Raw genomic sequence first — 57,671 nt, 5'->3', positions numbered from 1 at the left:
CCAGCAATGTCGTTACGGGAACCGTTCGGGTTGAAACCAACGTAGCGGAACACCACGCGACCCTCAGCCTCCAGCGCCTCCAGAGTCTTCTGGTCAGCAACATACTGACCGTCCTGGTTCTTCAGAGGGACAACAATCTCCTGGCCAGCAGCATAGTTGCTCGTCCAGGAGGTGGAGTTATTCTCAATGCGCAGAATCTGGTCACGGCAAATGAACTTGCGGTGATCGTTCTTAATCATCGAACCGGGCAGCAGGTGAGACTCAGTCAGAATCTGGAAACCATTGCAAATACCCAGAACAGGCAGGGGAGCGGAACCGGAGGTACCAGCAGCGTTAGCGGCATCAATCACCGAACGCATCACGGGAGCCTTCGCAGCAATAGCGCCAGCACGCAGGTAGTCACCGTAGGAGAAACCGCCAGGAATAATGACGGCATCAACGTTCTTCAAATCAGCGTCGTCGTGCCACAGCTCAACGACGGTACCGCCAGCCAGACGGACAGCACGCGCAGCGTCACGGTCATCCAGGGTGCCGGGGAAAGTCACCACGCCAACGCGTGCATCAGCGAAAGCGGGGTTCGGGGAGTAAGTAGAAAAGTCGCCAACCAGGGGGACTTCAGTAGGTGCGAGGGACTCTGCCATAGGTATTAGTCCTCCAGAACCGAAACGTTCACAACGTCTTCGATGACAGGGTTCGACAGCAGCTCTTCAGCAGCCTTGCGGGCAGCTGCGAGGTGCTCCTCAGTAGCCTCACCCTCGACGGTCAGCTCGAAGCGCTTACCCTGGCGAACATCCACGAAGGAATCAACGCCGATACGGGGCAGCTCGTGAGAAATAGCCTTACCCTGCGGGTCAAGAATTTCGGGCTTGAGCATAACATCAACAACAATACGGGCCATGTGTGGGCACTCCTTGGGTGCGTGGGTTCTGTATGAGCCGTATCTCATCTTACCGTACTAACGACCGTAACGGGGGTATGCGTTCGGTTGGTGGATACTCTAAGAGGCTCGAATCACGTCTTTTACGCCTCGAGGGGCGGAAGATAGCGCTCGCACACCGCAAGCAGGCGCTCACGTAGCCCAATGGAACGCTCCGACAGCTCACGCTGAATGCGTACGTATTCAGCCTTGCCCTCGGTCGTCTCCACTGGAATCGGCTCGTACCCCCAGTCGCGAATATCGTAGGGGGCGGCGCGCATGTCCAGCTCGCGCGCATCCCACGCCAGGTCGAAACAATCCATGACCAGGGTTGAATCAACCAGAGGTAACAGCTTGTACGCCCACTTGTACACGTCCATATTCGCGTGCAGGCACGCGGGCTGTTCCAGGACGCGCTGCGTCTCGCGGGTCGGTTGCAGCTCGTTCAACGGTGCCGCCTGCGGCATGAAGAAACGGAACGCATCAAAGTGCGAGCATCGGATGCGGTGCTCCTCCACCACGCGGTCCGTACCCTCCGCGCCCAGGCGCAGTTCCAGGTAGTCGTGGCGGATGTTGTTCTCCACTGACTTGTACGCCATCGCCCACTCGTGCATGCCGAAGCAACCGAACTGCCCCTTCTTCGCGGCGGTGTTGCGCAGGATCTCGTGGGTGAAGGCGAGGGCGGTAGCGCGGCGCTCCACAAAATCGGTGACGTCCACCGTGACGGCGGAGGCTGCATCCGCCTGGGCACGCGCCACCTGCGGGGTGCAGCCAGCGTCAAGGAGCTCCTGCTCGGTTGCATGCCGGTAGAAACGCCAGGAGGTGCGCTCGGGCGCATCCAGCAGAATGATGCCGGCGCCGGGGTGCCAGCGCTTGAACTGGCCGGGCTTGAGCGTGTAGTAGGTGAAGAGGAAATCTTCCACGGGGTGCACTTCGTGGCGGGCGCGACGCTGCGCAAACGGGTCGGCGTAGCGGCCGGCACGCGCCTCATGTGCTGCCTCTGCGGCACGCCATTGACGGGCATCCATCACCTGGGAAAACACAACACTACTCATGCTTCTAGAGTAGAGCACCCGCACGCCCACAAACACACAGGCAAAAGGGAGGGGCGGTACTGGAATAAACCAGCACTGCCCCTCCCGAAGCGTACAGCCCACAAACGAGCTAAACCCTAGCGGCCAGTACCACCGTAAACAGTAGCCTCGCCCTCAGCATCCAGACCGAACGCAGTGTGCACCGCGCGAACAGCCTCATCCAGCTTGCTCAGCTCAGTAATCACCGAAATACGAATCTCAGAAGTCGAAATCATGTCAATGTTCACGCCAGCGTTAGACAGGGCCTCAAAGAAAGTGAACGAAACACCCGTGTTAGTCTTCATGCCCGCGCCAACCAGCGACAGCTTACCAACCGACTCGTTGTAAATAACCTCCTGGAAACCCAGCTCCGCCTTAGCATCCTCCAGCGCCTTCAGCGCGGTGGGGCCCTGATCCTGATCCAGGGTGAAGGAAATATCGGTCACGCCGGGGCGGTCAGTCGGCACGTTCTGAACAATCATGTCCAGGTTAACCTTCGCCTCATTAATCAGACCGAACACCTTAGCTGCCGAACCGGGAACATCCGGAACACCAACAACAGTAATCTTTGCGCGGGTGCGATCATGCGCGACACCAGAAATCAGGGGCTGCTCCAAGGGAATCTCCTTCAGATGGGTGGGGGTCAGTTCCGCGGACTCCTCCGGAACCACAATAGTGCCTTCAAGGTTAGAGAACGAAGAACGCACGTGAAGCTTCAAATTAAAACGACGAGCATACTCAACACTGCGCAGGTGCAGAATCTTCGCACCGTTCGCCGCCATCTCCAGCATCTCTTCACTGGTGATGGTATCCAGCTTGTGCGCGGTCGGCACGATGCGCGGGTCGGCAGTGAAAACGCCGTCCACATCCGAGTAAATCTCGCACACATCAGCGTTCAGAGCAGCAGCCAGAGCAACAGCAGTCGTATCAGAACCGCCGCGGCCCAGAGTCGTAATATCGCCGCTCTGACGGTTCATACCCTGGAAACCGGCCACAATCGCAATATTTCCGGCCTCAATCGACTCACGGATACGCTCCGGGTTGACCTCCACCAGACGTGCAGAACCGTGCACGCCGTCGGTAATCATGCCAGCCTGAGAACCAGTGAAAGACTGGGCCTTAGCACCCAGGTCGTTAATAGCCATCGACAGGATGGCAGTTGAAATGCGTTCACCGGCGGTCAGCAGCATGTCCAGCTCACGGGAAGGAGTGACATTGCTGGTGACCTCTGCGGCAAGGTCGAGCAGCTCATCGGTGGTGTCACCCATAGCGGACACCACGACGACCACATCGTTACCTGCCTTCTGAGTGTCCACGACGCGGCGGGCAACGCGCTTTACGCCCTCCGCATCAGCTACGGAGGAACCGCCGAACTTTTGGACGATCAGGCTCATTGATATCTCCAGGTCAGTTACTTGTGTGCCACCGGCAGACGCCGGCTCCTCATTTATAGTAGACGGCGTTCAGTGCAAGCGGCGAACTGCACCCCCGTATGTATTGCCCCGTGAAATATTACGTAGTATTACGCGGTAGCGATGCGGGGTGCGGGGGCGGGTACGGCTCGCACGCGGGAGCAGGTACCAGAGCCTGCGGAGGCGAGTTTTAGGTCCACGGGTTCACGTACGTGACACCCGGCAACGGCGGAACATCCGGCTTCGGGGTGCGCAACGGGGCGTTCTGAATCGAGCGGATCTTCTCCTCGTAATCGGGGGTGCGGAACACCTCCGGAGCATCCTCCGCCTGCTCGGTTGCGGGTGCCTCAGTGGGTTCGGAGGCGGCGCTCGCAGGAGCCTCCTCAACGGAGTCTTCGCCCAGGTCAGGGGCGGATTCTGCGGCGGTTTCAGTATCGACAGAAGAGCCCTCATCGCGGGATTCCTCAGCCTCCTGCAGAACCTGCTCAATCAGCTGCTCATCCACCGTACCCTGCACGCCCTCAGCCGCCTGCGGGGTGGTAACGGCAGAATCTTCAGAATCCAGGTCGTCGAACATGCTCGAATTCCAGCGGCGACGGGTCTGCTTCGCCTCCTGAGCCTGAACCTGAGCCGCCTGCTCACGCTCCTGCTCCTCCTCACGGTTCACGCGCTCAAAATCCTCGGCGGCAGTGTGCGCCACCGCCGTGCCCTCGCTAATGACGCGGCGGCCCTCCAATGCGCGGCCCAGGGTAATCTCGTCCGCGTACTCCAGGTCGCCACCGACCGGCAGACCCGACGCCAGGCGCGACAGACGCACACCCAACGGCACGAGCATGCGCGAGAGGTAGGTTGCGGTCGCCTCACCCTCAAGGTTCGGGTCCATCGCCAGAATAATCTCCTGGATGCGCTCATCCGCCAGGCGGGACACCAACTCACGAATACGCAGCTGCTCCGGGCCCACACCCGCCAGCGGGTTAATAGCGCCGCCGAGCACATGGTAGCGGCCGGTAAAGGAACGGGTGCGTTCAATCGCCACCACGTCCTTCGATTCTTCGACCACACACAGCACAGACGGGTCGCGGCGCTCATCACGACAGATTGTGCACAGCTTCGTCTCGGAGACGTTACCGCACTCCTCGCAGAAGCTGACGCTGGTCTTCACCGTGGAAATGGCGTTGGCTAGGCGCGCCATATCGGCAGCATCCGCATTCAGAATGTGAAAAGCGATGCGCTGAGCCGACTTGGGACCCACACCCGGCAGGCGACCGAGCTCGTCAATGAGGTTTTGAACTGCTCCCTCGTACATGGCTTCTCCTTCTGATGCGGTGTGTTGTGCTGGTGCGTTGGTGCGCTGTTCTTGGGCGACGTTATGAGTATGCACCCAACCCCTGACAGTTTAGAGGCGTTTCGCGTAGCGAGTATGCGGCTGGAATGAGCGCGCCCGCCATCGGTGCGATGGCGGGCGCGGCACCTACAACCCCGGGTTAGGGCTGGTGCAGGGGGTGTTCGTCAATGACGGTACCACCAATAATTTTTTCGATAGCGCGCAGGCCGATGAAGGTGCTGTTTTCGACCTTCTCGTCATCCTCAGAGACGTAGTCCTCATCGGATGCGGCGCGTGCCGCCGGCTTTGCTTGCTGTGCCGGTGCTACGGGTTCCGGCGCAGTCTGTGCAGCGGGCTGATCGGGTTTCTCTCCGCGTGCCGGCGCGTTATCGACCGGTGCATTATCAACCGGAGCCGCCTGCGGGGGAGTAGCCAGCGGGCCAGCCGGAGCAATCGGCGCTGCGGGTGCAAGCGGACCAGCCGGGGCAACCGGAGCAGCGAGCGGACCAGCCGGTGCTACAGGTTCAGCGTAGGGAGGCTCATTCTCAAAAGGGGGCTCCTCCTCATAGGGCGGTTCCTCCACGTGAGGGGGCTCCTGCGAGAACGGGGGTTCCGGTGCGTGCTGGGGTTCCGGGGTGCTCTCCTGCTGCGGAACCCCACTACCGGAAGCAGCAAAGGAATCACGCTCACCAAAACCACCCGCCGGAGCCGTCGGAACCTGCTGGGCTACCGGAGCAACCGAGGGTTCAGGCGCAAGCGGGCCAGCCGGGACTTCCTGAACCGGTGCTTCCTGAATCGGTGCCTGCGGTGCAGCCGGGGCAGCCTGCTGGGGCGCCTCCTCGGGGGCGCTCTGCGGAATCGGGGCAACCTCCCACGCACCCAGGGGCGCATCCACGCTCGTGGACTCGGGGCTGTTTGCGCCGGTCAGCGGCTGACCGTGGCGACGCCACGCATCCTCACCGCCGCGCGGACCATCAGCCAGAGGCGCCGGCTGAGCGGGCTGCTGAGGTGCCTGCTGAACAGGCGGCTGAGGTGCCTGCGCTACAGGCGCCGCCGCCGGAGCTGCGGGCTGTACCGGGGTAGGCTGCGCTACAGACGCCGCCGCCGGGGCGGGCTTAGCCTGCTCGCCGGGCTTTGCCACCTGAGCATGAATGGTCACCTGACGGCGCAGGAACTCGCTCACGCGGGCGGTCAACTCGGGCACAAAGCCCTTGACCGCGCGCAGAGTCGCAATGTCGGCGCTCACGTACAGGGTTGCGCCGTCCATGCGGGCGGGGCGAACCTTCATCAGTTGCTCCGCCGCACCGGGAACGCTCATTCGGTTAAGAATGGCGCGCCAATTACCCTGAACCGCCGCCAGAGGATCATTCGGGTCAAGCTTCAAAGGCGCGGAGGGGGTAGCCGCAGGAGCGGCCGGGGTATTCGGCGCCGCCTGAGCATTGGGCGCCGCCTGAGCATTGGGCGCCGCCGGGGCATTACCTGCCAGGGGAGCACCAGCCGGAGCTGCAGGTGCCTGAGGTGCAGGAGTCTGTGCTGCGGGGGCCTGTGCTGCCGGTGCCAGGGGCGCAGTGCTAAGCGGGGCGCCAGAAGACTGCGGGGTGGTCGCAGCAAGAGGCGCACCAGCCAGCGGGGGAGCACCCGCACTAGTCTGCTGGGCGGGCTGAGCTGCCTCCTGCACAGGCTCGCTAGGAGCCTGTGCATTAGGCGCCGGGGTCTTAGGAGTCAGGCCAGCAGCCGCCATACCCGCCGCACGAGCCGCAGACATGCCGCCCTGCGCCGGAGCGGAACCAGCAGGAACAGAACCGGCACCAGAAGCCACGCGGCGCTCCAGTACCTGCAGGCGAGAAGCCAACGCCGAAACCTCAGCACCACCAGCAGAACCCTCCGCCGCAGGCAGAAGCAGACGCGCACACAGCAACTCCAGCTGAAGCTGCGGATTCGCCGCACCCGTCATACCATTCAGAGTCTCATTGACCGTACCCGCGGCAACCGTCAGCTCACGCTCACCCAAAGCCTGAGCCTGCTGACCCAGACGCTCCAACTGATCCTGCGGAAGACCCTGCAAAATCTGACCCGCAGCCTGCGGAACAGCCTTCACCACAATCAAGTCACGCAGACGCTCCAGCAGATCCTCCACAAAACGGCGAGGATCCTGACCGGTCGCCACCACACGCGACACCGCGCCAAAGAGAGTCGGCGCATCCTTCGCACCCAACGCATCAATGACCTCATCCAGAAGCTGCGCATGGGTATAACCCAGCAGCGCCACCGCACGGTCATACTCAATACCGTTCTGCGACGACGCACCAGCCATCAGCTGGTCAAGAATCGACAGCGAATCACGCACCGAACCGCCGCCAGCACGAATCACCAGCTGCAGCACACCCGGCTCAACCGGCACCTGCTCCTGATCGCACAGACCCTGCAGGAACGGCAGAAGCACCTCCGGCGGAACTAGGCGGAACGGGTAATGGTGAGTACGCGAACGAATCGTGCCCAGCACCTTATTCGGCTCAGTCGTCGCGAAGATAAACTTCACGTGCTCCGGCGGCTCCTCCACAATCTTCAGCAGCGCATTGAAACCCTCACGGGTCACCATATGCGCCTCATCAATAATGAAGATCTTGTAACGGTCACGCACCGGCGCCAAAGTAGCGCGTTCACGCAGGTCACGGGCATGATCCACACCGCCGTGGCTCGCCGCGTCCATCTCAATCACGTCAAGAGAACCGCCACCATCACGCGACAGCTCACGGCACGAATCGCACACACCACACGGAGTCGGAGTCGGACCCTGCGCACAGTTCAAGCAACGCGCCAAAATACGCGCCGACGTGGTCTTACCGCAACCACGCGGACCCGAAAACAGGTACGCGTGATTCACACGGTTCTTCTCCAGAGCGACCATAAGAGGTTCGGTCACGTGCTCCTGCCCGATAACCTCAGCGAAGGTCTCGGGGCGATAACGACGATAAAGGGCAGTGCTCACGGCAACCTCTTCAACTCGGGGTGCGGATAGGACAATCCCTACCATTTTAGACGCTCCACCCTCGGCACGAGTGGTCACCAGTCACCGGCGAACACGCACACGTCACGGATGCTCATCGGGCAGTCCGTACGCCCACAGAAATACCGCGGATGCACCGAATTCCCAAGAACCCAAAAATCCGGTACACTGGTTCTTGCCTCTTACGTGGCGTTATCTTGGAAAACTCCCCCAGGACCGGAAGGTAGCAAGGGTATTCGAGCTATGACGGGTGCGTAAGGGGTTTTTCTATGCCTAAAATCAGCTACATAGACAATCAGGCACCCGTCATACCCGTCTCACTGTCGTTCGACGGCTTCAACCCAGGATTCCGCCTCGTTAGGGCTCGGCGGCTTCGACGCAGGATTTATTACCTCGCTCGCTCGGAATCCTGCGCCTCAGTTCGCTCGCTCGGAATTCTGGGTTTCAGCGGTTGCGTAAGGGGTTTTTCTATGCCCAAAAGTAAGAGTACAAGCACCCACAAATGTGCTTTCTGTTACTTTTCCCATCCAGGGCTTGCGCGCCCGGTAAAAGCGTAGTAAAGTTTTATTCGTTGCCTACGCAATGCGTAGAAAACATAGCTGGAGGATTCGCCTAGCGGCCTATGGCGCACGCCTGGAACGCGTGTTGGGTTAACAGCCCTCGGGGGTTCAAATCCCCCATCCTCCGCCACCGATCCCCGGTCTTAGATTCTAAGACCGGGGATTTTTTATACCCCTTGGTACTATTTCTTCAGAACCCCCACGGGTCCACGCGCCGCCCAGGCGCCCCATACCTGCAGAAAGCACCACCATGATCTTCAAAAAAGTAGGCGACAGCCGCCCCTACCCCCAGCACGGCATGACCCACGCCGACTGGGGAGGAATCCCGCCGCAGCAGGTACGCCTCGACACCCTCATCACCACCCAGAAGACCCTCAACCTCGAGACCCTACTCGCCGAAGACTCCACCTTCTACGGTGACCTCTTCCCGCACGTGGTCAAATGGGGCGGCGAACTATACCTCGAAGACGGCGTGCACCGCGCACTGCGTAACGCCCTGCACCGCCGCGCCGTCATGTACGCGCGCGTACTGGACCTGGATTCCATCTCTCCGGCACTGCTGCCCGGCGCGTAACCCCCCCCGAATACAGAAAAAGCCGCGGACCGATGCAAAGAAGCATCAGGTCCGCGGCATTCTTATGAACGTATAACTGCGCTACGTTTCGCGGTTCAGGTTCCGCGATTCAGAGGTGCCACGCTTAGGATGCGACCTTCAGGTCCGCCTCCTGCAGCGGGGACTGCTCCGGCAGAGACTCCTCGGAGTCCAGACGAACAGGGTTGCCCTCGGCATCAAAACGCGCGCCCAGGCCCATCTGAATGAAACGGATGGTATTCAGAATCTGGCGCTCGCGGGTCTCCTCGTCCGGCGCGTCCTCGGCGCGGCCAGCGCTCGAAGAGAGCGAACCGTGCACGAGCATCGCCAGTTCGCGAATGTCGTTCTTGGGAATGTAGTTCTCAGCAATCGCGGCTGAGAGGATGTGTGCCAGCACCATCTGCAGTTCGTGCACGTGCTTGCCGAGCTTCGCGTAGGACTCGGGGGAGAGCATGGAGCGCATTGCCGGGCCCGGGGGCAGGTGGCGGCGCGCCAGGTCGTTGATCTGCAGGCGAATGTAGACCGCGAGCTGGTCGATCGGGTTTTCGATGCCCTCCAGGCCGACGCGCAGTTCGTTGAGGAAGCGTTCGGTCTCGTCCAGGGCGTAGGCGACCAGCAGTTCGCCCATGTCGGCGAAGTAGTTGTAGACCGCGGTGCGGCCGATGCCGGCGTTCTTGGCGACGTCGGTCATGGTCAGGCCGGAGAGGCCGCGGTTGTAGAGGATCTCGCCGAAGGAGTTGAGGATGGCGCGCTTGGTGTTTTCGCGCTGGGCGGCGTTGGTTGCTGCAGAAATACGAGGCATAGTGACACTCTACCCTAAATCGTCAGCAAATGACGAATTTATCGAATGTGTCACCAAGAAATTTGCCCAATTCATGCGAATTTTCATGTTTATGACAGAACAACCGCCCCTAGAGGAACCCCAAACGCGTAGCCGCCGCCAAATCAGCACCCACCAACGACGCAATCGGATACCCCGTATGGCCACGCCCCGGAGTCACCTGCAGCAGAGTCCGCGCCCCCAAACTCTCGTAGAACGCGCTACCCTCCTGCGCCGCAATACGCGCCGACCAGCTCCCCTCGGCACTCGTCGCCATACGACGACGACCAGACGGCGAACGCCCATCCAGCACGCCCACATGCCAGCTCATCAGCAGACGCTCATGCGAGGAAGGATTCAGCGCAGCCTGCTCACGCACCCGCGCGGGCACACCGTCAGCGCCGCCGCCGCCGATGAAGGTGGCGCCGCCTCCGCGAATCCAGTCAATATCGTGCGACAGCAGCTCGTAGCTGAGGAACTCCGCGCCGCCCGAATATCCGGCAAGCCAGACGCGGCTCATATCCACCCCGTACGCCAGGGCAATCTCCTCAACGAGGGCGCGGACCATCCTGCCGTTCGAGCGGGCACGAACCCACCAGTTATAGGTCAGCGGAGGCGCATAAGAGCCGGTATCGGTCAGACGCGGCTCCCGCAGGCTACCCGGCGAAAGCACCGGCACGGACAGCATGTTGAACTCAGCCGCCACCTGCGCCAACTCTGCACGCAACGGCGAAGTGCGGCGCAGCAGACGACTACCGGCACGGGAGAGATGATCACCATCAAAATAGAACAGCACACCGGGCGCAGACTCAGACTCGGTCAGAAGGTGCAGGTTATCGACCCGGTAGTAGATATTGCGCCCGCGATGCGTAAACGACCGGTAGCCGAGAAGCTCAGAGGACGCCAGCAGCATCGGCTCCAACAGAGAAATGCCGGCACGAACCGCATGCGCCGCATAGGTCAGTAGCGGATGCAACCGCGGGATATGTGCGCTGAGCCTACGCTGATTGCGGTGCCGCCTCTTCTGCACTCGACGCGCAGAACGTCGTATCGAGGCGCGTAGAGCACGACCCGTACCCGCTTCCAGCAGGGATGCGACCTGCTCAGTACGGTGAGCGCCGCTGCGGTAAACTCCGTTGCGGTGAACTCTGCGGCTCAGTCTCTTCATACCTCCATTGTAAATGTGTGGGTTCTGCCGCTATCGGGATGGGATGGTACCGCAGGCATCCCACACCGGGTAACCGGGTGCATGCCGCGTCCACACTCTTGAAAGAGGCGCAGAAACCTGCCGCCGCCACGGCATATAGGTACTATTAGATAGGCTCGGGTGGCAGACGAGCCGGTGAGTAGCGCCCTGCATAGCGCGCTCACCCACCACGCGTGAGGGCGGTGTCCTCGCGTCAAGAAACACATCGCATGAAGAAAGACTTGGGGAAAGTAATGGCTAAACCCGTTAGCGAATCTAAGGCTCAGACGAGCACCGTTAAGGTGCCCTGGGCTGGTCGCCGCGGCTACTTTGATCTGCTGCTGGGCGCGTCCTGCGTCATCCTGATCATTTCGAATATTGGTGCAACCAAGGGCGTGGAGTTCGGTCCGCTGCCCTTCGAACTGCCCCTCATCGGTAACACCATCGTCACCGATGGTGGTTTCTTCCTTTTCCCTCTCGCCTACGTTATTGGTGACCTTCTCTCTGAGGTGTACGGCTTCAAGCGTGCCCGCCGCGCGATTGTAGCCTCCTTCAGCTCGGCTGCTTTTGCTGCCCTGTGCTTCCTGCTGATTGTGCACCTGCCGCCGGCAAGCTTCTACACCGGCCAGGATTCGTTCGCACAGGTTCTCGGCCCGGTCTGGCAGATTTTTGCGGGCTCCCTGCTCGGCTACCTGTTCGGTCAGACCCTGAACGCCTGGGTCATGGTAGCGATGAAGAAGGCAAGCAAGGGCCGTTTCCTGTGGCTGCGCATGATTGTCTCCACCCTGGTTGGCGAGCTGCTCGACACCCTCATCTTCTGCTCGATCGCCGCACCGGTACTCGGCATCGACAGCATGGAAGCATTCCTCAACTACGTGCTGATTGGCTATATCTATAAGTGCCTGGTCGAGGTGCTCCTCATGCCGATCAGCTACCCGATTATTGGTTGGTTCAAGCGTCACGAACTGGAGTACGTGGCATAAGCTAACCTCCTTACAGCTGATGTGCAGAGCCGCCCGGCCTAACGACTGGGCGGCATTGCCTTTTCAGATTTGTTCAATACACAGCATGTCTAAGAAAGAGATACGTTATGTCTAAACTGCAGGGGAACACCCCCGAGCAGTCGGAGAAGAACGACTCGTTGAATCGTTCCCTCTCCCACGGCCAGTTGACCATGATTGCAATGGGCTTGGCGCTGGGTACGGGCCTGTTCCTGGGCTCCTCCTCCGCCATTAAGATTGCAGGCCCCGGCGCAATCCTCTCTTACGCTATTGGTTCGATGATTGCGGCAACCATTGCTGCGTGCGCGGGTGAAATGTCCGTGCGTCACCCCGTCCAGGGCGGTTTCGGCACCATTGCCAGCCGATACCTGAACCCCTTTAGCGGCTACCTGACTCGCTGGGCGTATTGGGCGTGCACCGTGCCGCTGGCCGGTGCTGAGCTGGTGGCGGTTGGCCACTACATGGCGTACTGGTTCCCGGACGTTCCCCTGGCTGTGTTCGTTGCTCTCTTTGGCGCGATTATTCTGGTGCTGAACCTGGTGAGTGTGAAGTCCTTCGGCGCCCTGGAGTTCCTGCTCTCTTCGATTAAGGTTTCTGCCGTCATCGTGTTCATGGTGATCGGTGTGCTGCTGGTGTTCGTGGGCCTGCCCGGTCACGCTGCGGCGGGTACCGCAAACCTCGTGAACGACGGCGGCTTCCTGCCGAACGGCCCGGCATCTATCTGGATTTCGATGGCTGTTGTCATGTTCTCCTTCGGCGGTGTGGAAATGATTTCTCTCTCTGCAGCGGAGGCGAAGGACCCCGCACGCTCGGTGGCAACCAGCGTGAAGGCAATGATTTGGCGCCTGTCCACCTTCTACGTGGTATCCATGGCGATTATTCTCTGCCTGGTGCCCTGGCAGACCGCCGCACAGAACTCGGAGCTGACCGAGTCGCCGTTCGTGCTCGTCTTCTCTGAGCTGGGCATCCCCTTCGCTGCGGACATCATGAACTTCGTGGTGCTGGTGGCGGCGCTCTCGGGTGCGAACGCCTCCCTGTACGCGGCAACCCGCCTGCTGCACGCCCTGGGCTCTGACCGTATGGCTCCCGCAGTGGCTGCCCGCACCTCCTCGCGCGGTGTGCCGGTCGTGGCTCTGCTGATTTCCTTCACCGGCGTTGTTGTGGCGACCGTGATGGCTGTTGCCAAGATCGGCGACATCTTCGCCCTGCTCATGGCGCTGGTGACCCTGTGCATCCTGATCGTGTGGATCATGATTCTGCTGACCTACCAGGCGTACAAGAAGGACCAGAAGAACGCATCCTCCTTCACCGTGCTGGGTGGCCGCGTCACCGCTGGTCTGGCTCTGGCGGGTGTTCTGGCGACCCTGGCGGCAATGTTCATGCTGCCCGGCTCGGGTGTTCAGGAATCCATCATGGTCGGCATCGTCTTCTTCGTGCTGATTTCTATTGGCTACGCCATCTCCTCGAAGGTTCAGGGCGGTTATGAGCGCCCCGACCTGGACGCTATGCACGCCGACGAGGATACCAACGCGGCACAACACTAAATAGCGTGGAAGCCTTGCACAGCTGAAACACGAAAAGGCACCGGATGGGGGAGCACCCCGCCCGGTGCCTTTGCGTTTTCTCCCCGCTCCGGCGGCGCCGTTCTGCCCGGCCTAACCGTGCCCGTAGAATAGTTAACTATTCGCACCTGTCACCGTGGATTTGAGGCCGCGGGCGCCGGGTGCGAGCACACATTGCACATCACGCCCCTTGAGGCGTATTGACGGAAGGCACCTTCGTGTCCCACAACGACGATACCCGCAGCCACGCTGCAGCGGGCACCGCCGGGTCGCGCACCCTGAAGCGTTCTCTGTCCCACGGGCAGATGACCATGATTGTGATGGGTTCCGCGCTCGGTACGGGCCTCTTCCTGGGTTCTGGCACCGCCATTGCGATGGCGGGTCCCGCGGTCATTCTCACCTACGCTATCGGTTCTGCGCTCGCTTCGGTGATTGGCGCGGCAACCGGTGAAATGGCGGTTCGCTACCCTGTCCGCGGCGGTTTCGGTACTATTGCTACCCGCTACCTGGGCCCGTTTGCGGGCTTTTTGACTCGTATTGCCTACTGGACGGCGACTGTTCTGATTGCCGGCGTTGAGCTGGTGTCGGTGGCGACCTACCTGAATTATTGGTGGCCGCAGCTACCCCTGTGGACCGGTATTGCGGTGTTTGGTGTGGCGCTGATTGTGCTGAACCTGACGAGCGTGAAGTCCTTCGGCATGCTGGAGTTCTTCCTCTCCTCCATTAAGGTCATTTCGATTGTTGCCTTCCTGCTGGTGGGCCTGTGCCTGATTTTCTTCGGTCTGCCCGGCCACGCCGCGGTGGGTACCGCAAACCTCTTCAACGATGGTGGTTTCATGCCGAACGGCCCGCAGTCGGTGTGGCTGTCGCTGGCCGTTGTGATGTTCTCCTTCGGCGGTATTGAGATGATTTCGATTTCTGCCGCGGAGGCGAAGGACCCCTCCCGCTCGGTGCGTTCCTCGGCTAAGGCGATGATGGTTCGTTTGGCGACCTTCTACGTGCTGGCGGTCCTGATTGTTGTGGCTATTATTCCGTGGCGTTCGGCGTCGGGTCTGGGCGATGCGGTGGAGGCTTCCCCGTTCGTTCTGGTCTTTGAGCAGTTGGGCGTGCACGGTGTGGCGCACTTCGTGAACTTTGTGGTGCTGATTGCGGCGCTGTCGAGTGCGAACGCGAACCTGTACGCGGGTGCGCGTCTGATGCACTCGCTGGCGGTTGACGGTATGGCGCCTCGCCAGCTGGCTCAGGTGAATCGTGCGGGCGTTCCGGCTCGTGCGGTATGGCTGTCGACCAGCGGTATGGTCATTGCTATTCTGCTGGCGCTGTACAGCCCGAAGGAAGCGTTCCTTTCCATGATTTTCGTGATTATGGTGTGCGCGCTGACCGTGTGGGTTTTGATTCTGTTCGCCTACATTGTGTACAAGCGTGTTGAGCCGGCGACCGATGGTTTCCGCCTGTGGGGTGGCCAGTTCACCGCCGCGGTTGGCGTTCTGCTGCTCTTCGCGGTGTGGGTTGCGCTCTTCATGGTGCGCGGTTCCATGATTCCGGCTGTGGTGGGTGTGGGCTACTTTGTGGTCCTGAGCCTGCTGTACTTTGCTCGTATCCGCCACACTCACGTGATTGATGAGCAGACCTTTGTGGAGGCTCAGCAGGCAACCGGCGAGTACGACGCCATGAAGTATGACGCTGATCATGCCCTGGAGACTGCGGCTAAGCTGGGCCGTTAAGGTTCTGCAGCTGCAGGGAGGGCCGGTGTTGGGGCCTGCAGAGACTCCAACACAGTAATAAACGAAAAATACGGAAAATTTCTGGAATTCCTCGTAATAAAACCGTAAAAATGCAGTTGGCCCTCAGGACGGGTCTATCATGGACAGTGAACCGTATGATCTTGTATGCGTTCAAATGTCTGTGTGTTGGATGAGGCTCGAAAGCATCGTAGCTTTCGAGCCTCATCGCTTTAACTATCAAATATATTTCTAGCCCCCGAATCATTATCAGCTGATTCATTTGCTGTACCTTGCGGATTCGTACGAATAGCCGCCTCACAGCGGTGGGGAGTAGAGTTAAAACCATGCAAAGCCACGAAAAGAACCGCGAAAACACCCCCGCCTCTGAGGTCGGTACCACCGACGAACTGCTGGTACACGTTCCCGCCCGCTGGGGCGACATGGACGCCTACGGGCACGTCAACAACGTCGCTATCCTCTCGGTCATGGAAGAAGCCCGTGTGGCGCTCTTCGGCCCGCCTCCCTCCTCCGGTCAGAAGCCTACTGTGGCACCGCAGCCTCCCATTCTGCTTTTCGAGCTGGTCACCGAGGGCGTGCAGGCGCTTATTGCCGAGCACGGCATCCGCTACCTGGCTCAGCTGCCCTACACCGGTGAGCCCGTACCCGTGCGCCTGAGCGTGGAGAAGGTCAGCGCCGCCTCCGTGCGTATTGGCTACTCGATTCTCTCCCCGGTGGACGGCCGCGAATGCGTTCGTGCCTTCACCGTGCTGGCGTTCTGGGATTCCGTGGCGGGGCGCCTGACGCGTCTGAGCCCCGAGCAGCGTGACCTGCTGAGCTCCTACCTGCCGCAGAAGTAGAGGGGCTGGCGCTCTGCTGTAATAAACCGGTCTTGAACGGGGTTAAGCGTATGCTTTAAATACCTTCTGCAAAGGGTGCAAAAGGTCCATTCCCGGGAGAGATAACGATGTCGTTTCACCACACTCAGGCTGACCCCGCCGGTTGGGGTCGCCGCACGATGCGCGCCACCGGATGCGCCGCCGCCCTGCTCCTTGCCCTGACCGGCTGCTTCGGCGGTTCTCAGAGCGAAAACTCCTCGTCGACCCCCAGCCCCTCCAGCACGGCTAACCACTCGCAGTACCCGCTTCCTTCCTCCACGGCGTCCCCGTCGCCGACGAAGAAGACCGAGCCGACCGTCACCGAGACTCAGGCGCCCGCCCCCGCAGAGAGTGCTGAGGCGAAGGCATCCGAGTCCTCCGCACCTGCTGAGGCGAAGGAAACCTCCACCGCGGCAGAGACTCCCACCGGTGACACTCCTCGCGCGCCCGAAAAGGTGGAGGCTGAACGCGCCTCCGCCGGCGAGCGCTGCGGACACATTGGCCGCAAGGGCTACCTGAAGACTGGTGCGGAAATCATGGTGTTGCGCGGTACTGTGGACTGCGCTCACGCGCTGGACGTGCTGACCGAGTACGTCACCACCCCGCGTGCCGACGACAACCTGACCGAGCACCAGGTTGCGAAGGTTCAGGACGCCACCTGCTACTGGAACCCGCAGTACGAGATGGCTGAGAACCGTCGCGAGGATCGCGGCGCCCCCGAGTGCACCATCGGCGAGGATGTCGCCTTCGTGGCTCGCCTGCAGAACCCGGACGCTCCCGAGATCCCGTTCCTCATGGAGCCCTCCTACTACGATTCCGGCGCCGGCTACTACCGTTTCAAGAGCGATGACGAGCGCACCCTCTGCGAGCTGAACCCCGCGGATGGAACCCTGGTGTGCGAGCGCCGCACCGGTGAGCAGACCGGTGACGGTAACGGTGCGGTCGGTCGTACTTTTGCAGGTCCGGTGGAGGTGACTCGCATGAACTTCCTGACCGGCGCTAGCGAGGTGAATACCGCGAATGGGTCCTCGGCTCTGCACGCGGAAACCACCACCGCAAACACGAAGATGATGCACACCTGGGATGTGGTGACTGTGCCCGCTGCCGATGGTAATCAGCTGACCTGTTTCGGCGAGATTGAGAATAGCTCGATAAGCTGCCATGACGGAAACGGGCACACTATTCTGGTGCGTGGCAGGCACGAAGGCTAAACACCCGCGCTAGAGGCAATGAGTTGTCAGTGAGTTGTGAAGAGAGCTAAGGAGGGGCTTCCCGCACTGCCGGGGAGCCCCTCTTATTGCGCTGTGCCTCTACCCGCTGTGTCCTAGCGGGGGCACCCTGTGGGTTCCTAAGATGCCGTATAGCTAGCTCACAGGTAGCGTCTTTAGAATACTGGTTAGGAACCCGAACCGATGACGCAGAAAGGTCACCATGCATCCGGCACAGAAGCACTCTACCCAGACTTCTTCTACTACTCTCCGCACCGCTAAGCGTTACAGCCCCGTGGCGCTCGGTGCCACGCTCCTGCTTGCCCTGTCGGCATGCTCCGGAGGTGCCACTACCGCCGCCTCCCCGAGCGCTACCGTAGTCCCTAGCCCGAGCGCTACGAGCGCGAAGGCAACCTCCAGCCCCACTCGCACCGCAACGGTCAGTGAAAGCACCCCGACTCCCGGCACGGTCAGCACCACCACCGCGGCGGCGACTGTAACTCCCGGTACCATCACTACCGCAAGCCCCTCGGTAACCGTGCAGGCGAGCGCGGCGGCGAGCTCCTCCGCATCGGCGAAGGCCGGTTCGAACGCTTCGGCGAGCGCGTCGAGCACCGCTAGCCTGTCCAGTTCGGATGTTCAGTCTGCGGGCGGTAGTTGCGGCAGCATGGACGCTACCGGCTACCTGAAGCACAACGCGACGGTTCAGGTGACCTCCGGCGCGGTGGATTGCCTGTTTGCGCGTGAGCTGATCCGCCAGTTTGTGGTGCAGAACCCCGCGGAGGTGACCGATAAGGTGAATGGTGAGCGTACCGTCATGTCGGCGCGCTGCTACTGGAAGCCGGATGACGGTGCGGATCGTGCGACCCCCGAATGTGTGTCCCTGGATGGTGGTAGCACTGTCATTACCGTGAAGCTGACGAACTAGCCCGCGGCTCAACCCCGCAAGGTTTAGGCGTTAAACGCAAGCGCCGCGTTGACGAATGATTCGTCAACGCGGCGCTTTGCTGTCTCGAAGCTATCTCAAGCAGCTGGCGCGGCGGGTTTTAGAGCTCCCCGCGTGCGCGGGCGGCGAGTACGTCATCCAGGCGGGCGAAGGTCGAACGCCAGGTGGTGCGCACCTCCTCGTGGACCGAGGCGGGCATGGGACCAATCTCAATGACGATGCGGGTACCGGAACCCACGCCGTCGGCGGTAATCACGGTTTCGGGGGAGAAACGGTGACGCTGGTACACCAGCACGCTACCGGGGTTGCCCAGGTGGTCGGGCAGCTGCTCGGCGTATTCGAGCTCCTTGAACGGTTCAATGCTCAAAAAGCGGCTCTGCAGAATGCAGGACACCGAGGGGTCAACCTCGTTGATCATGGACAGGCGTTGCATGCCGCCGACGACGGGCTCCACGACAACGTCGGTGGGGCGCACGTGCCAGCCGGCGGGGCCGTACCAGCGGACCAGCAGTTCGGGGTCCAGGTAGGCGCCGAAGACGTCCTCGACCGGGGCTGCGATCTCGTGGTCGAAGACGAGAAGCTCCTCATCGGGAACATGAGTGATGCTCATAGGGTTCTCCTTAAATAGGTTGAAGAGCGGGTTTAGGGCTTCTTGCCGGAGTAGTAGTTGCCGAGGAACTCGTCACGGTACTCGAAGTAGGTGCCGTCCTTGATGGCTTCGCGGGCGTCGTCCACCATGCGCACGATGAAACGCTCATTGTGGATGGAGGCGAGGGTCGCCGCCAGACGCTCGTCCGCCTTGAAGAGGTGACGCAGGTAGGCGCGGGTGTAGTGGGTGCAGGTGTAGCAGTCGCAACCCTCGTAGATGGGCGAGAAGTCCGCCTTGAAGCGCGCGTTGGTGATGTTGTAGCGGCCGGTGGGGGAGTAGACGGCTGCGTTGCGTGCCACGCGGGTGGGGGAGACGCAGTCGAAGGTGTCCACGCCGTTCTCGATGCCGACGAAGATGTCGTCGGGTTCGGAGATGCCGAGCAGGTGGCGGGGCTTGGATTCGGGCAGCTCTTCGGCGCACCAGCGCACGATGGTACCGAGGTTTTCCTTCTCGAGTGCACCACCGATGCCGAAGCCGTCGAAGGGCATGGAGCCGAGATCCTGGCATGCCTTGCGGCGCAGGTCTTCGTACTGGGCGCCCTGAATCACGCCGAACAGTGCCTGGTAGGGCTTGCCCACGCGCTCTGCGGTGAGACGCTGGTGCTCAGCGATGCAGCGCAGCGCCCACAGACGGGTGCGTTCGAGCGCCTCCTCCTGGTAGCCGCGGGAGTTGTAGAGGGTGGTCAGCTCGTCGAAGGCGAACATGACGTCGGCACCAATCTGGTGCTGAACCTGCATGGACACCTCGGGAGTGAAGCGGTGAATCGAGCCGTCAATATGCGACTTGAAGTTCACGCCGTCGTCGTCAATGTGGGCGAGGCGTTCCTTGCCCTTCGCCACGTCGTCGTCGCCGAGGGGGCGGCCGTCGGCGCCCTTAGCGTCCGCGACGGTACCCATATCGATAACCTTCTTGAAGCCGGAGCCCAGGCTCATGACCTGGAATCCGCCGGAGTCGGTGAAGGTGGGTCCGTCCCAGTTCATGAATGCGCCCAGGCCGCCTGCCGCGTCGAGGATTTCGGGGCCGGGCTGCAGGTACAGGTGGTAGGCGTTGGAGAGCAGAGCCTGAGCGCCGAGCTCCTTCATGGATTCGGGCAGGACCGCCTTGACGGTTGCCTTGGTGCCCACGGGGGTGAAGGCGGGGGTCTGGATCTGTCCGTGCGGGGTGGTGATGACACCGGTGCGTCCGCGGAACTGTCCGCCGTTGGCTTCTACACGTTCAGCGCTGGGGGAGGCGGTGTCCGCCAGGCGGCTGGTGATGGTGAAGCCAAAGTCCTCGGTAGGGAAAGAATTATCTAGAACGCTCATTCTTCTCTCGATTGTTTGCTTTCCGTCTGAATGTCTACACCCTAGCCTACCGGAAAACCCCGCCTCTCTTGCCGGAGGCGGGGTTCACGAGAATTTAGCTGAGGGTAGCTGGGTTTAGCTCGCCTTAGCCGGCGAAGTCGCCGAGCATATCCACAGTCGGCACGAAGAAGAGGGTGCCGGTCACCGCAGTGCTGAAATCCAGCAGACGGTCGTAGTTGGCGCCATCCACGCCGGTGAACATGTTCATGAGCATCTTCCGGACGGTCGAGAAGGTGCTGGCGTAGCAGATGAAGTAGGTGCCCAGCTCGTTGTTACCCACGGTGCCGAAGGGCATGTTGTCGCGAATAACCTTGAAATCGTCACCGATATTGGCAATAGCGGAGTGCGAGTTGGCGGGCTTCTCGTCCTCGCTCATCTCGATGTCGTCGTGCTTGGAGCGGCCAATGACCTTCTCCTGCTCGGAGACGGGCAGGTTATTCCACGCGGTCATGTCGTGGATGTACTTCTGCACGAACTGGTAGCTACCGCCCCTGTACATGGGGTCGCTGTCACCGATGATGCCGAAGTATTCGCGTGCCGCGGGGGTCTGCGGGTTCTCGGTGCCGTCCACAAAACCGATAATGGAGCGGCCGTCCCAGTAACGGAAGCCGTGCACCTCATCCAGCACCTCGGCAATATCGCGCAGAGCCGCGGTAATAGCGGACGCCATATCGTAGGCAACCGACGGCTGGGTCGCACGGATGTGGAAGTGCAAATCACCGGGAGTGGACACCGCGGTGTGCTTATGGCCCCTAATCTCCTCGAACTCCACGAGCTCCTGCGGCAGCGGCTTGGGCAGATCCAGGGTCAGCCACGCGCTGTGGCTGATACCCAGTACAACGCTGGCGTTCTCGGGCGAGTAGCGGTTCGCGGCGGTGTGGTTGAGGTTAATGACGATCCCGCAGAGGTTCTGGAAAGCCTCGATGAGTGCATCGTGAGCAATGTCTTCCTTGAACTTCCACACCATGAAAATGGTGTTAGCGTTCGGGCTGGCAGTGACCTGTTGTGATTCTGAAGCAAGCATAAAATTCACCGTACGCCTGTGCGCACGCCCCTGCAATGAATCCAGCCCTAACCTTCTGCACAGGCCCTAACCTTCTGCACTGAACGGAGAAGATTAGGGCTGGGGGCAAAGAACAGCAGGGTTTTAGAAACTGTGTCTTAGAAACTGTGGGAGGCGAGGTACCGCGCATGCGCCAGACGCGCCGCCGTCTCAAAAATAGTCCACGCCTGCACCTGAGCGGACAGCTCCACCGGCGCGCCGGGCTTCACAACCTTGCTCATCGGCTCGGTGAATCGCGGGGAGAACTGCACGAGCGCCTTACCGCGAATCTCATTCGGGTCAATGCCGTACTCATTCATCGGCAGGTCGGGGTCGAACTCGCGGCGGCCCTCCCACAGGGCGCGTGCGGTCGAGTACACCAGAGTCGAGGCGAGCGCTCGCGCCTCATCACTAAGCAGCGGCGAGGATGCCGCCATGCCCAGGTAGCGCACGAGAATGCCGGTGAACAGGCCGCCGTCGCCGTCGCCGTGAGAGATGAGGATGCGGCGGCGCGCACCGGAGAGGAACTCCACCTCTTCGGTCATGTGCTTGACGATGCCGACGATGAGGCGCTCGGCGCGTTCTGCGGGGTCCACCTCGCAGGGCACACCGGATGCGGCGAGGCTCAGCAGGGCGCCCAGGGCGGTTCCCTGGTTGTAGGTGAATTCGCCGCGCTCGTACTCGTACTCGTCGCCGCGCACGTTCACGCCATCAATATAGAGCGAACGTTCTGCATCCCAGAGGGTTTCGTTCATCCAGTCCATGAGCGCGGCGGCAGTCTTCGGGTCGCCCGCACGCACATACGCCAGGGCGGTCGGCGCGGTCGCCGCAGCATTCACAAAATCACGTTTGGACTTGCGCCAACTCATGCCACCCACCGGGGAGAAACCCTTTGCCAGCTGCTCGAAGAGAGCCGCGCCAGCATCCTGGGCGGCAACATCGTTCGCGCCGGTCAGCTCAATGCAGAAGGAATTCATGCGGCCCACCGCGAGGGTCAGCCACGCCATATCGTCAAAGTAGTCGTTCGCGAAGCGGCCGTAATTACGCACGTTAATGCCGCGCAACAGTGCGCGGGCACGGTGCAGTTCCTCCTGAGCGGCGGTGATATCGCCCTCGCGCAGGTGACGCTGGCCGGCATCAATCACGCAGTCCAGCAGGTGCGCCTGCCACCAGTAATGCCAAATGTTTAGGCGCTGGCTCAGCGGGCGCGGGTCGGGTACCTGCACCGAACCGATGAGGGCGCCGGGAACACCAAGGATGCGGTGCGCGAAGGTGTCGGTGACGCTGGCGGCTGCGGCAGCGGCATGCGAGGAGGTGCGCTCGGCGTACTCGCTAATCGACTCCAGAGACTGCGCGTTGTGGGAAGACGGCTGGGAATTCATGGACCCTCTGTAGTTGCGGTGAAGTATTACGTCTGAATTATCCCACTTTTTGCCCTCTGAACGCCCGAATACTGTGGGCGGGCTCTCGGGTGTGATTCCTTTTCGAGAGACCGCCGAGAAGATGCACCGCAGGGAACGGGGTGAACACCATTCAAAAACCGGTTAGGAGGCGGCAGCCAGCGAACGCCCGCTGTACAAATCCACTCGCTCGCCGGTGATGGGATGCTCAAAATGCAGACTGTACGCCAGCAACTGCAGCGGGTACTCCGGGCGGTCTGGCGCGTCGGGTAGCACCTGCGGGTAGAGCACATCGCCCAGAATGGGGGAACCCAAAAGATTCAGGTGCGCCCGCAGCTGGTGCGTCTTGCCGGTGTGAGGCGCCAAATCATAGAGCGCCCATTCTCTATTCGGTTCCGCGCGCCAACCAGCAACCGCCTGCGCGCTCGGGGTGAAGGTCCGCAGAATCTTCGCGGTCGTGAGCGTATTCGGCTCCACACCCTGCGCCGCGCACTCTTGCTCAGAAAGCTGCTGAACCTGCAGCTGATCGCGAATCTTCTGAATATGCGAACGCACCTGCAGTCCCTCCCCACTCAACGCCTGCTCGGCGGCGGCAGCATCGGCGGGAACCGGCGCCACGGCACGGTAAGTCTTCGACACCTGACGGTGCTGAAACATCATCTGGAAGGGGCGGCGCGCCTCCACGGTCTTGGCAAAAAGCAGCACGCCCGCGGTTGGGCGATCCAGGCGGTGAATCGGAATCAGCAACGGGTTCTGCTCGTGCACCCGCAGCTTGGTCAGCGCGGTCTGCGCAATATAGGAACCGCGCGGGGTGGTCGGCAGAAAATGCGGCTTATCAATCGCCAGCACGTGCTCATCCTCGTAGAGCACCGGCATGTCGGAGGGTAGCTGCGGCTCATCCGCAAGCTCGCGGAAATACCAGATGCGCTCACCCGGCATGTAGGGGCTATCGCTGGTCAGCACCGTGCCGTCATCCAGGCGCACCTCGCCGGTATTAAAGCGGGCGTGAATAATCTGCGGGTCGTTCGGGTAGAAACGCGCAATCAGATAATCCGCGACGGTCGTCGGGGTGGTGCTGGTCGCGGAGCTACCGTTTGGGGCAAGCTCGGCGGGGAGCTCCTCTAGATGCGGCAGAATCAGCTGAATCGGGTCAATGCCGTTCTTCTGTGCCAGCGGAGGGGTCAGGAGGCGGCGGTGTGTGCGGCGTGCAGGCTTCGCCTGGTAGTTTGCGCCGGGCTGCGTACTGGGCTGCGTGCGGGTGGTGTTCTGTGCGGGCATGGCTCTACTCTACCGCCTGAGCTCTAGTGTCTGGGCAGGGCAGAATTGGGGCTGAACATATGCGAGCCGAACTGGCTGCACTGAGCTGTGTACGGGTGGGGCTGTGTGCGGGTGGGGGCGGGGGAAATATTAACGTGGGTTTGGGTGTGGGGTTGCGAAATTTTGATTTGTCTGACACTCATGAATGCTTGTGTGAGTGTGTGGGTGAGAAAACGAAAACTTCACAAATTTTTGAAATTATTGGACATTTAATTTAAAAAAACTGCATTAATTTTACAAAAAACAGCATTTAGGTGCGATATTTTCGAAAATGCTGTCAAATCAGGAATCAATAATCCTCAATTTAGACCCTGTGGTTTTTCTAATTATAAAAGATGTAAAGCAAGTAAAGACCTGCTAACCTGGGCATCCTACGTCATAAACGCCTTAATAAAGGCTGGAAACAGCCTTAAAGCGGTACGATTAAGGCACAGAAGTTCGAAATGTCGGACGAAGGGGTCGAAATGGGACAGAAACAGCGCAAGGATGCAGAGATTAAAGGAACAGCCCCGATGACAGCGATGCAATCGGACAATTCTAAAACACCGGAAAATAAAGCAGGAGAGGTTATGGAACATTCACAAAAGAATGCAGAGCCTCGTACCGGTGCCCTGCGCATGGAACCGCACGAACGCGAAGAGCAAATTCTGAAAATTGCTGCAGAACATTTCACTCGCCGCGGCGTGCTGGGTGCCTCCATGAGCGCTATCGCTCGCGATGCCGGCATCACTCGTGCCCTGCTTTACCACTACTTCCCCGGCAAGGACTCCCTGGCTGCCGCCGTCACTCGACGCGAAGCCAAAGCGGTCCTCGAAGCCCTGGGCGAGCATCACGAAAACCCCGAAGAGGCCCTGCGCAATGCACTGCGTACGTACTTCCTCGTCGTAGCCGGTGTCCCCACCCCCGGTGGGGAGGACTTCCCGAACAACCCCACCGACTACCTCGAATGGATGCTCAAGCGTACCGGCATGCCGATTAACGACCGCACCCGCGTCATTCTCGGTGGTTGGTTGCAGCTCGTCGACTACTTCGCCCTGCACGTCGTGCAGCTCAACCCCCGCGATCAGCGCACCGTTCGCTCCCGCGGGCTCGGGCTCGAAGAAGCTATCGACCTGTGCCTGGGCGCTGTGGACACCCTCACCGGCGGCTACTAGTCACCCCGAGAGGCGACGGATCAACGTAGGACTTCCCGCTCCGATGTTTGGTTATGTGCTCCACGGCAAAGGCGGCGTGGACATCCGGGCGGTTATTCCTCCACCACGCCGCTTGCGACGTGGTGGACTCCGGGAACACCACCCGGTTCGTGAGTAGGGAAACATAATGCCCCGCACCCCCTTGACGAGGGTGTGGGGCATTATGCTGCTCAGGTTGAGGTTAAAGGAATTATTTAATCTGAGGTTGAGCTTTAGGTTGTGCTTGGCTAAATGGCACGGCGCAGCGACAACCCCCGGACCGTCGCGTAGAAACCCTGCATCTGCAGTGCCGCACGCAGTGCCTCCACAGGGTGCTCCGTAACTTCGCCAGTGGCTGCGCCCTGTGCGGATGTGTTCAGCGTGTGGGTGCCCAAAAGCTCCACATCGTTGACCTTCTCCACCGAAATCTTCTCCGCACCACCGGCAGACACCAGGCGCGCCAGGGCGGGGGCAGCCGCCTCCAGAAGCACCGGGTCGGTGGTAAACGCCAGCAGAGTCTTCGCGCCGCGCTCCACGTACAGCACCGGGGCGCCGTCCACCAGCACCACGCAGGCGCCCGCCTTACGCGCCGGGCGGTGCTTCACCGTGCCCGCACCCTCGTGAGCAAAGGAGGGAATTGCGGGCCAGCTCAACGCCGCACCGTACGGGTTCGCCGGATCCGTCGCCGCCAGCAGGGTCACCGTGAATGTGCCGTACACCTGCTCGGTATCGGTACGCTGCGGGGTGTAGGCGCTCGCACCAAAACCCTGCGGACTTGCGGGGACGCTCAGGTTATCGGCGGTAGAACGCAGCAGGTCCACCGTCGCTGGGGCGGCAAATTGCGCCGCGCCCAAACCCTCAATAAAGTATCCGCGACGCACCAGCGCACGATCCTCAGCCGCCGAATAAATCCGGTACAGCTGCGAGAACCCGCCGGCAGAATCCTCCACCTGCAGGCACCCGCGAGTCAGCACACCGTAACGGTCCAGCAGCAGGTCGGCGCGTGCGAGCGCCGCAACGGTCGCCTCCACCGGCTCCTGCAGGAGCGTGTCCACGCGGGAGAAACGGCCGCTATCCTGCGGGGCAACGGCGGGAGCGGCGGCATGGAGCCCGCCGCGCAGGGAATGACCGCGCAGGGAACGCAGACCGCGCCCGGCGGCAGGCGCAGAGTAGCTGCCGGAACTATAACCGTCAGTGCCGTAGCCGCCCGCCATGGCGTTACCCATGGAGGCGCGCGCCGCCGCAATACGACCCGCACCGCGGCGACCCACCCGCGACAGGCGCGCGGGAGCCGCCGGCGTCGGATGCGCACTGCGGACGCCCGCAAGCATCGCCCGAACCGGCGCGAAACTATCGTTCGTCACCGCGCCAGACCACACCAGGCGCCACAGCGCCGCCGAAACCTCCGCCGCATCCGGGAAAGTCACCACCTGACCGGCGGGCGCAGCCGCACTCATCAGCTGCGTCACCCGCTCACGCAGCGCCGGCACGAACAGACCGCCGTGAGCCAGAGCCTCATAGATGGCGTGCTCCAGCGTGCCAGGAGTCTGTAGCGCCTCCCAAAGCTCGGGGTTCTCCGCGCGCACCAGCTGCTCCGGGTAGTCCTCGCCCAGGGTCAGCGAAGAACTCTCGCTCAAATGCAGGCGAATCCAGCCGTCAGACTTCTGTGCGCTACCGCCGCCGAGCTGACCGGCGCCGGTGAAGAACACCCTGCCGCTGGCCATGAGCTCGTCCAGCATGTGCGGCTGGTAGCCGGGCACGCGCGCCGGAAGAATCAGCGTCTCCAGCGCGGAAGCCGGTACGCGCACACCCGCCAGCTGGTCGATGGCGGTGAGCAAATCCTCCGTGGCGGAGGTGGAGTCCTGGCTCGCATGGGTGGTGCCGTTTTCTGCCGTCGGATTGAATGATGCCGAGCCGAGGGGTGCCACCCTCTCGCCCACCACTGTGGCGGCGCGGCGGGAGGGTATGAACGCACCGTAGGCGCTCGCCTCCGGCAGGGTCTGTGCAACCCGCACAGATAAAGAACGAACGTTCTGCCACGAGGGTAGGAATACACCATAGACCTGCGCCGATACCGGCTCAATTTCCTCACGCAATGCCGCCAGAGAGCGGGCACGAATCGTGCGCAAAACCTGCGCATCCACCCACTCAACACCGGCAGACCCCAAAGCACGCAGCACCTCGGGCAGGAACTCGCCGGAGCTCAGGCGGCGTTGCTGATGAAGGCGCTGCAACACCGGAGTCAGCACGCCCACACCCACCGGGGTCAGGCGCGAAAAATGCTCCGCCGCCTGCTGCGCCGTGAAGGGAATATGGGTGCGCGCATAGCGAGAAACCAGGTCCTCTAAAGGCTCCGCGACCGACTCCAAAAGGGCAGCAGGAAGCGCCGCGGCGGGCATAATGCCCAGTCCATCGCGCAGGCGCGCGGCATCCTCAACCGCCGCATAGTACAGTTGCGGCTCGGTGGAACCATCGGCAGCTCCCATGAACGAGAACGCACGGCGCGAGCGCACCAGCTCTTCCGCCAGCTCACGCGCCTCAGTCGTGCTGGCGTGCGCGCCGTACTCCTCGCCGGACTCTTCGCCGTAGTTTTCAGAATCCTCGGACTCGCCGAAATCTTGAGAACCGTGTGCCGCAGATTCAGCCCGTAAACGCAGGCTCAACTCCCGCGCGCTCAACGGGCCCAGCTGACGCAAAAGATCCGCCACACCCTCCACACCGCAGGCACGGTAACGCTCACCCGTGCGCTGCAGACGCTGCTGAGTCTGCACCAGCACCGCCGGATCCAGCAGGTCGCGCAGACCGCTCGAACCCAGAAGCTCAGCCAGCAGTGCCGGGTCCAGCGACAGCGCGGCGGCGCGGCGTTCGGCGGCGGGCGCATCGCCGTCGTAGAGGTGCTCGGCAACGTACTCAAAGAGCAGAGTGCGCGCAAAAGGCGAAGGGTCGTTCGTCTCAACCTCCAGCATGGACACCGCCCGAGACTGCAACGAACGGTGCACCTGAACCAGCGCCGGAACATCGTACACGTCCTGCAGGCACTCGCGCGCCGTCTCCAAAAGCACCGGAAAATCAGGGTACTTACGCGCCACATCCAGCAACTGCGCCGCACGCTGACGCTGCTGCCACAGCGGGGTGCGCTTACCCGGATCACGGCGCGGCAACAGCAGGGCACGCGCCGCATTCTCACGGAACCGAGACGCAAAAAGCGCCGAATCGCCCACGCGTTCGGTGACAATCGCCTCCAGCTCGTCCGGGTCGAAAAGGAACAGGTCAGCGCCGGGCGGCACATCCTCCATCGCGGGCAGGCGCAGAATTAGGCCGTCATCGCTCGCCATGACGGAGGCGTCTACCCCGTACCGCTCCTCGATGCGGGCGCGCACCGCCAGCGCCCAGGGTGCGTGCACTCCGTAGCCGAGCGGCGAGTGCAGGACCACTCGCCAATCGCCCAGTTCGTCGCGGTGCCGCTCCACAATCATGCGGGTGTCGGAGGGGACCGCCCCGGTGGATTCGCGCTGCTCACGTAGGTAGGCGAGCAGGTTATCGACCGCCCAGGTGTCCAGTCCGAGCTGTTCGAGCTGCTGGCGGGCGGCGGCGCTATCGGTGGCATCCAGGCTGGAGAGGGCGCGCGTGAACGCACCCGTCTGCACACCCAGGGCGTAGGGGCGGCCCATGCGGTCGCCGTGCCAGAAGGGCAGGCGCGCGGGTTGACCGGGCGCGGGGGAGACCCGCACCGCGTCGTGCGTAATTTCTTCAATACGCCAACTGCTCGCGCCGAGGATGATGACCTCGCCGGCGCGGGATTCGTACACCATCTCCTCGTCGAGCTCACCCACACGCTTGGGGCCGCGCTCCTCATCGCCGCTGACCAGGTAGACGGGGAAGAGTCCGCGGTCGGGAATCGTGCCGCCGCTGGTGACGGCGAGGCGCTGCGCACCCGGGCGGCCCTCAATACTTCCGGAGGGCGCCTCCTCGGTGGGGGTGCGGTCCCAGATGATGCGCGGGCGCAGCTCGGCGAACTCGTCGGAGGGGTAGCGTCCGGCGAGCATTTCGAGCACGGAGTCGAAGAGGGCGCGCGGCAGTTCGGCGTAGGGTGCGCTGCGGCGTAGCGCCTCGTACCAGGAGTCCACGCTGATGGGGCCCAACGCGCAGGCGGCGACGGTCTGCTGCGCGAGTACGTCCAGGGGATTGGTGGGGATAGTGAGCGGTTCGAGGGTTCCGCTGCGCATTCCGGCGAGTGTGACGGTTGCACCGAGCAGGTCGCCGCGGTGCTTGGGGTAGAAGAATCCGCGCGAAATTTCGCCCACGCGGTGTCCGGCTCGACCCACGCGCTGCAGTGCGGAAGCGACCGAGGGAGGGGCTGCCACCTGAATTACGAGGTCTACGTGGCCCATGTCGATGCCCAGCTCCAGGGAGCTGGTGGCGACCACGCAGCGCAGGGTTCCGCCCTTGAGCGCTTCCTCGATGAGGGTGCGCTGTTCCTTGGACACGGAGCCGTGGTGCGCGCGGGCGAGCGGCGGCACCTCGGCGATGTCGCAGATGCCTGCCGCGTAGTCTTCGGGATCGATTCCCTGCTTCGCGAGGACGCGACGCAGGTGAATATCGTTGAGCGCCGCGGTGAGCTTTTCCGCTAGTCCGCGTGAGTTAACGAAAACAATCGTAGAACGGTTGTTCTCAATATGATCGACGATGCGCTCCTGCACGCGCGGCCAGATGGAGGTCTCGGGACGCTCGCTATCGGCGGTCTCTCGCAACGCCTTTTCTTGCGGTGCTCCTTCACGCGGTGCTCCTTCACGCGGTGCCCCTTCTTGCAGCGCCCCTTCTCGCAATACCTCTTCCGGGATGGTGAGCGTATTTTTAGGCGCGGCGTTATCGCCCTGTTGCGCCGGGTCTGCCTGCTCGGTTTCCTGTCGGTTTTCTAGTCCGGGGAATACGCCAATGGCATCTTCCAGCGTGTAGGGCGCGCTTGCCGGGGTATTCGCTGCGCTGGGGGCAGGCTGTGCCGCGCCCTGCGCCGAGCCGGCAGAAGTTGAGCCCCCGCCGCCCGGCACCTCCGAAGGCGCATATTCCGAGGGCGCGTAAAGTCCCTGCCCGTAGTCGTTGGCGCCTCCGAGTGCCGCCATATCGGGTACGGGAACGCTCAGGCGCAGGTCCCATTCTTTGGCGACCGGCCGGCTCATGATGGTCACCGGCTGAATGCCGCCGAGGAACCGGGCGACCGCCTCCGGGTTTTCGACGGTTGCGGAGAGGCCAATACGCTGTGCGGGCTTTTCGAGGAGCGCGTCGAGGCGTTCGAGGGAGACCGTCAGGTGCGCGCCGCGCTTGGTGGCGGCGAGGTTGTGAATCTCGTCCACGATCACGGTGGTCACGCCCGTAAGGGTGTTGCGGGCGGCGCTGGTGAGCATGAGGTAGAGGGATTCGGGGGTGGTGATAAGAATGTCGGGCGGGTTGCTGATGAGTTGGCGGCGTTCGCGTGCGGGGGTGTCGCCGCTGCGCACGCCCACGCTGATGTTCGGTTCGCCCGTGTTGTTTCCGCTTAGGCGGGTGATTCCGGTCAGTGGTGCGCGCAGGTTGCGTTCGACGTCGGCGCCGAGTGCTTTGAGGGGTGAGATGTAGAGGATGCGCGTGCCGCCTGCGGTTCCGGTTTCGTGTTCGCGGTGCAGGGCGTCGAGTGCCCAGAGGAAGGCGGCGAGGGTTTTGCCGGAGCCGGTGGGGGCGATGATGAGGGTGTTGTTGCCGTTGCGGATGCTCTCCCAGGCGCCTTCTTGGGCGGCGGTGGGTGCGCTGAAGGTGGCACGGAACCACTCGCGTACGGGGGTGGAGAAATGGGAGAGTGCGTCGGTCATGTATCTATTATGGCGGGGTTTATGGTGTGCGCCTCTTGAATTGTTGGGAGCTGGGGGAGGAAGATGTGCTTGACAGGGTTTCTATAGAGCATGTAATATTTTCCCTGTAAAGTAATCGACTGGGAGAACACCCAAAGGAGCTTCACCATGACCCGCCTGAACGAAGAACAGCTCATCAACCTCTTCCACGAGCCGCGCACCGTCTCCTCCTTTACCAAGGAACCCGTCACCGACGAGCAGCTGCGCCGCATCCAGGAACTGACCTTCTACGGCCCCACCGCCTTCAACAGCCAGCCCCTGCGCATCACCTGGGTCAAGAGCCCCGAGGCACGCGAGCGCCTCGTCGCACACATGGCAGATGGCAACAAGGCAAAGACCCAGGCGGCACCGGTGACCGCGATTCTCTCCGCAGACGCAAACTGGGTAGAGCACGCTGACACCTTCAACCCCAACGCTGCCGGCTTCATCAAGGGCTACTACACCACCGAGGAGCTTGCCACCCCCGCCGCTGAGCTGAGCGCTCACCTGCAGGCAGGCTACTTCATCACCGCAATCCGCGCCCTTGGCCTGGACGCTGGCCCCATGACCGGCGCAGACTTCGACGGCATCAAGAAGGAATTCTTCGCGGACAACGCAGAGATCCCGTTCCTGATCGTCAACCTCGGCCACGGCGAGGCTCCCGCATACCCGCGCGGTGCACGCTTCAGCCACGAGGACGTCACCCGCTCCCTCTAAGAGCAAGCGGATACGGCATCGCTAAACACTAGGCTTAAAAATAGTTCAAGGGCGGTTCCCCATCACGGGGAACCGCCCTTGAACTATAGGTGCACAAGTGAACTATAAGCGTGAACTATAGGTGCACAGAGGCGCCAGAGTATTCACATCTGCAACGCTACTTTAGCGGGCACCAAACTGACCCACCGACAGCTGCGGAACAGACGAGGAACAAGCGGTCGTATCCAGCGGAACAATTACGCCGCCGGAACCCGAGGGTAGACCCACCAGGAAGCCCTGAACCGGTCGGCTACCGCAATCATCACCGAAGCGTGCCGGATACACCGAACGCAGTACCGCGGTGGTGCTATCGCCGGGGTTAAGGGTCACGCCCGCAGAGTTCATGTACTCATCGGAGGTGGAAGCTTCACGACCAACCCAGGTTCCCGAAGAGCCCGCATGAACCACACGCGGGTAGCCGCGCAGGGTACAGGAGGAGTTTGAGGAATTCTGGAAGTACAGGGTGTAGTTTCGGGCGCCGGGGGAGCCTTCTCCCACAGCAACCGAAATGTTCAGGTCATCCAGATCGCACTGGGTCGGGCCCTCAGCAACAGTATTGCTGGAGGAGCTAGAGGACTTCTCCGAAGAGTTCGAGGAATTGGAAGAATTCGACGAGCCCGAAGAACCGGAGGAGTTCGAGGAGCTACCCGAAGAGTTGGAACCCGACTGTGACGACGAGTTTGAGCTCTTCTGGGAATCCTGCTGAGAATCTGCAGAGTCCTCTGACTTGTTCTGATCGGAACCCTCGCGGGAGGAATCAGAAGAATGAGAGTCAGAGTTCTGCTTCGACTCGTGAGTCTCGGTGTGGGAAGAAGACTCGGAGTGCTCAGAGGAAGAATCGCGGTGCTCCGCATCGGGGGAGTTCACCACGGTAATGGAGCCCGGAGACACAGAAGGGGTAGCCCCGTCGGAGGCTACTCGAATCGTACCGGGCTTGACCGAAGCCGAAGCACTCGGCTGCGCCGAGGTGCCTTCAGCTTCCTGACCGGCCTGGGACGCGCCGCATCCACTGAGCGCGAGCACGCAACAGAGGAGGGTGGTTGATGCGAGTACCTGAGCCGATTTAAACATGATTACATCGCCGCCTGCATTTGGATTTCTGCTCCGTCCATACCGGGGGCGTACTCGACCTGGCAGCACAGGCGAGAGTACTCGTTTGCAACATCATCGACCATGTCGAGCAGATCCTGCTCAGCTTCGGTGCGTTCACCGGAAGCTTCGAAGTGCTCGGGGTCGATGAAGCCGTGGCAGGTAGCGCAGGATGCGTTACCACCGCAGGTTGCGAGGACCGGCACGCCGTTAGCCTGGAGGGTTTCCAGGAGGGTGTGGTGGTCTTCCCACTGAATGTCGTAGTTTACGCCTGCTTCGTCAGTGACCTTAATCGTTACGCCCATGCGTTCTCCTTCTTCTGTAGTGATGCGTTTCTATTGTAGAGGTAGGGGCTGTTATTCACCGTACTTTGTGGCGCATCCCCAACCCTACCGTCACGCATATCACGGGAACGCATATTAATTTTTATGCTGAGTAGCATGTCTGTATTGCCCCCAGTCTACCCCGTATTGCCCTGACAACGCGGGATATTGGCGCCAATGAATACTGCCCCCAGATGCAAAGACATGCTGGGGGCAGTATAAAGAACCGGCACGCGGGCGCGCTTCAACGGTGACGAAGAGCTACTCAGATTCCTTCTCCGCTGTCTTCTCCGCGCTCTTCTCGGCGTCCTGCTTTTCTGCGCTGTGGTCATCAGTATTCTGGACGCTTCGTCCCGGACCGCGCACAATACCGCGCACGCTATCGCGGGGGTCGGCGTAGCGCAGGTCAATACCGAAGGTATTGCGGATCTGACGTGCCGAGTTCAGGTGCCAACGCTGCGAATCCGAGGGAGTCACCGAGGTGACCGCCTTCTGACCCGGAGCCAGCTTCTCGTGGCGAATATCGTAGTGCTTACCGCCCATGGTGATGGTGAAGCCGTGCTCCTGCAGCAGCTGAACGAACGCATCCACATCGTGCGGGATCTTGCGGCCGCGCTGCCTCTTCGTGCCGCTCATTCTCGGCTGTGATTCGAAGGGGTTACGGCTGGGCGCGGTGCCGCGGCTAATACGAATCACCTGCTGGTCGGAGTGCGAGAACTCCACCTGGTAGCCGTTGAGTGAGTACACGGTGCGGCTACTGCCGGGAATCGGGCGGCGGTCCTCAGCCTCATCCAGGATGCGGGCAATATACTCGCCGGTCAGGCCAAACGACTTGAGCTGAGCTTGAGCATCGGGGGAGAGCTGATAGCCTCCCGCGAGAGCCTGCAGCGGGCGTAGCGCGAGCACCTCGGCGGTCAGGGGGTTGAGCACCACCTGGTAGCCTTCCTCCTCGTGCGTATAGAGGGTAACTTCGCGACCGTAGCGGTTCTCCTGCGCGCTCTCCTGAACCACAGTGCTTGCGGGCGATTCGATGATGTCCAGCAGCAGCTCGTAGGTGAGCCCGTGGCGCATCATATAGTCCATCACGCCGGGGAGCACACCGTAGATGCGGCGGCGCGGCGGCACATCGCCGTAGAATTCCTTCTCGATGCGCGCGGCAATACGCTGGTTCTCCAGCGGCACCTCGGTCAGCGGGATAAGGCGCTGGTTGGAGGGGCGAATCTTGGCGCGTGCGGCGGCAGGCTTGGGCGCCTGACGGTAGGCATCCACCAGCGCCTGCTGCTGCTCCACAAATTCCTGGGCGATGAGCGGCAACAGGGTGAAGTAGAGCTCTGCCGCTTCGGGCTTGAGCGCGCCGTTCTCATCGAGCAGAGAGGCGCCATCCTTAGAGAGCAAATCCCACGGCTTATCGTTTGCCGCGCTCTCTTCGGAACCCTGGTTCTCCCGGTAGCTATAGGCCGCGAGGGAGGCAAGCTCCTGCAGGCGAACGTACACCTCAAGAGGAACGGTAATCTGCTTAGCGGACATTATTTCTCCTCCTCAACGGTGTTTTCTGCCTGGGTTGCCTTATCTTCTGCCTGCTTCGCCAAGGTGTTGCTGAGCTCTTCCAGCTGCACCTTACGCAGGGCTTCCGCGTGCAGGTGATGGAAATCCGGGGTCTTCGCCAGAGCCAGAACGGTCCGCTCATCCGGCGAGATTGCAATTTCCAGACCCTGCGCCGCGTAGATGCGGGTCCAGCCGTCAGCCATGCGCACGCTCTCGGGGCTGTTCAGCGTCTGAAGCATCAGATCGAAAACGAACGGCGGGTTCTTCTTCAGGAAGGTGCGGGCGCGCTCGCTGAACTCAAGCTCCAGGGCGTTGAGCGAAGTGTATTCGCCCTGCGCCAGGGATGCCTGCGCCGCCTCGTTGTAGTCGGCGTCGTATTCGTCGATCACGGTAATGACTTCGGCGGAGGCGGTGTTCACGTCAACGCGGTAGTCGTCGTGCGTGAAGCGGATGGTCCAGTCGTTGATGCGTTCCGCTTCGCCTTCGCGCAGGATGGTGCGCACGAGCTCTTCGCTGATGTTTTCGCGTTCGAGGCGCTCACGCAAGCTCGGGCGCAGGCGGTAGCTGCGTCCGCGATCCTCGGCGGTAACGCCGCGAGGTGCCGCGGGTGCAGGCTCTGCCGCTGGCTGAGCGGCGGGTGCACTCGGGGTGGGCACGGCAAGCTTCGGCGCACCCGGTTTCGGCGCGATCGGCTTCGGCGCGGTCGGCTTCGGGGCTGCGGGTGCACTCGGCAAGGACTGGGCGAGCACCGGCTGATCTTCAACGGCTGCTTGCTCGGTTGCCGCTGCCGACTGGGCGGCTTCGGCAGCTTCTGCTGCCTGCTGACGGGCGCGCAGACCCTCCAGGTACTCTTCGATGCGCGGCGGTCGGTAGGTCAGCGTGGACTTGCGGAACATGCCGGGGGAGGGGGCGCCGGGAGTCGGCGCGGCAGGCTTCGGCACTGCAGACGTAGGCGTTGCGGGTTTGGGCGCCGCAGGCATGGGAACAGCGGGCTTGGGCGCCGCAGACGTTGCGGCGGCAATCGTTGCAGGGCTCGGCACCGGTGCGGTCTTTTCTGCGGGTGCTTCTTCCGGCACTCCGAGAGCCGGGCTGGGGGCTTGCGCTGCGCGGGCCGCAAAGAGTGCGGGGGAAGGTGCAGGCTTGGGCGCTGCAGGCTTCGGGGTATCATCTGCGCTAACCTCAGCGTTCTTAGCTACTGCAGGTTCAGTGAGGCTAGTTTCAACCTCAGCCTCAACCTCAGTAACAGGGTCTGCGGCAGTTGCGGCTACCTGCAGCTCGTCCTGCTCCTCTTCTGCAGGCTCTTCCTCGCCGCGACGCAGGGCGGCGACAAGTTCCTGACGGGAGGTATAAGGAATAATCTCGTTGGGCGAGTCGATATATCGGGGGAAGTTCTCGTAGAGAATCTTTGCCGCGGCCTCAAAGAGCTTCTCCGTGGTGGTGTTGGCGGCGGGTGCGCAGGGGCAGAGAAGTTCCCGACGCTGCGCGTCATAGAGGGACCAGTGGGCGCATCGTTCGGTGGGCGGGAAGTAGTCGAGTGTTCCCAGATCGGCTATGTCGATGAGCGCACCTATCAGGGACTGCGGAACGGATAGCTGTGCCATAGTGCTCCTTCGCGTTGTCTGCTCTCCAGCCTATGTGTGGAGGGTCCTCTTTCCATCGTAGGCGTTTTTTGGCGGGTGTGCCCCGGAGCACGTCATCTGGGAGCATAAATCTGTGGATTCACAGGTTGAGGCGCACTTTTGGTGCAGTTTTTGGGCGCGGATGCGGCGGTCGGCGGAGCGTCTGCGCTACACCTCTATATAGGTATCTCTGCATGCCGCGCAGCTTCTACACGTCTGTAGTTTCTGTATGCTGTGTTTCTGCATGCGGCGTTTCTGCATACCGCGCCGTCTGCCGAGTGAGTGGCGCCTTCTGCACACAACTTCTGGGTACACAAAAAATCCCCGGTTCCGAAGAACCGGGGATCGTTGGTGCGCCCGAAGGGATTCGAACCCCCAACCTTCTGATCCGTAGTCAGATGCTCTATCCGTTGAGCTACAGGCGCATGTTCCTCGCTTCGGATTTCTTCAACCCGTCGCGGCAACAGGTACTACTATACGGATGTCCTCGAGGGTGTGCAAGCCGAAAAACTCGAAATCTGCCCAAAATTCCCTCCGAAGAAGCCGGAAATACCCCGTTTTACCGCGGAATTCCGGGGTTTTTGTGGTCACAAAATTTTTTCAAAATATTTTTATTGCGCACCAAAACCTACCCCGAAGGCACCCAAAAATACCCCTCTGCACCCTTCAGAAACATCCAGAAGTCCCTCAAAAAATCTTTTCGCCCCAAAAGAATGTGATGCGCAGAACGTAAGAAATAGCGTCATAGAGGGGTGTTCGGGTCATTAATGCGTTATTCTGTAAGCATCACGAGGAAGTGGAGACTGTCCAAGCGTGCATATTCACCATTGTTTGCACGCTTGTAGTGTTTAACTGCTTCTTTGTTACTGCAGACCTAACCGGATCAACGTAGTATCCGGGCCACCGAATGAAGGGGAAAACGTCAATGGCTGACACCTCAACTCGTACTCTCTCTGCTGAGCTCGAAAAGGAGCTGCAGAGCGCACCCACTACCCACCAGGGCCTTCTGGATTGGGTTCGCGAAGTTGCGGCCCTGACCCAGCCCGCACACATCTACTGGGTCGACGGTACCCAGGAAGAATACGACCGCCTGGCACAGGAACTGGTCGACGCTGGCACCTTTGTTCGCCTCAGCGATCACGAATTCCCGAACTCTTACGCAGCTTTCTCCGATCCCGATGACGTGGCACGTGTCGAGGAGCGCACCTTCATCTGCTCCGAGACCGAAGAAGGTGCAGGCCCGACCAACAACTGGCGCGACCCCGTCGAAATGAAGCAGACCCTCTCCGGTCTGTTCGAGGGCTCCATGCGCGGCCGCACCATGTACGTCATTCCCTTCGTCATGGGCTCCCTGAAGGCTAAGAACCCCAAGATCGCTGTTGAGCTGAGCGACTCCGCATACGTTGTCTGCTCCATGCGTATCATGGCAACCATTGGTAAGGACGTTCTTGCCAAGCTGAACGAGACCAACGGCTTCTTCGTCAAGGCTCTGCACTCTGTCGGTGCACCCCTGGAGCCCGGTCAGGAAGACGTTCCCTGGCCCTGCAACCCCGAGAAGTACATCGTCCAGTTCCCCGAGACCCGCGAGATTTGGTCCTTCGGTTCCGGCTACGGCGGTAACGCACTGCTCGGCAAGAAGTGCTACGCACTGCGTATCGCATCCGTTATCGGTCGCGACGAGGGCTGGATGGCAGAGCACATGCTCATCCTGAAGATGACCAACCCCGAGGGCAAGGTTCGCTACATCTCCGCAGCGTTCCCCTCGGCTTGCGGTAAGACCAACTTCGCAATGATGGAGCCCACCATTGACGGCTGGAAGGCTGAGATGGTCGGCGACGACATCGCATGGATTGAGTTCGACGAGAACCACCAGGCACGCGTGGTCAACCCCGAGGCTGGCCTGTTCGGCGTGGCACCGGGTACCGGTTACTCCACCAACCCGAACGCTATGAAGGCTATCGCCAAGGGCAACACCATCTTCACCAACGTTGCACTGACCGACGACGGCTCCGTCTGGTGGGAGGGCAAGACCGACGAGGCTCCCGCTCACCTGATTGACTGGACCGGCAAGGACTGGACCCCCGAGTCCGGCCGCCCGGCAGCTCACCCGAACTCCCGCTTCTGCACCCCCGCATCCCAGGTCGACATGCTCGCTCCCGAGTACTACGACCCCGAGGGTGTGCCGCTGAGCGCTATCGTTCTGGGTGGTCGCCGCAAGACCACCGTTCCGCTGGTTTCTGAGTCTGAGAGCTGGGAGCAGGGCGTGTTCCGCGCTGTCACCCTGTCCTCCGAGACCACCGCGGCTGCTAAGGGCGCTGTCGGCGTGATTCGCCGCGACCCGATGGCTATGCTGCCCTTCATCGGTTACAACGCTGGTGACTACTTCAAGCACTGGATTGACCTGGGCAAGAAGCACGGCGCTGAGAACATGCCGAAGGTCTACTACGTCAACTGGTTCCGCCGCACCCCCGATGGCGGCTTCGCATGGCCCGGCTTCGGCGAGAACTCTCGCGTTGTGAAGTGGATCTTCGACCGCCTGGACGGCAAGGCAGGCGGCCAGGAGACCTTCCTGGGCACCGTTCCCACCAAGGAAGACCTGGACCTGACCGGTCTGGAAATCTCCGAGGACGAGCTGAAGGCTGCTCTGGCTGTCTCGAAGGATGAGTGGGCTGCTGAGCTGCCCGGCATCGACGAGTGGCTGGCTAAGTTTGGCGACAAGCTGCCCGCCGAGGTTCGCGAGCAGCGCGACGCTCTGGCAAAGGCTCTGGAGGACTAAGACACTCCGGCTAATACCAAAGGTTTAGCGCCTTGAAGGGGCGGAATCTCCCGGTGAGATTCCGCTCCTTCCTTCTGTCTGTGGGGAAAATTTAAACCCCTATCAGATGGGGAATAATGGGTTTTCGCGCAAAGGTGCGAGTGTAAGGCTATGCAATCCACCTGCTCTTGAGAAATACTCTAAAGACATTGGGAGGGCTACGAGAGCATGATTATGGCTGGTCCTGATTTCTTGCCCTCTTGCTACCCCTATACAATGCCAATGTAAGATTTTGAGCGCTCTGAGCCTATGTCTTGGGCCTATGTCTGAGACTAGGCAGGTTTAGAGCAATAGTTGCCGCCTCCGTGAAGGTGCGGCAGCACGAGAAGGATAGAAGGAGTATCCATGCGTTTGACAGCATTTTCGGATGTCTCGCTCCGCGTTCTGATGCTCCTGTCTGCTCTGGAGCCCGGTCAGAAGCTTTCCACTCAGAAGATTGCTGAGGGAGTGGACACCCCCTACAACCACGTGGCGAAGGCTGTGGCTTTCCTCGTGAACATGGGTTACCTGGACTCGACTCGCGGTCGTTCCGGTGGCGTTATGCTTTCGGATGCGGGTCGTTCTGCGACCGTCGGCACTATTCTTCGCGCTACTGAGGGTGATATTCCCATGATTGAGTGCGAGGATGAGAACGGCCACTGCCCGCTGGATAAGTTCTGCCGCCTGCGCAATGTGCTGGCGAGGGCTCGCGAGGCGTTCTATGCTTCGGTTGATTCGGTGGTCATTAGCGAGCTGACTGCCGGTGCGCGCCCCGTTGGTCCGGTGTTTGTTGAGCTGGGCTTTGCGCCTCCGGAGAATGCGTTGCCTGCGCTCTAGGCTGGCACGCTGCAAGAAATATGTGATACCTGTGGAGCTTTCCGATGGGAGGCTCCATAGAGTTTTTAAGACGAAGTTTAGGGCGTTTCTGCGGTTGATGCGGGGGCTGCTGGGCGGTTCACGCGGGGGTCTCTCGGCTTTCTTGTAGGGGTTTCTTGCAGGGTTTTCGAGGGGAGTGGGGAGTATTTTGCCGCTGCCTGCGTGACTGCTGGAACCTGTGTGATTCCTGAATTTGTGCAGGAAATGCAGAAAATTGCAAACTTGCTTTTCAAATGCAGAAAATGTGACCATATTCATTTTTGCACTACACTGCATACTTTCCCTAGTAAATATATTTTCGGTCCAGAATTTTTATGCATACTTCGGGGCTAGTCACCCGGCGAACTCAAAAGCAGTGCTGAAAATATATAGTGTGACGCTCGGCTCTCTCTTTGAGTCAGGGTGAACCATAAGTAGCATCTGCAGCACCAAATAACCCCCGGGGCATGACCTGCACTCAGCGCAAACACCCCGCAAAATGCTACGGTAAGGGTGCTTTGTAAACACTCTGTCACCAACTGAGCTGTCCGAGTGAACGCCCCCGCATCACCCACATTAAGGGCGTCACCACAACGACCGAGGTGACCGCACAGGAAGAAGGCATGACATGCTCTCTGAGAAGTCCCGCCCCATTATTGAGGCAACGCTGCCCATCATTGCCGAGCGCATCAACGACATCACCCCCGACTTCTACCGTCGAATGTTCGCCGCTCGCCCCGACCTGATGGACGGCATGTTCTCCCGCTCCTCCCAGCTCGAAGGTACCCAGCCCAAGGCGCTGGCAGGCTCCATCGCCGTGTTCGCCTCCTACATCGTTCAGAACCCGAACTCCTACCCCGACGAGGTCCTCTCCCGCGTTGCACACAAGCACGCATCCCTGGGCCTGAAGGAAGAAGAGTACCCCACCGTCTACAAGTACCTCTTCGAGGCAATCGCCGCTAACCTGGGCGACCTGGCTACCCCCGAAATCGTTGAGGCATGGACCGAGGTCTACTGGCTCATGGGCAACGCCCTCATCAAGCTGGAGAAGGGCCTGTACGCTTCCCAGGCAAACGACGTCATGTTCGCACCCTTCAAGCTCGTTGAGCGCAAGGAGACCGGCGAAAACGTCGTCGTGCTGACCTTCGAGCCCGCCGACGAGACCCCCATGACCGAGTCCAAGGGCGGCCAGTACATCTCCATCATCGTTCCCGCACGCGACGGTCTGCGCCAGGCACGCCAGTACACCCTGCTGCCCAGCGAAAAGAACCAGCGCCGCATCGGTGTGAAGCTCGACCCCAACGGCGAGATGACCTCCATCCTGCACGAGCTGGAAGTCGGCGCAGTCGTCGAGATCTCCAACCCCTACGGTGACCTGACCCTGGAAGGCTTCGGCGACCCCGAGGCACCCCTGTACCTCTTCTCCGCAGGTATCGGCACCACCCCCATGCTCAGCTTCCTCTCCGAGCTGGTTGAGAAGGGCTCGACCCGCCCCGTGACCGTGGTCCACGCAGATCGCCGCCTGGACACCTGGCCCCTGCGCGAAGAGCTCACCGAGCTCGTCGGCAAGCTGCCCAACGCACGCCTCGTCTCCTTCATCGAAGGTGAGGGCGGCGACTACACCGGCCGCGTCGATGTCTCCAAGCTGGACGTTCCCTCCAACGCTAACGTTTACCTCTGTGGCCCGCTGCCCTTCATGCAGGGCGTACGCTCCGCACTGGTGGAGGCAGGCGTTCCCGGCAAGAACATCAACTACGAGATCTTCGGCCCCGACCAGTGGATGCTCCACGACCAGGCACGCGAGGCGTAAAAACCCCGTAAACCGGTTCGTCCGCTAGGTTTCTTAAACCCGGCTAGGTTCTTCCTCTTAGGCAGAAGAACCTAGCCGGGTTTTTAGAACTCAAAATAAAAATCCCGCCCCGCAGACGAATCTGCGAGGCGGGATTTTTAGTAGCTAGCTAGTGCTTAGCCCTGGCGAACCAGAGCCAGAACCTCGTCGCGGACGCGCTCCATAGTCGCAACATCCGGTGCCTCAAGGTTCAGGCGCAGGAAAGGCTCGGTGTTCGAAGGACGCAGGTTAACCCACCAGCCCTCTTCAGTGTTGGTGAAGGTGGTGCCGTCGGAGTCCTCAACAACCACGGGAGCGTCAGCGTAGTGTGCACGCACGCGGTCCACAGCGGCAGCCTTGTCTTCGATCTCGGAGTTGATCTCGCCGGAAGCAACGTACGGGGAGTACTTCGCGCTGATCTCGGAGAGGGGCTCCTCGCCGCCACCCAGAGCAGCCAGCACGTGCATTGCAGCGAGCATGCCGGTGTCTGCGTTGAAGAAGTCCTTGAAGTAGTAGTGAGCGGAGTGCTCGCCACCGAAAACGCCATTCTCCTCAGCCATAACAGCCTTGATGAAGGAGTGGCCCACGCGGGTCTTCACTGCGCGGCCGCCCAGCTTCTCAACCAGCTCAGGAACAGCCTTCGAGGTAATCAGGTTGTAGATGATGACGGGCTCTTCGTTACCCTCAGCCTTTGCACGAGCAATCTCGCGCTCAGCAACCAGAGCGGTCACAGCCGAAGGAGTGACGGGCTCACCCTTCTCATCGATGACGAAGCAGCGGTCAGCGTCGCCGTCGAATGCCAGACCAATGTCAGCACCGTGCTCAACAACAGCCTTCTGCAGGTCAACCAGGTTAGCCGGCTCCAGCGGGTTAGCCGGGTGGTTCGGGAAGGTACCGTCCAGCTCGAAGTACAGGGGAACGATTTCCAGGGGCAGTCCCGGCAGGATGGTGTCGCCCAGAACAGCGGGAGTGGTCATACCACCCATGCCGTTACCAGCGTCAACAACAACCTTCAGGGGGCGGATGGAAGACAGGTCAACCAGCTTGCGCAGGTACTCTGCGTAAGGCTTGAGGATGTCCTTCTCAGAAACGGTGCCGACCTTCTCCACAGAAGGAATCTCGCCCGCATCCAGGTACTTCTGAGCCAGGTCGCGAATATCGAACAGGCCGGACTCGGAAGACAGAGGAACAGCGCCTGCCTTAGCCATCTTCATGCCGTTGTACTCTGCGGGGTTGTGGCTAGCGGTGAAGGTAACACCGGCAGCGTTCTCAACGCCACATGCGAAGTACAGAACGTCAGTGGAGATCAGGCCGATCTTCTCAACATTTGCACCGCGAGCGGTTGCACCCTGGGCGAATGCATCCATGAATTCGGGGGAGGAGGGGCGCATGTCGCCACCGACCAGAATGGTCTGGCCCTCCAGGCCCAGAACGTCTACGAAAGCCGCACCAGTAGCGCGAACAGTCTCTGCGGTAATGGTCTCGCCGACGATGCCACGCACGTCGTACGCTTTGAATGAGTCATGTAGATTAATAGTAGTCACGCCTTTTATTTTAGCGGTAAAGAAGTGCAACTAGCCTCTATAATGGGCAGGTAAAACCTTATAAATTCCGCTGAATGTATGGGTTTTTTATCACTTCACTTACTTCAAACAACTCACGTCGAGAGGTATTTTCCCCCATGGGTGAGATTTTTTCCCTAAAAAACCAGATTCAGAATTATGCGTGGGGATCCCGCGAAATTCTCGGACGCATGCGTGGCGTGCCTGTCCCCACCGAACAGCCTGAGGCTGAGGTGTGGGTTGGCGCGCATCCGGCTGCGCCCTCCCGTGCCACCGTTGACGGCACCGAATCCCCGCTTAACGAGCTGATTCAGGCTGAGCCCTCCCGCTTCCTGCGCCCGGACCGTACCTCCGACTGGTTCCCCTTCCTCTTTAAAATCCTTGCGATTGATGCACCCCTGTCTATCCAGGTGCACCCCACCCCCGAGCAGGCTGTCGCCGGTTTCGAGGACGAGCAGGCGCGCGGTATCGCGATTGACGCGCCGCACCGCAACTACAAGGACCGCTACTCCAAGCCCGAAACCGTCATCGCCCTGACCCAGATGCGCGTGCTGACCGGTGTGCGTACCTCCGAGCAGCTGGCAGAACTGGCGAAGGCGTTCAAGGCTGACTGGCTGGCAGAGCGCGTGGAGCTTACCCCCAAGCAGCTGCTGACCGAGATTATTCGCATGCCCGAAGAGACCGCCACTGCGGCTGTTGAGCAGCTCGTTGAGGCGGCAGCACAGCTGACCGGCTCCGAAAACGCGCTCATTGCTGACGCGGCCGAGCTCGTACAGATTGTTGCCGGCAAGTACCCCGGCGACCGCGGCCTGCTGGTTGCCTTCGTCATGAACCTGGTACACCTGGCACCCGGCGAATCCGCATTCACCCCCGACGGCCAGGTGCACGCCTACGTCTCCGGCACCGCCATTGAGCTGATGAACCCCTCCGATAACGTGATGCGCGCGGGCCTGACTGCAAAGCACATCGACACCGAGGAGCTCATCAAGGTTCTCGGCGAAAGCCAGGACGCCCCCGTAATCCAGCGCCCCACCCCCGATAACGCACCTGTCGGCACCTACGCCATGTGGGATGAGCGCATGAGCGTGACCCGCATCCGCATTGAAGAGGGCAAGCCGCAGGAATACACCTTCGAGGGTATTAGCGCCGCACTGAGCGTATCCGGCGAAATCACCATTCACGCAGCAGACGGCAACGGTACCGAAGAGTTTGTCCTGGGTGCCACCGAGTCGGTACTGCACGTTGGTGAGCCCTCCGCGGCAACCCTGAGCGGCAGCGGCGAACTGTACATCGCTTCTTACGTCTAAAAACTTCTACGTATTAAAGGAGCGCCGAAAAAGGTGCTCCAGTACTGAAGAATTAAATACGGAAATTAATAAAGATTCACGTTCTTCTCCGCATTTTAAAAGGTGGGGGAGGCGTGGATTTTTTATGCCCCGTCAGCGTGAGTAGCGGCGGCTTTTTGTGTTCCCCCTGCAGAATGTGTTCTGGGTAACCTATAATTGCTCTTATAAATATGCGTATGTCTGTGCCTTTATGCGCGCATTCCTTGAGTACGCAACCCCAAACCACTAGGAGAACACCGTGAAGATTATCCTCACCGTCACAGGCATCGACCACGAAGGCATCATCGCCGCCGTGACCGCAACCCTCGCCGAGCGCAAGGTCAACGTCCTCGACGTTTCCCAGACCATCATGGGCGAATTCTTCACCATGATCATGCACTGCTCCTTCGACGAAGAGCAGCAGAACCTTATCGACCTGCAGGAAGCCATGGTTGGTGTCGAGCACGAACAGAAGGTCCAGATTCGCATCCAGGCAGAATCCATCTTCAAGGCAATGCACACCATCTAGGTAGCCACCATGATGAATGACAATATTCTTGAAACCATCCGAATGATCGAGGAGCAGAAGCTCGACATTCGCACCGTCACCATGGGCATCTCCCTGCTCGACTGCGCCGACTCCGACGGCGAAGTGGCCCGCCGCAAGATTTACGACAAGATCACCAGCCGCGCGGCAAACCTCGTCAGCGTCTGCGAAGGTATCGAAGCTGAGCTCGGCATCCCGATTGTCAACAAGCGCATCGCCGTCACCCCCATCGCACTGGTGGCAGGCGCCTCCAACGATGAGGACTACGTAGAGTTTGCTCGCACCCTCGACACGGCAGCCAAGGCAGTCGGCGTGAACTTCGTCGGTGGCTTCAGCGCCCTCGTCGACAAGGGCATGACCCCTGCCGACGAAAAGCTGATTCGCTCCATCCCGCGAGCGCTCGCAGAAACCGACGTTGTCTGCTCCTCCGTGGATATCGGATCCTCCCGCGCCGGCATCAACATGAGCGCCGTCAAACTCATGGGCGAAACCATCCGCGCCACCGCAGACCTGACCGCGGACGCACACGGCTTCGGCTGCGCCAAGCTTGTCGTCTTCGCGAACGCCGTCAGCGACAACCCCTTCATGGCGGGCGCATTCCACGGCGTGCAGGAAGCAGACACCACTATCTCCGTAGGTGTCTCCGGCCCCGGCGTGGCACACCGCGCCCTGCAGAAGGTCCGCGGCGAATCCTTCGACACCTGCGCCGAAGAAATCAAGAAAGCAGCCTTCAAGATTACCCGCGTCGGCCAGCTGGTCGGCACCCTCGCCTCTGAGCGTCTGGGCGTACCCTTCAACATTATTGACCTCTCCCTGGCACCCACCGCAGAGATTGGCGACTCGGTCGCGCACATCCTCGAAGAGATGGGTCTGGAAACCGTCGGTACCCACGGCACCGTTGCGGCACTTGCGCTGCTCAACGATGCGGTGAAGAAGGGCGGCCTCATGGCGTGCTCGAACGTCGGCGGCCTCTCCGGCTCCTTCATCCCAATCTCTGAGGACATCGGCATGATTGAATCCGCAGCCGCCGGACACATCACCCTGGACAAGCTCGAAGCAATGACCGCCATCTGCTCCGTCGGTCTGGACATGGTCGCGGTTCCCGGAGACACTCCCGCCGCCACCCTCGCCGCAATGATTGCCGACGAAGCAGCAATCGGCGTGATGAACCACAAGACCACCGCGGTCCGCGTCATCCCGGCGGTTGGTCTGGGCGTAGGCGACATGGTTGAGTTTGGCGGCCTGCTCGGTCGAGCACCCGTCATGCCCACCCACACCCCCAGCGCGGAGGCGTTCATCGCCCGCTGCGGTCGTATTCCGTCGCCGGTTCACGGTTTCCGCAACTAAGTTTGATTCCGCAACTAAGCCCTAGGTGCGCTGAGAACCAATAGAAAAAGGGGAGGCACCGAAGAATATCTCTTCGGTGCCTCCCCTGGTGCTGTATGAGCTACCAAGAAGTTACTAATACACGAAACGGCTCATCAACGCCTCCAGCGCCAGACGCGCATTCGCGTTCGTCCGCAGGCGACGCAGAGTCAGTTCGACCGCCTGCACATCCTCCAGCAGTTGTTGGGCGGAACGGCGGGTGCAGAACGCATCCAGAGGCTCCCGCAAATGCTCATTGACCAGCGGAGCCTGCGCAGACAGAGCCACCGTCAACGCATCACGCAGAACCGTCTGAACCTGAGCCACAGAACGTAGCAACGTATCGGAGGAAACGCGCTTAGCGCGGCGCTTCTGCTGCTCCTCTAGGCGGCGAACCTGCGCACGCAGGGACGGCGAAACCCGCTCACCCTCGCGGATACCCAGTAGCGCCAGTAGCTCCTGGCGTTCCTGCTCATCCCTGAGAGCGGAGACAGCCTGTGCGTCCTGATCGGCAAGGTCGGTGAGCTTTTCTGCGGCGTTGAAAGCCGAAGAAATAGAACGAACATTCAGAATCAGGGAGGTAATCAACTCCCGACGAGCCATCGCCTGCTCATCGGTCGCCAAACGGTACCCCTCCTGCGCATCGCCCAGAGCCAGGCGCGCCGCACGCTGCGCCAGCGGGTCAGCCACGCCGTGCGCCAGCAGATACTCGTGCACCTGCGCATCCGTCGGAACCGGCAACTGTACCGGACGGCAACGCGAACGAATCGTCACCAGCACGTCAGTGGGGGAGGGCGCCGTCAACAGCCAAATCGTATGCGGCGGCGGCTCCTCAATTGCCTTCAACAACACATTGGAGGTACGCTCCGGCATGCGTTCGGTGTCCTCGACCAGAATCACGCGCCAACGACCCACGGTTGGGCGGTCCTGAGCCTTCATGACCAGCTCGCGTGCCTCATCAATGCTGATCTGCGTCGCCTCGGTACTAAAGTGCGTGAAATCCGCGTGTGAACCGTTCATGACGGTCACGCAGGCCTTGCACTGGCCGCATCCGCGGTTCTGTGGGTCGGGCTGCTCGCACAGCAGAGCCGCCGCGAAGACCTTTGCCGCCTCACGGTGAGGCGCGCCGGTCGCCCCGGTAAACAGCCAAGCGTGCGTGGGACGGTCAGCTGCGGCGTCTGCGCGTAGCTGCTGGAGCTTATCAGCGGGAATCAGCAGGGTATCCCAGAGACTCATGCGTCCTCCTGCGGGGTGCGGACCAGCTCACGGGCGGCAAGTAGCGGCTCAACCACCTCAAGCACGCGCGCGTGTACCTGCTCAATCGTGCCCACGCCGTCAATGATGCGGTGCGAACCGTTAGCGTCCTCACGGGCAATCTGCTCGAAGGCACCGTGAATACGTGCCTTGAACGCCGCGCCTTCAGCCTCAATACGATCAACGGTGCCGCGCTGGTCCATGCGTTCCTGCTCGGCGCTCAGCGGTACGCTCAACAGCAGGGTTGCGTCGGGAACCAGATCGGCGGTGGCCCAGCGGCTCAAATCGACAATGGTCTCAACGCCCAGATCACGGCCTACGCCCTGGTACGCGGCGGAGGAATCAATATAGCGGTCGCTCAGCACGATGGCGCCCTCAGCGAGCGCGGGGCGAATCAGCTGGGAGGCGTGCGCCGCGCGGGACGCCGCGAAAATCAGCGCCTCGGCGCGGTCGTCAATAGTGCCCTGACCTGCCTCAAGGACGAGTGCGCGTAGCTTTTCGCCAATCTCGGTGCCGCCGGGTTCGCGGGTGGTGATGACACGGTATCCGCGGTCGCGTAGTGCTTTATTCAGCAGTGCGAGCTGGGTGGTTTTGCCGGCGCCGTCGCCTCCTTCAACCACGATAAAAAGCCCGCGGCGACCGGTCGGGTCGGCGGGAAGATTCTGCGCATCGGGGGTGTAGCTGAGAGTATCCATCACTTCTTAAGAGTACCGGGTCTGCCCAAATCCTCGGTGTGGCTTCGGCGACGGTTCCGAACAGCATTGAGTGCGCTTACAGGTAAAAAACATGTAAATACTGTGTACCGTCACCTGCGTGGGCGTGCGTTCTGGGCGTGGGTGTGCCAGGCTTAAAGGCATGAGTGCAGATAACCACGACATGAATTACTCCGCCGAGACCTTCGTCGTCTCCGGCGGCCGCCCGGCACACGAGCATGACGCGCCGGTGAACCCCCCGATCGTTCTTTCTTCCACCTACCGCGGCGTGGACGCTGTCAACATTGAGCAGGACCGCGTGTACGCCCGCTTCTCGAACCCCACCTGGGAGGGTATGGAAGAGGTTGTGGCGAAGCTGGAGAACGCATCCCAGCCGGGTCTGCTGTTCCCCTCCGGCATGGCTGCTGTCGCCGCCGTGATTGACCTGGTTCCGGTTGGTTCCATTGTGCTGATTCCGAAGCACGCGTACATGGCGTCGGTGACCCTGTGCAAGGATTTGGAACGCCGCGGCATTATCGAGCTCATTCGCGTGGACATTGAAGATACCGAGAGCGTTATCGCCGCAATGGAGGATGCCGCATCCCGCGCCGGCGTGACCCCCGAGAACGTGAACTACTCGGCACCGAAGGTCCTGGCGTGGCTGGAGAGCCCCACCAACCCGATGCTTGAGGTCGCTGACCTGCCCGCCCTGCTGTCTACCGCTCGCCGCCTGGGCATTGTGACCGCGGTGGACAACACCTTCGCGACCCCGATTCTGCAGCGTCCCCTGGATTTGGGTGCTGACGTCGTGGTTCACTCCGCAACGAAGTTCCTTGCAGGCCACTCGGATGTGCTGTTGGGTATGACCCTCACCTCGAATGAGGAACTGTACAAGGCGATGCTGCACCACCGCATCACCAACGGCGCAATCCCCGGTCCGGTGGAGGCGTGGCTTGGTCTGCGCGGTCTGCGCACCCTGGCGTTGCGTGTGGAGCGTGCTGTAGAGAACGCGCAGGTTCTCGCAGAGCGTCTGAGCGAGCACCCCTTCGTGACTGAGGTGCGTTACCCGGGTCTGGAGAGCGACCGCGGTCATGAGGTTGCGAAGAAGCAGATGGACGGTTTCGGTGCGATTTTGTGCGTCACCCTGGATACCGATGCTCAGGGCGCCCGTAACGTTGTGGAGGCGTTGAAGCTGTGGACCCCGGCAACCTCCCTGGGCGGCGTGGAGTCCCTGGTGGAGCGTCGTCGTCGCCACGGTAATGAGCCGGATTCGATTCCTGAGTCTCTGCTGCGCCTGTCGGTGGGTATCGAGAACGTGGATGACCTTTACAATGACTTGGTTGAGGCCTTTAAGGTCGTCCGCTAAGCGCTTTGCTAGGGTTGTCTAGAGAAGCTGCTGATTCTAAGGAATACTATGTCTCCTATTCTGTTGGTCTGGTATGTGACCACTTTTGTTGATACGCTGCTGGCTATCGCTGGTGCTGCGGTTGGTGTGCTGGCTTTTGTGCGTGCGTGGATGTCTCCGGCGAACGCGTACGATTTTGCCGGTAAGCGCCCGAAGAACACGTGGCTGGCTTTGACCGGTGGTTCTGCTGCGGTGTCGCTGTTTAGCGTTTTTGCTGCGGTGACTGGCGGCGGTAATACTGTGCTGATTCTTCAGCTGGTTGCTGCTGTGATTAGCTGCGTGTTCCTGGCTGGTGTGTGGCCTTCGGTTGGTCGCCGCCGTTTCTAGCGTTAGCTTTTGCGCTCGCTTTGTGCGATAGAGTGTGAGGCCTCGTGCGCTGTCTGACGGGTTTGTCCCGGTCGGATGGTGTGCGGGGCTTTTCCCTTTTCTGGCGGGGTTTTTGAGCCTTTCGTTCTGGTAGAAAAGACCCTTATAAATTTTTGGGAGAATGCATATTTTCTAGGCTCTAAGGCATGACAAACCGGCGGGTAAATGAAAAAATAGAGGTATGACTTACAAACTAGTACTCCTGCGCCACGGCCAGTCCGAGTGGAACGAGAAGAACCTGTTCACCGGCTGGGTGGACGTTAACCTGACCGATAAGGGCCGCGCTGAGGCTAAGCGCGGCGGCGAGCTGCTGGCAGAGCGCAACATCCTCCCCGATGTTGTTCACACCTCCCTGCAGCGTCGCGCAATCAACACCGCAAACCTTGCACTGGATGCAGCAGACCGCCTGTGGATTCCCGTCAAGCGCACCTGGCGCCTGAACGAGCGTCACTACGGTGCTCTGCAGGGTAAGAACAAGTCCGAGATCCGCGAGGAATACGGCGACGAGAAGTTCATGACCTGGCGTCGTTCCTACGACGTTCCGCCGCCCCCACTGGATGACAACGACCCCTACTCGCAGGCACACGACCCCCGCTACGCGGATGTTGAGAACGCTCCTCGCACCGAGTGCCTGAAGGACGTCCTGGGCCGTATGCTTCCCTACTGGGAGTCGGACATCAAGCCCGACCTCGCAGCAGGCAAGACCGTTCTGGTTGCTGCACACGGTAACTCCCTGCGTTCGCTGGTCAAGCACCTCGAGGGTATTTCCGATGAGGACATTGCTGGCCTGAACATCCCCACCGGTATTCCGCTGTACTACGAGCTGGATGAGAACTTCCAGCCCGTCAAGGCCGGCGAGTACCTGGACCCCGAGGCTGCTAAGGACGCTATTGCTGCCGTAGCAAACCAGGGTAAGTAATACCTCCGGCAGGGTTTCACCCCTGTCATTGTGATGAGCCGTCCACCGTTGAGGTGGGCGGCTCATTGCGTTCTCTGCAGGGTTTCTGTACGGTGAGCCTGCCTGAGAAGACGGGCGTTCGCTCAAGTGCTGGGTATCCGCCACATTTATACTTATGGGGTACCCGAATGGAAGGGAAGTACATGGATGCCGGTCTGATCGCCTTTATTGCGGGCATGATAGGTCTGCTGGTGGGCGTCCTGAGCATGAACGCGGTGGCGCGTAGTGAGCGGGAGCAGGAGCGTAGCTTGGTGTCGGCGCCGGCGCTGCGTGATGGTGCCGCTCAGGTGCTTGCTGTGATTGGTCGTGCCTATCTGGTGATTGATGAGGTGGGCGGCGTGGTTCAGGCTTCTCCTGGTGCGTATGCGATGGGTCTGGTGCGTGGTCATACGGTGGCCTCTGATGAGTTGGCGGATATGATTCGCACGGTGCGTCATCGCGGTATTTTTGCGGAGCGTACTTTTGAGATTGACCGCGGTGAGGGTGAGGCGCTGGTCTTGGACGTGCGTGTTGCTTCGCTGGGGGATGAGTACATTTTGGTGCTCGCTGATGACCGCACTGAGATTTCTCGTGTTCAGCGTATGCGTAATGATTTTGTGGCGAATGTGTCGCATGAGTTGAAGACTCCGGTGGGTGCGGTGAGTCTGCTGGCTGAGGCTATTGAGCAGGCGAGTGATGACCCGGAGGCGATTGAGTATTTTGTGGGTCGTCTGCATAAGGAGACTCGTCGCCTGTCTGCGCTGGTGCGTGACATTATTGAGCTTTCGCGTCTGCAGTCGACTGATGTGATTGCGCGTGGTGGTCCGGTGTCGGTGCCTTCTTTGGTGGCTGATGCGGTGGACCGTTCGCATATTGTGGCGGAGGAGAAGGACATTCAGATTTCTACCCGCATCGAGGAGGTCCCCGAGGTGTACGGTGACGCCGAGCTGCTCGGTATTGCTGTGCAGAACCTGGTGGAGAACGCGGTGCGTTATTCGCCGGAGCATACGAAGGTGGATATTTGGGTGCACCGTGTGGCTGATCAGCTGTTGGTTGAGGTTGCTGATCAGGGCGTGGGTATTCCGGAGGACGAGCAGAAGCGTATTTTTGAGCGTTTTTACCGGGTTGATCCGGCTCGTTCGCGTCAGACGGGCGGCACTGGTTTGGGCTTGAGCATTGTGAAGCATGTGATGACTCAGCACGGTGGTAGCGTGACGGTTCGGTCGATGCCGCAGGAGGGCTCGACGTTTACGTTGGCGTTGCCGCTGAATGAGCCTCCGGCCGCAGTGTAGTGTTAGCGGTATAGGTTTTATGGAATCGAAGGAAGTTATTGATGTCTAAAATTCTGATTGTTGAGGACGAAGAGGCCCTCTCGGATCCCCTTGCATTTTTGCTGGGTCGTGAGGGTTTCCAGACGATTGTTGTGGACAACGGTCTGGATGCTCTGCCGGTGTTTGACCGCGAGGGCGCAGATTTGGTGCTGCTGGATGTGATGCTTCCGGGCATGTCCGGCATGGAGGTGTGCCGCAAGCTGCGTGAGGTGTCTTCGGTCCCGATTATCATGCTGACCGCTAAGGATTCTGAGCTGGATAAGGTGCTCGGTCTGGAGCTGGGCGCTGATGACTATGTGACGAAGCCGTATTCTGCGCGTGAGCTGATTGCTCGTATCCGCGCGGTGTTGCGTCGTCGTTCGGCGGAGACTGATTCTGCTACTGAGTCGGTGCTGCAGGGCGGCCCGGTGCGTATGGATATTGACCGCCATGTGGTGACGGTTAATGGTGAAGAGATTTCTATGCCGCTGAAGGAGTTTGAGCTCCTGGAGATTCTGCTGCGCAATGTGGGTCGTGTGATGACTCGTGGCCAGTTGATTGAGCGCGTGTGGGGCGCCGACTATGTGGGTGATACGAAGACCCTGGACGTGCACATTAAGCGTCTGCGTTCGAAGATTGAGCCGGATTCTTCTGCCCCGCAGTATGTGGTGACGGTTCGCGGCTTGGGCTATAAGTTCGAGGCGTAGGCGGGCTTGAGACTGATGAGTTCTGCTTCTGCGGCGAATACTGCTGTGATTGTTTTGGCGGCTGGTTCGGGTACTCGCCTGGGTGAGCCGATCCCGAAGGCTGCTGTGCGTGTGCATGGTCGTACTTTGCTGGATTATGCGTTGGAGGGTGCGCTCGCTTCGGGTGTTGCGGAGCATGTGGTGGTGACTGTTCCTGCTGATTGTTCGGCGAGTTGCCCGGAGCTTTTGGAGGACGCCCGCCGTGCCGGTGCGTTGATTACTGCCGGTGGTGATACGCGTACTGCTTCGGTGGTTGCGGCGTTGGATGCTTTGAAGGATGCGCAGGTTCCGGTGGATTATGTGCTGATTCATGATTGCGCTCGTGCTTTTACTCCGCCGCAGGTGTATCACCGTGTGCTTGAGGGTTTGGGTGCTGAGAGCCCGCAGGGTGTTGTGCGTGCGGTGATTCCTGTGTTGCCGGTGGTGGATACGGTGAAGACTGTGGATTCTGCTGGTTTGGTGACGGGTACTCCTTCGCGTGCGCAGATGCGTGCGGTGCAGACTCCTCAGGGTTTTGAGGTGGCTGCCCTGTTGGCGGCACATGAGCGTAGCCGTTCCCTGCCTGCTGAGGAGGCTGAGCTGCTCACTGATGATGCGATGGCGATGGAGGCTGCGGGCGAGCCGGTATTGACGGTTGCCGGTGCTGCGGATGCGTTTAAGGTGACGACTCCGATGGATTTGCGGGTTGCTCGCGCGCTGTTTGGTGATTCTGCTGCCTAACCTTGCCGCCTAATGCCTCTTTTGCCGAGGCATTGCTGCTGAGAAGATGTTTGATCGATTGAAGGGTCCTGTGATGACTGTTATTCCTCGTGTTGGTACCGGTGTTGATGTCCACGCTTTTGGCGAAGAGGGCACTCCCCTGTATATTGCTGGTCTGCATTGGCCGGGTGAGCGTGGTTTGAGCGGCCATTCTGATGGTGATGTGGTGGCTCATGCTGCCGCGGATGCTCTTTTTGCCGCCTCCGGCACGGGGGATTTGGGCTCTAATTTTGGTGTGGACCGCCCGGATATGAAGGGCGCTTCGGGTGTTCGTATTCTTTCTGAGGCTGCGGCGATTGTGCGTGCTGCTGGTTTTGAGATTGGTAATGTGAGCGTTCAGCTGGTGGGTAACCGCCCGAAGTTCTCTCCGCGCCGTGATGAGGCGAACCGTGTGCTGAGCGAGGCGGCGGGTGCTCCGGTGACGGTGATTGCGACGACTACTGACGGTCTGGGTTTGACGGGCCGCGGCGAGGGTGTGGCTGCTATTGCGACGGCGCTGGTGTATCCGCGTTCGTAGGTGTTTGGCTGCTTCGAGCCATTCTGTAACCTATCGCTGATTTACCGCCCCGGCGTCTGAACCGACCCCGTAGAATGAGAGTGTGACTATGCGTTTTTATGATTCAGCTTCCGCGACTATTCGCGAGTTTGAGCCCGTCGTGCCCGGTGAGGCGCGTATCTATTATTGTGGTGCTACGGTGCAGGGTGAACCGCATCTGGGCCACATCCGTTCGGCGTTGGTTTTTGACCAGTTGAGCCGTTGGATGCGTTACCGTGGTTTGAAGGTGACGACGGTCCGCAATGTCACTGATATTGATGACAAGATTTTGGCGAAGTCTGCTGATTCTATGGAGCCCGGTTTTGAGGGTGAGTTCCCGAATGAGCAGTGGTGGGCGCTCGCGTATCGTTTTGAGAAGGTTTTTGCTCAGGCGTATGCGGCGTTGGGTATTGATCCGCCGACGTATGAGCCGCGCGCGACCGGTCATATTCCGGAGATGTTTGCTCTGATTCAGCGTCTGATTGATCGTGGCCACGCGTATCCTGCACTGGATGATTCTGGTGACGTGTATTTTGATGTGCGTTCGTGGGATAAGTATGGTGCGCTGACGAATCAGAGCGTTGAGGATATGCAGGATTCTGCGGATGCTGATCCGCGCGGTAAGCGTGACCCTCGCGATTTTGCCCTGTGGAAGGGCTATAAGGAGGGTGAGCCGCTGACTGCTTCGTGGGAGTCTCCGTGGGGTCGCGGCCGTCCGGGCTGGCACCTGGAGTGCTCGGCGATGGCTGGTAAGTATTTGGGTTCGCGTTTCGATATTCACGGTGGCGGTTTGGATTTGCGTTTCCCGCACCATGAGAATGAGCTGGCGCAGTCGACTGCAGCTGGCGATGATTTCGCGAATTTCTGGATGCATAACGGCATGGTCACCTATGAGGGTGAGAAGATGTCGAAGTCTATCGGTAATACGATTTCGCCGGCGCAGATGCTGCAGATGGCCCGTCCGCTGGTGGTTCGTTATTACCTGGGTAGTGCGCATTATCGTTCGATTCTTGATTACCGTCCGTCGTCTCTGCAGGAGGCGGCAACCGCTATTGAGCGTGTTGAGGCGTTCCTTGCTGCAACTCAGGATGTGCTGAAGCCGGGTCGTGAGGTTCCGGAGGCTTTTGCAGAGGCTATGGATGATGACGTGAATATTCCGCGTGCTCTGGCGGTTCTGCATGAGCAGACTCGTGCCGGTAATGCGGCGCTTGCTGCCGGTGAGGATGCTTCGGAGGCGGCGAATGCTGTGATGGCTATGGCTGAGGTTCTGGGTCTGGCGCAGCTGATGAGCTTTAATGCTGAGGGCACTTCGGGTGCTGAGCATGAGGCTTTGGATGCGCTGATTCAGGCTGTGTTGGCGGAGCGTGCTGATGCTCGTGCTCAGAAGGATTGGGCGAAGGCTGATGCGATGCGTGATTTGTTGGCGTCTGCTGGTGTGCAGGTGAAGGATGGCGCGAATGGTTCGAGCTGGAGCGTTGGCTAGAGGGTGATGTGCCCCGCGTTTGTGCGTAAGGCTTAGGTCGTGCGGGTTTCTCTCGCGTAGACTCGTATTCATTACTTTGACGAAGGAAGAGAAGAATGGCTAAGGCAGGTTCGCGCCCGGGCGCTACCACCAAGAAGAAGGGTGCTACTAAGGGCACTGGCGGTCACGGTCGTAAGGCGCTTGAGGGTAAGGGCCCTACTCCGAAGGCTGAGGACCGCGTTTATCACAAGGCGCATAAGATGAAGCGTGCGGCTGAGCGTCGTGCTGCTACCGGTACGAACCGTAAGTTCCAGACTCGTCTGGGCGGTAAGCGTGCTAGCGATGAGCTGGTGACTGGTCGTAATGCGGTGCTTGAGGCTCTGCGTACTGAGATTCCCTCGAAGCACTTGTACATCATGAGCCGTGTTGAGGTTGATGACCGCGTTCGCGAGATTATGACTATTGCGAATAAGCGCAATATTCCGATGCTGGAGATTCCGCGTAGCGAGCTGGATCGTTTGACTGATGGTTCTGTGCATCAGGGTGTTGCGATGCAGATTCCGCCGTACAAGTACCCGGACGCTACTGACCTGGTGCTGGATACTATGGAGCGTTGGCACTCGGGTAAGCTGTCGACTCCGCCGCTGTTTGTTGCTTTGGACGGTATTACTGATCCGCGTAACTTGGGTGCGATTATTCGTAGCGTGTCCGCGTTTAGCGGTGATGGCGTGATTATTCCTGAGCGTCGTTCGGCTGCTGTGACTGCTGGTGCGTGGAAGACTAGTGCTGGTGCGGCTGCTCGTATTCCTGTTGCGATGGCGACTAATCTGACTCGCGTGATTCAGCAGGCTAAGGAGCAGGGTATTTTCGTGATTGGTCTGGATGGCGGCGGCGATATTGAGCTGCCGGCTCTGGAGCTTGCGAATGAGCCGCTGTGCGTGGTGGTTGGTTCTGAGGGTAAGGGTCTGTCCCGCCTGGTGACTGAGAACTGCGATCAGATTGTGTCGATTCCGATTGATTCTGCGATGGAGTCTTTGAACGCGGCGATGGCTGTGGGCATTACTCTGTACGATGTTTCTCGTCGTCGCGCTTCCGCGAACTAGAGTTTTGAAGTTGGCGAGCTACAGCCTGTAGCTCTGTAGCTTGAACCCTGTAGCTTGAATAAGGAGGGCGCCCCCGTGAGGGGGTGCCCTCCTTTTCTATCTCTTCCTATCTTCTGCTCCCTCTATAAGGTGTCCTTTGGATGTGCTCCTGGAGGCTTTCTGAGCTCTTTTGAAGGTTTTTAAACTTTTTTCAAAGAACTTTAGGGAGGCTTATCCTGCGTTGACTAGGGGTTTTAGTGCTCTGTTCAAGTCAGAATGAACCTAAACCCCCTTATTTGTGGTCTACTTCACCTGTTTTCGGGTTGCGGACCCATTTCGGCATCTGTATAGTTGTATGAGTCGCCGCGGCGAGGAGGAAAAAACGAAGAACTTCTTCGGTGTTTCTCCTAGTCAGAAGCGGTTGAATGACTTTCAATTGTATAGTGTTTTGGTTTCTTGCTTAGAAGAATCTCAGGTTGCCTGTTGGCGATGATTGAAGAGTTTAGGAAAGAAACATTGTGGTGT

45 protein-coding genes, 2 tRNA genes and 1 other RNA gene (1 of these 48 running past the window's edge) are annotated in these 57,671 nt (G+C 60.5%); 26 read left to right on the top strand and 22 right to left on the bottom strand.

The genetic code is table 11. The features are described 5' to 3' along the window. The 6 genes from purQ to HMPREF2605_RS03660 form a co-directional block, all read right to left on the bottom strand. A protein-coding gene (purQ, locus tag HMPREF2605_RS03685) for a phosphoribosylformylglycinamidine synthase subunit PurQ (RefSeq protein ID WP_012904196.1) crosses the window boundary here: on the bottom strand, positions 1 to 641 show its 5' portion. It extends 172 nt beyond the left edge of the window; the window shows 641 of its 813 coding nt (coding positions 1-641); it begins with the start codon at positions 639 to 641; the stop codon falls past the left edge of the window. A 5-nt stretch (positions 642 to 646) separates the two neighbouring features. Continuing rightward, positions 647 to 898: a phosphoribosylformylglycinamidine synthase subunit PurS gene (gene purS, locus HMPREF2605_RS03680; RefSeq protein ID WP_005507194.1), complete on the bottom strand. Its 252-nt coding sequence runs from the start codon at positions 896 to 898 to the stop codon at positions 647 to 649. A gap of 122 nt (positions 899 to 1,020) precedes the next feature. After that, positions 1,021 to 1,971: a 3-methyladenine DNA glycosylase gene (locus HMPREF2605_RS03675; protein WP_070846979.1), complete on the bottom strand. Its 951-nt coding sequence runs from the start codon at positions 1,969 to 1,971 to the stop codon at positions 1,021 to 1,023. 116 nt (positions 1,972 to 2,087) lie between these two features. After that, positions 2,088 to 3,383: an aspartate kinase gene (locus tag HMPREF2605_RS03670; RefSeq protein WP_005507189.1), complete on the bottom strand. Its 1,296-nt coding sequence runs from the start codon at positions 3,381 to 3,383 to the stop codon at positions 2,088 to 2,090. Between the two features lie 208 nt (positions 3,384 to 3,591). Further along, complete coding sequence (recR, locus tag HMPREF2605_RS03665) at positions 3,592 to 4,707, bottom strand: recombination mediator RecR (protein WP_070846978.1); 1,116 nt, start codon at positions 4,705 to 4,707, stop codon at positions 3,592 to 3,594. Between the two features lie 178 nt (positions 4,708 to 4,885). Then, a complete protein-coding gene (locus HMPREF2605_RS03660; protein WP_070846976.1) occupies positions 4,886 to 7,714 on the bottom strand; it encodes a DNA polymerase III subunit gamma and tau in 2,829 nt (942 codons plus the stop codon). Between the two features lie 191 nt (positions 7,715 to 7,905). Between HMPREF2605_RS03660 and ffs the strand changes: the two genes are divergently transcribed. The 3 genes from ffs (at position 7,906) to HMPREF2605_RS03645 (ending at position 8,866) form a co-directional block, all read left to right on the top strand. Next, positions 7,906 to 8,002: signal recognition particle sRNA small type (gene ffs, locus HMPREF2605_RS03655), an RNA gene on the top strand. 331 nt (positions 8,003 to 8,333) lie between these two features. After that, positions 8,334 to 8,422: transfer RNA gene (locus tag HMPREF2605_RS03650), tRNA-Ser, on the top strand. A 120-nt stretch (positions 8,423 to 8,542) separates the two neighbouring features. Beyond that, positions 8,543 to 8,866: a type II toxin-antitoxin system VapB family antitoxin gene (locus HMPREF2605_RS03645; RefSeq protein ID WP_005507186.1), complete on the top strand. Its 324-nt coding sequence runs from the start codon at positions 8,543 to 8,545 to the stop codon at positions 8,864 to 8,866. Between the two features lie 124 nt (positions 8,867 to 8,990). On the opposite strand, the gene HMPREF2605_RS03640 is transcribed toward HMPREF2605_RS03645, so the two are convergent. Both HMPREF2605_RS03640 and HMPREF2605_RS03635 read right to left on the bottom strand, forming a co-directional pair. Beyond that, entirely contained in the window at positions 8,991 to 9,686 is a 696-nt protein-coding gene (locus HMPREF2605_RS03640) for a TetR/AcrR family transcriptional regulator (RefSeq protein ID WP_070846974.1), read from the bottom strand. Positions 9,687 to 9,795: 109 nt separating this feature from the next. Beyond that, positions 9,796 to 10,872, bottom strand: a complete 1,077-nt coding sequence (locus HMPREF2605_RS03635) for a hypothetical protein (RefSeq protein ID WP_070846972.1) — start codon at positions 10,870 to 10,872, stop codon at positions 9,796 to 9,798. 272 nt (positions 10,873 to 11,144) lie between these two features. Here HMPREF2605_RS03635 and HMPREF2605_RS03630 point away from each other — a divergent pair, with 272 nt between their 5' ends. The 6 genes from HMPREF2605_RS03630 to HMPREF2605_RS03605 all read left to right on the top strand — a co-directional run bounded on the left by HMPREF2605_RS03630 (position 11,145) and on the right by HMPREF2605_RS03605 (position 18,188). After that, positions 11,145 to 11,873: a queuosine precursor transporter gene (locus tag HMPREF2605_RS03630; RefSeq protein WP_070846970.1), complete on the top strand. Its 729-nt coding sequence runs from the start codon at positions 11,145 to 11,147 to the stop codon at positions 11,871 to 11,873. A 107-nt stretch (positions 11,874 to 11,980) separates the two neighbouring features. Then, positions 11,981 to 13,435: an amino acid permease gene (locus tag HMPREF2605_RS03625; RefSeq protein WP_070846968.1), complete on the top strand. Its 1,455-nt coding sequence runs from the start codon at positions 11,981 to 11,983 to the stop codon at positions 13,433 to 13,435. Between the two features lie 236 nt (positions 13,436 to 13,671). Continuing rightward, positions 13,672 to 15,177, top strand: coding sequence for an amino acid permease (locus tag HMPREF2605_RS03620; RefSeq protein ID WP_070846966.1), 1,506 nt, complete (start codon positions 13,672 to 13,674; stop codon positions 15,175 to 15,177). 344 nt (positions 15,178 to 15,521) lie between these two features. Further along, the gene (locus HMPREF2605_RS03615) at positions 15,522 to 16,034 is read left to right on the top strand and encodes an acyl-CoA thioesterase (protein WP_070846964.1); all 513 of its coding nucleotides are present in this window, start codon (positions 15,522 to 15,524) and stop codon (positions 16,032 to 16,034) included. Between the two features lie 107 nt (positions 16,035 to 16,141). Next, positions 16,142 to 17,263 (top strand): phosphoglycerol transferase, encoded by a 1,122-nt coding sequence (locus tag HMPREF2605_RS03610; protein ID WP_070846963.1) that lies wholly within the window; start codon positions 16,142 to 16,144, stop codon positions 17,261 to 17,263. 220 nt (positions 17,264 to 17,483) lie between these two features. Then, positions 17,484 to 18,188 (top strand): hypothetical protein, encoded by a 705-nt coding sequence (locus HMPREF2605_RS03605; protein ID WP_070846961.1) that lies wholly within the window; start codon positions 17,484 to 17,486, stop codon positions 18,186 to 18,188. 118 nt (positions 18,189 to 18,306) lie between these two features. On the opposite strand, the gene HMPREF2605_RS03600 is transcribed toward HMPREF2605_RS03605, so the two are convergent. The 5 genes from HMPREF2605_RS03600 to HMPREF2605_RS03580 form a co-directional block, all read right to left on the bottom strand. Continuing rightward, on the bottom strand, positions 18,307 to 18,816 hold the full coding sequence (locus HMPREF2605_RS03600; RefSeq protein WP_070846959.1) for an SRPBCC family protein: 510 nt from the start codon (positions 18,814 to 18,816) through the stop codon (positions 18,307 to 18,309). A 32-nt stretch (positions 18,817 to 18,848) separates the two neighbouring features. After that, positions 18,849 to 20,159 (bottom strand): tRNA guanosine(34) transglycosylase Tgt, encoded by a 1,311-nt coding sequence (tgt, locus tag HMPREF2605_RS03595; RefSeq protein ID WP_044150805.1) that lies wholly within the window; start codon positions 20,157 to 20,159, stop codon positions 18,849 to 18,851. 124 nt (positions 20,160 to 20,283) lie between these two features. After that, the gene (locus HMPREF2605_RS03590) at positions 20,284 to 21,222 is read right to left on the bottom strand and encodes a Dyp-type peroxidase (protein WP_070846957.1); all 939 of its coding nucleotides are present in this window, start codon (positions 21,220 to 21,222) and stop codon (positions 20,284 to 20,286) included. Between the two features lie 137 nt (positions 21,223 to 21,359). Next, positions 21,360 to 22,622, bottom strand: a complete 1,263-nt coding sequence (locus HMPREF2605_RS03585) for a glycoside hydrolase family 76 protein (RefSeq protein ID WP_070846955.1) — start codon at positions 22,620 to 22,622, stop codon at positions 21,360 to 21,362. 162 nt (positions 22,623 to 22,784) lie between these two features. Next, positions 22,785 to 23,918, bottom strand: coding sequence for a pseudouridine synthase (locus HMPREF2605_RS03580; RefSeq protein ID WP_070846953.1), 1,134 nt, complete (start codon positions 23,916 to 23,918; stop codon positions 22,785 to 22,787). Between the two features lie 608 nt (positions 23,919 to 24,526). Between HMPREF2605_RS03580 and HMPREF2605_RS03575 the strand changes: the two genes are divergently transcribed. Then, the gene (locus HMPREF2605_RS03575) at positions 24,527 to 25,111 is read left to right on the top strand and encodes a TetR/AcrR family transcriptional regulator (RefSeq protein ID WP_044150799.1); all 585 of its coding nucleotides are present in this window, start codon (positions 24,527 to 24,529) and stop codon (positions 25,109 to 25,111) included. Between the two features lie 266 nt (positions 25,112 to 25,377). Here HMPREF2605_RS03575 and HMPREF2605_RS03570 read toward each other — a convergent pair whose 3' ends face one another. Next, positions 25,378 to 30,972 carry a DEAD/DEAH box helicase gene (locus tag HMPREF2605_RS03570; protein WP_070846951.1) on the bottom strand — a complete coding sequence of 1,865 codons (5,595 nt, stop codon included), beginning with the start codon at positions 30,970 to 30,972 and terminating at the stop codon, positions 25,378 to 25,380. 147 nt (positions 30,973 to 31,119) lie between these two features. On the opposite strand from HMPREF2605_RS03570, the gene HMPREF2605_RS03565 reads away from it, so the two are divergent. Then, entirely contained in the window at positions 31,120 to 31,707 is a 588-nt protein-coding gene (locus tag HMPREF2605_RS03565; protein WP_070846948.1) for a malonic semialdehyde reductase, read from the top strand. A 162-nt stretch (positions 31,708 to 31,869) separates the two neighbouring features. Here the strand turns inward: HMPREF2605_RS03565 and HMPREF2605_RS03560 are convergent, their stop codons facing one another. The 5 genes from HMPREF2605_RS03560 to HMPREF2605_RS03540 all read right to left on the bottom strand — a co-directional run bounded on the left by HMPREF2605_RS03560 (position 31,870) and on the right by HMPREF2605_RS03540 (position 36,747). After that, the gene (locus HMPREF2605_RS03560; protein WP_070846946.1) at positions 31,870 to 32,817 is read right to left on the bottom strand and encodes a DUF4232 domain-containing protein; all 948 of its coding nucleotides are present in this window, start codon (positions 32,815 to 32,817) and stop codon (positions 31,870 to 31,872) included. Positions 32,818 to 32,819: 2 nt separating this feature from the next. Beyond that, a complete protein-coding gene (locus tag HMPREF2605_RS03555) occupies positions 32,820 to 33,140 on the bottom strand; it encodes a 2Fe-2S iron-sulfur cluster-binding protein (protein WP_005509285.1) in 321 nt (106 codons plus the stop codon). A 279-nt stretch (positions 33,141 to 33,419) separates the two neighbouring features. Further along, positions 33,420 to 34,685: a cell wall biosynthesis glycosyltransferase gene (locus HMPREF2605_RS03550; RefSeq protein WP_070846944.1), complete on the bottom strand. Its 1,266-nt coding sequence runs from the start codon at positions 34,683 to 34,685 to the stop codon at positions 33,420 to 33,422. Next, positions 34,685 to 36,304 carry a DNA repair protein gene (locus HMPREF2605_RS03545; RefSeq protein ID WP_070846942.1) on the bottom strand — a complete coding sequence of 540 codons (1,620 nt, stop codon included), beginning with the start codon at positions 36,302 to 36,304 and terminating at the stop codon, positions 34,685 to 34,687. The genes HMPREF2605_RS03550 and HMPREF2605_RS03545 overlap by 1 nt, the downstream gene beginning before the upstream one ends. Positions 36,305 to 36,671: 367 nt before the next feature. Next, positions 36,672 to 36,747 (bottom strand) — tRNA-Arg (locus tag HMPREF2605_RS03540). A gap of 500 nt (positions 36,748 to 37,247) precedes the next feature. Here HMPREF2605_RS03540 and HMPREF2605_RS03535 point away from each other — a divergent pair. The 3 genes from HMPREF2605_RS03535 to HMPREF2605_RS03525 all read left to right on the top strand — a co-directional run bounded on the left by HMPREF2605_RS03535 (position 37,248) and on the right by HMPREF2605_RS03525 (position 41,781). Further along, complete coding sequence (locus tag HMPREF2605_RS03535) at positions 37,248 to 39,098, top strand: phosphoenolpyruvate carboxykinase (GTP) (protein WP_070677878.1); 1,851 nt, start codon at positions 37,248 to 37,250, stop codon at positions 39,096 to 39,098. 384 nt (positions 39,099 to 39,482) lie between these two features. Beyond that, entirely contained in the window at positions 39,483 to 39,953 is a 471-nt protein-coding gene (locus tag HMPREF2605_RS03530) for an RrF2 family transcriptional regulator (RefSeq protein WP_049354493.1), read from the top strand. Positions 39,954 to 40,599: 646 nt separating this feature from the next. Continuing rightward, positions 40,600 to 41,781: an FAD-binding oxidoreductase gene (locus HMPREF2605_RS03525; protein WP_070677880.1), complete on the top strand. Its 1,182-nt coding sequence runs from the start codon at positions 40,600 to 40,602 to the stop codon at positions 41,779 to 41,781. A gap of 155 nt (positions 41,782 to 41,936) precedes the next feature. On the opposite strand, the gene HMPREF2605_RS03520 is transcribed toward HMPREF2605_RS03525, so the two are convergent. Beyond that, positions 41,937 to 43,343 carry a phosphomannomutase/phosphoglucomutase gene (locus HMPREF2605_RS03520; protein WP_070677881.1) on the bottom strand — a complete coding sequence of 469 codons (1,407 nt, stop codon included), beginning with the start codon at positions 43,341 to 43,343 and terminating at the stop codon, positions 41,937 to 41,939. A gap of 137 nt (positions 43,344 to 43,480) precedes the next feature. Between HMPREF2605_RS03520 and manA the strand changes: the two genes are divergently transcribed. The 3 genes from manA (at position 43,481) to HMPREF2605_RS03505 (ending at position 46,580) form a co-directional block, all read left to right on the top strand. Further along, on the top strand, positions 43,481 to 44,668 hold the full coding sequence (gene manA / locus HMPREF2605_RS03515; RefSeq protein ID WP_070677883.1) for a mannose-6-phosphate isomerase, class I: 1,188 nt from the start codon (positions 43,481 to 43,483) through the stop codon (positions 44,666 to 44,668). Positions 44,669 to 44,945: 277 nt separating this feature from the next. Further along, entirely contained in the window at positions 44,946 to 45,215 is a 270-nt protein-coding gene (locus HMPREF2605_RS03510) for an ACT domain-containing protein (protein WP_005507158.1), read from the top strand. Between the two features lie 9 nt (positions 45,216 to 45,224). Beyond that, positions 45,225 to 46,580 (top strand): PFL family protein, encoded by a 1,356-nt coding sequence (locus tag HMPREF2605_RS03505; RefSeq protein ID WP_049354497.1) that lies wholly within the window; start codon positions 45,225 to 45,227, stop codon positions 46,578 to 46,580. A 114-nt stretch (positions 46,581 to 46,694) separates the two neighbouring features. On the opposite strand, the gene HMPREF2605_RS03500 is transcribed toward HMPREF2605_RS03505, so the two are convergent. Beyond that, the gene (locus tag HMPREF2605_RS03500) at positions 46,695 to 47,834 is read right to left on the bottom strand and encodes a DNA polymerase III subunit delta' (RefSeq protein ID WP_070846940.1); all 1,140 of its coding nucleotides are present in this window, start codon (positions 47,832 to 47,834) and stop codon (positions 46,695 to 46,697) included. Next, entirely contained in the window at positions 47,831 to 48,547 is a 717-nt protein-coding gene (tmk, locus tag HMPREF2605_RS03495; RefSeq protein WP_083324843.1) for a dTMP kinase, read from the bottom strand. Before tmk ends, HMPREF2605_RS03500 begins: the two co-directional genes overlap by 4 nt. 160 nt (positions 48,548 to 48,707) lie before the next feature. Here tmk and HMPREF2605_RS03490 point away from each other — a divergent pair, with 160 nt between their 5' ends. The 9 genes from HMPREF2605_RS03490 to rlmB all read left to right on the top strand — a co-directional run bounded on the left by HMPREF2605_RS03490 (position 48,708) and on the right by rlmB (position 57,167). After that, the gene (locus HMPREF2605_RS03490) at positions 48,708 to 49,910 is read left to right on the top strand and encodes a trans-sulfuration enzyme family protein (protein WP_070846939.1); all 1,203 of its coding nucleotides are present in this window, start codon (positions 48,708 to 48,710) and stop codon (positions 49,908 to 49,910) included. A 48-nt stretch (positions 49,911 to 49,958) separates the two neighbouring features. Continuing rightward, the gene (locus HMPREF2605_RS03485; protein WP_005507153.1) at positions 49,959 to 50,276 is read left to right on the top strand and encodes a DUF2516 family protein; all 318 of its coding nucleotides are present in this window, start codon (positions 49,959 to 49,961) and stop codon (positions 50,274 to 50,276) included. A gap of 220 nt (positions 50,277 to 50,496) precedes the next feature. After that, positions 50,497 to 51,234 (top strand): phosphoglyceromutase, encoded by a 738-nt coding sequence (locus tag HMPREF2605_RS03480; protein WP_070605018.1) that lies wholly within the window; start codon positions 50,497 to 50,499, stop codon positions 51,232 to 51,234. A 167-nt stretch (positions 51,235 to 51,401) separates the two neighbouring features. Further along, the gene (locus HMPREF2605_RS03475; protein WP_012904157.1) at positions 51,402 to 52,544 is read left to right on the top strand and encodes a sensor histidine kinase; all 1,143 of its coding nucleotides are present in this window, start codon (positions 51,402 to 51,404) and stop codon (positions 52,542 to 52,544) included. Between the two features lie 41 nt (positions 52,545 to 52,585). Next, positions 52,586 to 53,269 carry a response regulator transcription factor gene (locus tag HMPREF2605_RS03470; RefSeq protein ID WP_005507150.1) on the top strand — a complete coding sequence of 228 codons (684 nt, stop codon included), beginning with the start codon at positions 52,586 to 52,588 and terminating at the stop codon, positions 53,267 to 53,269. Positions 53,270 to 53,284: 15 nt separating this feature from the next. Beyond that, positions 53,285 to 54,028, top strand: coding sequence for a 2-C-methyl-D-erythritol 4-phosphate cytidylyltransferase (gene ispD, locus HMPREF2605_RS03465; protein WP_070846937.1), 744 nt, complete (start codon positions 53,285 to 53,287; stop codon positions 54,026 to 54,028). 73 nt (positions 54,029 to 54,101) lie between these two features. Then, positions 54,102 to 54,584: a 2-C-methyl-D-erythritol 2,4-cyclodiphosphate synthase gene (gene ispF, locus HMPREF2605_RS03460; protein WP_005509302.1), complete on the top strand. Its 483-nt coding sequence runs from the start codon at positions 54,102 to 54,104 to the stop codon at positions 54,582 to 54,584. 82 nt (positions 54,585 to 54,666) lie between these two features. After that, positions 54,667 to 56,085 carry a cysteine--tRNA ligase gene (gene cysS / locus HMPREF2605_RS03455; protein ID WP_044146129.1) on the top strand — a complete coding sequence of 473 codons (1,419 nt, stop codon included), beginning with the start codon at positions 54,667 to 54,669 and terminating at the stop codon, positions 56,083 to 56,085. A 95-nt stretch (positions 56,086 to 56,180) separates the two neighbouring features. Further along, positions 56,181 to 57,167, top strand: a complete 987-nt coding sequence (rlmB, locus tag HMPREF2605_RS03450; protein WP_005509305.1) for a 23S rRNA (guanosine(2251)-2'-O)-methyltransferase RlmB — start codon at positions 56,181 to 56,183, stop codon at positions 57,165 to 57,167. Positions 57,168 to 57,671: the final 504 nt, after the last annotated feature.

It is taken from the genome of Rothia sp. HMSC065C03 (assembly GCF_001837295.1).
Taxonomy (GTDB): domain Bacteria; phylum Actinomycetota; class Actinomycetes; order Actinomycetales; family Micrococcaceae; genus Rothia.
Note: the sequence above shows the minus strand (reverse complement) of the source record. Positions and strands in the feature narration are given on the sequence as shown.

Coding starts and splice junctions, on each gene's coding strand:
- purS (WP_005507194.1), bottom strand. CDS start 898: ATGGCCCGTATTGTTGTTGATGTTATGCTCAAGCCCGAAATTCTTGAC.
- HMPREF2605_RS03675 (WP_070846979.1), bottom strand. CDS start 1,971: ATGAGTAGTGTTGTGTTTTCCCAGGTGATGGATGCCCGTCAATGGCGT.
- HMPREF2605_RS03670 (WP_005507189.1), bottom strand. CDS start 3,383: ATGAGCCTGATCGTCCAAAAGTTCGGCGGTTCCTCCGTAGCTGATGCG.
- recR (WP_070846978.1), bottom strand. CDS start 4,707: ATGTACGAGGGAGCAGTTCAAAACCTCATTGACGAGCTCGGTCGCCTG.
- HMPREF2605_RS03645 (WP_005507186.1), top strand. CDS start 8,543: ATGATCTTCAAAAAAGTAGGCGACAGCCGCCCCTACCCCCAGCACGGC.
- HMPREF2605_RS03640 (WP_070846974.1), bottom strand. CDS start 9,686: ATGCCTCGTATTTCTGCAGCAACCAACGCCGCCCAGCGCGAAAACACC.
- HMPREF2605_RS03635 (WP_070846972.1), bottom strand. CDS start 10,872: ATGAAGAGACTGAGCCGCAGAGTTCACCGCAACGGAGTTTACCGCAGC.
- HMPREF2605_RS03630 (WP_070846970.1), top strand. CDS start 11,145: ATGGCTAAACCCGTTAGCGAATCTAAGGCTCAGACGAGCACCGTTAAG.
- HMPREF2605_RS03625 (WP_070846968.1), top strand. CDS start 11,981: ATGTCTAAACTGCAGGGGAACACCCCCGAGCAGTCGGAGAAGAACGAC.
- HMPREF2605_RS03615 (WP_070846964.1), top strand. CDS start 15,522: ATGCAAAGCCACGAAAAGAACCGCGAAAACACCCCCGCCTCTGAGGTC.
- HMPREF2605_RS03610 (WP_070846963.1), top strand. CDS start 16,142: ATGTCGTTTCACCACACTCAGGCTGACCCCGCCGGTTGGGGTCGCCGC.
- HMPREF2605_RS03605 (WP_070846961.1), top strand. CDS start 17,484: ATGCATCCGGCACAGAAGCACTCTACCCAGACTTCTTCTACTACTCTC.
- HMPREF2605_RS03600 (WP_070846959.1), bottom strand. CDS start 18,816: ATGAGCATCACTCATGTTCCCGATGAGGAGCTTCTCGTCTTCGACCAC.
- tgt (WP_044150805.1), bottom strand. CDS start 20,159: ATGAGCGTTCTAGATAATTCTTTCCCTACCGAGGACTTTGGCTTCACC.
- HMPREF2605_RS03590 (WP_070846957.1), bottom strand. CDS start 21,222: ATGCTTGCTTCAGAATCACAACAGGTCACTGCCAGCCCGAACGCTAAC.
- HMPREF2605_RS03585 (WP_070846955.1), bottom strand. CDS start 22,622: ATGAATTCCCAGCCGTCTTCCCACAACGCGCAGTCTCTGGAGTCGATT.
- HMPREF2605_RS03580 (WP_070846953.1), bottom strand. CDS start 23,918: ATGCCCGCACAGAACACCACCCGCACGCAGCCCAGTACGCAGCCCGGC.
- HMPREF2605_RS03575 (WP_044150799.1), top strand. CDS start 24,527: ATGGAACATTCACAAAAGAATGCAGAGCCTCGTACCGGTGCCCTGCGC.
- HMPREF2605_RS03570 (WP_070846951.1), bottom strand. CDS start 30,972: ATGACCGACGCACTCTCCCATTTCTCCACCCCCGTACGCGAGTGGTTC.
- HMPREF2605_RS03565 (WP_070846948.1), top strand. CDS start 31,120: ATGACCCGCCTGAACGAAGAACAGCTCATCAACCTCTTCCACGAGCCG.
- HMPREF2605_RS03560 (WP_070846946.1), bottom strand. CDS start 32,817: ATGTTTAAATCGGCTCAGGTACTCGCATCAACCACCCTCCTCTGTTGC.
- HMPREF2605_RS03555 (WP_005509285.1), bottom strand. CDS start 33,140: ATGGGCGTAACGATTAAGGTCACTGACGAAGCAGGCGTAAACTACGAC.
- HMPREF2605_RS03550 (WP_070846944.1), bottom strand. CDS start 34,685: ATGTCCGCTAAGCAGATTACCGTTCCTCTTGAGGTGTACGTTCGCCTG.
- HMPREF2605_RS03545 (WP_070846942.1), bottom strand. CDS start 36,304: ATGGCACAGCTATCCGTTCCGCAGTCCCTGATAGGTGCGCTCATCGAC.
- HMPREF2605_RS03535 (WP_070677878.1), top strand. CDS start 37,248: ATGGCTGACACCTCAACTCGTACTCTCTCTGCTGAGCTCGAAAAGGAG.
- HMPREF2605_RS03530 (WP_049354493.1), top strand. CDS start 39,483: ATGCGTTTGACAGCATTTTCGGATGTCTCGCTCCGCGTTCTGATGCTC.
- HMPREF2605_RS03525 (WP_070677880.1), top strand. CDS start 40,600: ATGCTCTCTGAGAAGTCCCGCCCCATTATTGAGGCAACGCTGCCCATC.
- manA (WP_070677883.1), top strand. CDS start 43,481: ATGGGTGAGATTTTTTCCCTAAAAAACCAGATTCAGAATTATGCGTGG.
- HMPREF2605_RS03505 (WP_049354497.1), top strand. CDS start 45,225: ATGATGAATGACAATATTCTTGAAACCATCCGAATGATCGAGGAGCAG.
- HMPREF2605_RS03500 (WP_070846940.1), bottom strand. CDS start 47,834: ATGAGTCTCTGGGATACCCTGCTGATTCCCGCTGATAAGCTCCAGCAG.
- tmk (WP_083324843.1), bottom strand. CDS start 48,547: ATGGATACTCTCAGCTACACCCCCGATGCGCAGAATCTTCCCGCCGAC.
- HMPREF2605_RS03490 (WP_070846939.1), top strand. CDS start 48,708: ATGAGTGCAGATAACCACGACATGAATTACTCCGCCGAGACCTTCGTC.
- HMPREF2605_RS03485 (WP_005507153.1), top strand. CDS start 49,959: ATGTCTCCTATTCTGTTGGTCTGGTATGTGACCACTTTTGTTGATACG.
- HMPREF2605_RS03480 (WP_070605018.1), top strand. CDS start 50,497: ATGACTTACAAACTAGTACTCCTGCGCCACGGCCAGTCCGAGTGGAAC.
- HMPREF2605_RS03475 (WP_012904157.1), top strand. CDS start 51,402: ATGGAAGGGAAGTACATGGATGCCGGTCTGATCGCCTTTATTGCGGGC.
- HMPREF2605_RS03470 (WP_005507150.1), top strand. CDS start 52,586: ATGTCTAAAATTCTGATTGTTGAGGACGAAGAGGCCCTCTCGGATCCC.
- ispD (WP_070846937.1), top strand. CDS start 53,285: ATGAGTTCTGCTTCTGCGGCGAATACTGCTGTGATTGTTTTGGCGGCT.
- ispF (WP_005509302.1), top strand. CDS start 54,102: ATGACTGTTATTCCTCGTGTTGGTACCGGTGTTGATGTCCACGCTTTT.
- rlmB (WP_005509305.1), top strand. CDS start 56,181: ATGGCTAAGGCAGGTTCGCGCCCGGGCGCTACCACCAAGAAGAAGGGT.